This is a genomic window from Microbispora sp. GKU 823 (assembly GCF_002027145.1).
Classification (GTDB): Bacteria; Actinomycetota; Actinomycetes; order Streptosporangiales; family Streptosporangiaceae; genus Microbispora; species Microbispora siamensis.
This window is the reverse complement of sequence record NZ_MWJN01000064.1, coordinates 1-52,684: the sequence shown is the minus strand read 5'-3', so window position 1 is coordinate 52,684 and position 52,684 is coordinate 1. Positions and strand designations below refer to the sequence as shown.

48 protein-coding genes and 7 pseudogenes are annotated in these 52,684 nt (G+C 73.2%); 22 read left to right on the top strand and 33 right to left on the bottom strand.

Features of this window, described 5'->3' with window-relative positions:
* Nucleotides 1-1,399: pseudogene (locus B1L11_RS47195) on the top strand (hypothetical protein); the annotation flags it as partial.
* A gap of 82 nt (nucleotides 1,400-1,481) precedes the next feature.
* Here B1L11_RS47195 and B1L11_RS28595 read toward each other — a convergent pair.
* Nucleotides 1,482-1,925: a GNAT family N-acetyltransferase gene (locus B1L11_RS28595; RefSeq protein WP_193203245.1), complete on the bottom strand. Its 444-nt coding sequence runs from the start codon at nucleotides 1,923-1,925 to the stop codon at nucleotides 1,482-1,484.
* Nucleotides 1,926-2,005: 80 nt separating this feature from the next.
* Nucleotides 2,006-2,890, bottom strand: coding sequence for a LysR family transcriptional regulator (locus tag B1L11_RS28590; protein ID WP_079317936.1), 885 nt, complete (start codon nucleotides 2,888-2,890; stop codon nucleotides 2,006-2,008).
* Between the two features lie 94 nt (nucleotides 2,891-2,984).
* On the opposite strand from B1L11_RS28590, the gene B1L11_RS28585 reads away from it, so the two are divergent.
* On the top strand, nucleotides 2,985-3,350 hold the full coding sequence (locus B1L11_RS28585) for a nuclear transport factor 2 family protein (protein WP_079317934.1): 366 nt from the start codon (nucleotides 2,985-2,987) through the stop codon (nucleotides 3,348-3,350).
* Nucleotides 3,351-3,560: 210 nt separating this feature from the next.
* Here the strand turns inward: B1L11_RS28585 and B1L11_RS28580 are convergent.
* Nucleotides 3,561-4,706: pseudogene (locus tag B1L11_RS28580) on the bottom strand (cation:dicarboxylate symporter family transporter); the annotation flags it as partial.
* 171 nt (nucleotides 4,707-4,877) lie between these two features.
* Between B1L11_RS28580 and B1L11_RS52195 the strand changes: the two are divergent.
* The 6 genes and pseudogenes from B1L11_RS52195 to B1L11_RS28560 all read left to right on the top strand — a co-directional run bounded on the left by B1L11_RS52195 (nucleotide 4,878) and on the right by B1L11_RS28560 (nucleotide 8,563).
* The gene (locus B1L11_RS52195) at nucleotides 4,878-5,534 is read left to right on the top strand and encodes a hypothetical protein (protein ID WP_256862975.1); all 657 of its coding nucleotides are present in this window, start codon (nucleotides 4,878-4,880) and stop codon (nucleotides 5,532-5,534) included.
* Between the two features lie 5 nt (nucleotides 5,535-5,539).
* A complete protein-coding gene (locus B1L11_RS52190) occupies nucleotides 5,540-6,565 on the top strand; it encodes a sensor histidine kinase (protein WP_256862974.1) in 1,026 nt (341 codons plus the stop codon).
* Nucleotides 6,562-6,768: pseudogene (locus tag B1L11_RS52185) on the top strand (response regulator); the annotation flags it as partial. The gene B1L11_RS52190 and the pseudogene B1L11_RS52185, both read left to right, overlap by 4 nt.
* An 83-nt stretch (nucleotides 6,769-6,851) precedes the next feature.
* Nucleotides 6,852-7,232, top strand: coding sequence for a helix-turn-helix domain-containing protein (locus B1L11_RS52180; protein WP_256862976.1), 381 nt, complete (start codon nucleotides 6,852-6,854; stop codon nucleotides 7,230-7,232).
* 48 nt (nucleotides 7,233-7,280) lie between these two features.
* On the top strand, nucleotides 7,281-8,372 hold the full coding sequence (locus tag B1L11_RS28565) for a molybdopterin-dependent oxidoreductase (protein WP_079317932.1): 1,092 nt from the start codon (nucleotides 7,281-7,283) through the stop codon (nucleotides 8,370-8,372).
* Nucleotides 8,327-8,563, top strand: a complete 237-nt coding sequence (locus tag B1L11_RS28560; protein WP_079317930.1) for a hypothetical protein — start codon at nucleotides 8,327-8,329, stop codon at nucleotides 8,561-8,563. The genes B1L11_RS28565 and B1L11_RS28560 overlap by 46 nt, the downstream gene beginning before the upstream one ends.
* A 14-nt stretch (nucleotides 8,564-8,577) precedes the next feature.
* Here B1L11_RS28560 and B1L11_RS28555 read toward each other — a convergent pair whose 3' ends face one another.
* The 5 genes from B1L11_RS28555 to B1L11_RS28535 all read right to left on the bottom strand — a co-directional run bounded on the left by B1L11_RS28555 (nucleotide 8,578) and on the right by B1L11_RS28535 (nucleotide 15,366).
* Complete coding sequence (locus B1L11_RS28555) at nucleotides 8,578-9,150, bottom strand: histidine phosphatase family protein (RefSeq protein WP_079317928.1); 573 nt, start codon at nucleotides 9,148-9,150, stop codon at nucleotides 8,578-8,580.
* A 550-nt stretch (nucleotides 9,151-9,700) separates the two neighbouring features.
* Entirely contained in the window at nucleotides 9,701-10,849 is a 1,149-nt protein-coding gene (locus tag B1L11_RS28550; RefSeq protein WP_079317926.1) for an acyl-CoA dehydrogenase family protein, read from the bottom strand.
* Nucleotides 10,850-11,743: a hydroxymethylglutaryl-CoA lyase gene (locus B1L11_RS28545; RefSeq protein ID WP_079317924.1), complete on the bottom strand. Its 894-nt coding sequence runs from the start codon at nucleotides 11,741-11,743 to the stop codon at nucleotides 10,850-10,852.
* Nucleotides 11,734-13,695: a biotin carboxylase N-terminal domain-containing protein gene (locus B1L11_RS28540; RefSeq protein ID WP_079317952.1), complete on the bottom strand. Its 1,962-nt coding sequence runs from the start codon at nucleotides 13,693-13,695 to the stop codon at nucleotides 11,734-11,736. The genes B1L11_RS28545 and B1L11_RS28540 overlap by 10 nt, the downstream gene beginning before the upstream one ends.
* A gap of 96 nt (nucleotides 13,696-13,791) precedes the next feature.
* The gene (locus B1L11_RS28535) at nucleotides 13,792-15,366 is read right to left on the bottom strand and encodes a carboxyl transferase domain-containing protein (protein ID WP_079317922.1); all 1,575 of its coding nucleotides are present in this window, start codon (nucleotides 15,364-15,366) and stop codon (nucleotides 13,792-13,794) included.
* A 46-nt stretch (nucleotides 15,367-15,412) separates the two neighbouring features.
* Between B1L11_RS28535 and B1L11_RS28530 the strand changes: the two genes are divergently transcribed.
* On the top strand, nucleotides 15,413-16,003 hold the full coding sequence (locus B1L11_RS28530) for a TetR/AcrR family transcriptional regulator (protein WP_256862973.1): 591 nt from the start codon (nucleotides 15,413-15,415) through the stop codon (nucleotides 16,001-16,003).
* A 108-nt stretch (nucleotides 16,004-16,111) separates the two neighbouring features.
* On the opposite strand, the gene B1L11_RS28525 is transcribed toward B1L11_RS28530, so the two are convergent.
* Nucleotides 16,112-18,328: a thiamine pyrophosphate-dependent enzyme gene (locus B1L11_RS28525; RefSeq protein WP_143737615.1), complete on the bottom strand. Its 2,217-nt coding sequence runs from the start codon at nucleotides 18,326-18,328 to the stop codon at nucleotides 16,112-16,114.
* A 205-nt stretch (nucleotides 18,329-18,533) separates the two neighbouring features.
* Between B1L11_RS28525 and B1L11_RS28520 the strand changes: the two genes are divergently transcribed.
* The gene (locus B1L11_RS28520) at nucleotides 18,534-19,889 is read left to right on the top strand and encodes a hypothetical protein (RefSeq protein ID WP_143737614.1); all 1,356 of its coding nucleotides are present in this window, start codon (nucleotides 18,534-18,536) and stop codon (nucleotides 19,887-19,889) included.
* Between the two features lie 437 nt (nucleotides 19,890-20,326).
* Nucleotides 20,327-21,970 (top strand): AarF/ABC1/UbiB kinase family protein, encoded by a 1,644-nt coding sequence (locus B1L11_RS28515; RefSeq protein ID WP_218671366.1) that lies wholly within the window; start codon nucleotides 20,327-20,329, stop codon nucleotides 21,968-21,970.
* Between the two features lie 28 nt (nucleotides 21,971-21,998).
* Here the strand turns inward: B1L11_RS28515 and B1L11_RS28510 are convergent, their stop codons facing one another.
* Nucleotides 21,999-23,054 (bottom strand): magnesium and cobalt transport protein CorA, encoded by a 1,056-nt coding sequence (locus B1L11_RS28510; RefSeq protein ID WP_079317916.1) that lies wholly within the window; start codon nucleotides 23,052-23,054, stop codon nucleotides 21,999-22,001.
* Nucleotides 23,055-23,262: 208 nt separating this feature from the next.
* On the opposite strand from B1L11_RS28510, the gene B1L11_RS28505 reads away from it, so the two are divergent.
* Nucleotides 23,263-23,982 (top strand): M50 family metallopeptidase, encoded by a 720-nt coding sequence (locus B1L11_RS28505; RefSeq protein ID WP_256862972.1) that lies wholly within the window; start codon nucleotides 23,263-23,265, stop codon nucleotides 23,980-23,982.
* Nucleotides 23,983-24,025: 43 nt separating this feature from the next.
* Here B1L11_RS28505 and B1L11_RS28500 read toward each other — a convergent pair.
* A pseudogene (locus tag B1L11_RS28500) lies at nucleotides 24,026-24,325 on the bottom strand (zinc ribbon domain-containing protein); the annotation flags it as partial.
* On the opposite strand from B1L11_RS28500, the pseudogene tnpA reads away from it, so the two are divergent.
* The 3 genes and pseudogenes from tnpA to B1L11_RS28485 form a co-directional block, all read left to right on the top strand.
* Nucleotides 24,324-24,551 (top strand): annotated as a pseudogene (tnpA, locus tag B1L11_RS28495) (IS200/IS605 family transposase); the annotation flags it as partial. The pseudogenes B1L11_RS28500 and tnpA sit on opposite strands and share 2 nt — an antisense overlap.
* A 153-nt stretch (nucleotides 24,552-24,704) precedes the next feature.
* The gene (locus B1L11_RS28490) at nucleotides 24,705-25,463 is read left to right on the top strand and encodes a MerR family transcriptional regulator (protein ID WP_079317912.1); all 759 of its coding nucleotides are present in this window, start codon (nucleotides 24,705-24,707) and stop codon (nucleotides 25,461-25,463) included.
* Nucleotides 25,460-26,005, top strand: a complete 546-nt coding sequence (locus B1L11_RS28485; protein ID WP_079317910.1) for a hypothetical protein — start codon at nucleotides 25,460-25,462, stop codon at nucleotides 26,003-26,005. The genes B1L11_RS28490 and B1L11_RS28485 overlap by 4 nt, the downstream gene beginning before the upstream one ends.
* 61 nt (nucleotides 26,006-26,066) lie before the next feature.
* Here B1L11_RS28485 and B1L11_RS28480 read toward each other — a convergent pair whose 3' ends face one another.
* The 3 genes and pseudogenes from B1L11_RS28480 to B1L11_RS55245 form a co-directional block, all read right to left on the bottom strand.
* Nucleotides 26,067-26,576 (bottom strand): SRPBCC family protein, encoded by a 510-nt coding sequence (locus B1L11_RS28480; RefSeq protein WP_218671365.1) that lies wholly within the window; start codon nucleotides 26,574-26,576, stop codon nucleotides 26,067-26,069.
* Nucleotides 26,577-26,743: 167 nt separating this feature from the next.
* The gene (locus B1L11_RS52175; protein WP_256862971.1) at nucleotides 26,744-27,079 is read right to left on the bottom strand and encodes an FCD domain-containing protein; all 336 of its coding nucleotides are present in this window, start codon (nucleotides 27,077-27,079) and stop codon (nucleotides 26,744-26,746) included.
* A 79-nt stretch (nucleotides 27,080-27,158) separates the two neighbouring features.
* Nucleotides 27,159-27,467 (bottom strand): annotated as a pseudogene (locus B1L11_RS55245) (GntR family transcriptional regulator); the annotation flags it as partial.
* A 142-nt stretch (nucleotides 27,468-27,609) separates the two neighbouring features.
* On the opposite strand from B1L11_RS55245, the gene B1L11_RS28470 reads away from it, so the two are divergent.
* On the top strand, nucleotides 27,610-28,911 hold the full coding sequence (locus tag B1L11_RS28470; protein ID WP_256862970.1) for a hydroxyacid-oxoacid transhydrogenase: 1,302 nt from the start codon (nucleotides 27,610-27,612) through the stop codon (nucleotides 28,909-28,911).
* Between the two features lie 58 nt (nucleotides 28,912-28,969).
* On the opposite strand, the gene B1L11_RS28465 is transcribed toward B1L11_RS28470, so the two are convergent.
* The 5 genes from B1L11_RS28465 to B1L11_RS28445 form a co-directional block, all read right to left on the bottom strand.
* Complete coding sequence (locus B1L11_RS28465; RefSeq protein WP_079317908.1) at nucleotides 28,970-29,419, bottom strand: DUF6294 family protein; 450 nt, start codon at nucleotides 29,417-29,419, stop codon at nucleotides 28,970-28,972.
* Between the two features lie 290 nt (nucleotides 29,420-29,709).
* On the bottom strand, nucleotides 29,710-30,570 hold the full coding sequence (locus B1L11_RS28460; protein ID WP_256862969.1) for an SbcC/MukB-like Walker B domain-containing protein: 861 nt from the start codon (nucleotides 30,568-30,570) through the stop codon (nucleotides 29,710-29,712).
* A 181-nt stretch (nucleotides 30,571-30,751) separates the two neighbouring features.
* Complete coding sequence (locus B1L11_RS28455) at nucleotides 30,752-32,245, bottom strand: hypothetical protein (RefSeq protein WP_143737613.1); 1,494 nt, start codon at nucleotides 32,243-32,245, stop codon at nucleotides 30,752-30,754.
* Between the two features lie 46 nt (nucleotides 32,246-32,291).
* Entirely contained in the window at nucleotides 32,292-33,254 is a 963-nt protein-coding gene (locus B1L11_RS28450) for an AAA family ATPase (RefSeq protein ID WP_079317902.1), read from the bottom strand.
* A 103-nt stretch (nucleotides 33,255-33,357) separates the two neighbouring features.
* The gene (locus tag B1L11_RS28445; protein WP_079317900.1) at nucleotides 33,358-34,458 is read right to left on the bottom strand and encodes an exonuclease SbcCD subunit D; all 1,101 of its coding nucleotides are present in this window, start codon (nucleotides 34,456-34,458) and stop codon (nucleotides 33,358-33,360) included.
* Nucleotides 34,459-34,585: 127 nt separating this feature from the next.
* On the opposite strand from B1L11_RS28445, the gene B1L11_RS28440 reads away from it, so the two are divergent.
* Both B1L11_RS28440 and B1L11_RS28435 read left to right on the top strand, forming a co-directional pair.
* On the top strand, nucleotides 34,586-36,091 hold the full coding sequence (locus B1L11_RS28440; protein WP_079317898.1) for a S9 family peptidase: 1,506 nt from the start codon (nucleotides 34,586-34,588) through the stop codon (nucleotides 36,089-36,091).
* A gap of 99 nt (nucleotides 36,092-36,190) precedes the next feature.
* Complete coding sequence (locus B1L11_RS28435; protein WP_218671364.1) at nucleotides 36,191-37,903, top strand: LCP family protein; 1,713 nt, start codon at nucleotides 36,191-36,193, stop codon at nucleotides 37,901-37,903.
* Here the strand turns inward: B1L11_RS28435 and B1L11_RS55240 are convergent.
* Nucleotides 37,887-38,072: pseudogene (locus B1L11_RS55240) on the bottom strand (hypothetical protein); the annotation flags it as partial. The gene B1L11_RS28435 and the pseudogene B1L11_RS55240 overlap by 17 nt on opposite strands.
* Before the next feature lie 188 nt (nucleotides 38,073-38,260).
* Between B1L11_RS55240 and B1L11_RS52170 the strand changes: the two are divergent.
* Both B1L11_RS52170 and B1L11_RS52165 read left to right on the top strand, forming a co-directional pair.
* Nucleotides 38,261-38,677 carry an NAD(P)-binding domain-containing protein gene (locus B1L11_RS52170; protein WP_256862968.1) on the top strand — a complete coding sequence of 139 codons (417 nt, stop codon included), beginning with the start codon at nucleotides 38,261-38,263 and terminating at the stop codon, nucleotides 38,675-38,677.
* On the top strand, nucleotides 38,581-39,093 hold the full coding sequence (locus tag B1L11_RS52165; protein WP_256862967.1) for a hypothetical protein: 513 nt from the start codon (nucleotides 38,581-38,583) through the stop codon (nucleotides 39,091-39,093). The genes B1L11_RS52170 and B1L11_RS52165 overlap by 97 nt, the downstream gene beginning before the upstream one ends.
* Nucleotides 39,094-39,213: 120 nt before the next feature.
* On the opposite strand, the gene B1L11_RS28420 is transcribed toward B1L11_RS52165, so the two are convergent.
* The 10 genes from B1L11_RS28420 to B1L11_RS28385 form a co-directional block, all read right to left on the bottom strand.
* Nucleotides 39,214-40,209, bottom strand: a complete 996-nt coding sequence (locus tag B1L11_RS28420) for an enolase C-terminal domain-like protein (protein ID WP_079317896.1) — start codon at nucleotides 40,207-40,209, stop codon at nucleotides 39,214-39,216.
* Nucleotides 40,210-40,318: 109 nt separating this feature from the next.
* The gene (locus tag B1L11_RS48705) at nucleotides 40,319-40,567 is read right to left on the bottom strand and encodes a hypothetical protein (RefSeq protein WP_218671363.1); all 249 of its coding nucleotides are present in this window, start codon (nucleotides 40,565-40,567) and stop codon (nucleotides 40,319-40,321) included.
* Entirely contained in the window at nucleotides 40,504-40,971 is a 468-nt protein-coding gene (locus tag B1L11_RS48700; protein WP_218671362.1) for a hypothetical protein, read from the bottom strand. The genes B1L11_RS48705 and B1L11_RS48700 overlap by 64 nt, the downstream gene beginning before the upstream one ends.
* A complete protein-coding gene (locus B1L11_RS48695) occupies nucleotides 40,944-41,669 on the bottom strand; it encodes an MFS transporter (RefSeq protein WP_218671361.1) in 726 nt (241 codons plus the stop codon). The genes B1L11_RS48700 and B1L11_RS48695 overlap by 28 nt, the downstream gene beginning before the upstream one ends.
* A 29-nt stretch (nucleotides 41,670-41,698) precedes the next feature.
* Complete coding sequence (locus B1L11_RS28410) at nucleotides 41,699-42,835, bottom strand: VWA domain-containing protein (protein WP_079317894.1); 1,137 nt, start codon at nucleotides 42,833-42,835, stop codon at nucleotides 41,699-41,701.
* Nucleotides 42,835-45,168, bottom strand: a complete 2,334-nt coding sequence (locus B1L11_RS47185; RefSeq protein WP_372974739.1) for a DUF5682 family protein — start codon at nucleotides 45,166-45,168, stop codon at nucleotides 42,835-42,837. The genes B1L11_RS28410 and B1L11_RS47185 overlap by 1 nt, the downstream gene beginning before the upstream one ends.
* Nucleotides 45,158-46,225, bottom strand: coding sequence for an AAA family ATPase (locus B1L11_RS28400; RefSeq protein WP_079317942.1), 1,068 nt, complete (start codon nucleotides 46,223-46,225; stop codon nucleotides 45,158-45,160). Before B1L11_RS28400 ends, B1L11_RS47185 begins: the two co-directional genes overlap by 11 nt.
* Nucleotides 46,222-47,397, bottom strand: a complete 1,176-nt coding sequence (locus B1L11_RS28395) for a DUF5691 domain-containing protein (RefSeq protein ID WP_079317892.1) — start codon at nucleotides 47,395-47,397, stop codon at nucleotides 46,222-46,224. Before B1L11_RS28395 ends, B1L11_RS28400 begins: the two co-directional genes overlap by 4 nt.
* Nucleotides 47,351-47,605, bottom strand: coding sequence for a hypothetical protein (locus tag B1L11_RS52160; RefSeq protein ID WP_079317890.1), 255 nt, complete (start codon nucleotides 47,603-47,605; stop codon nucleotides 47,351-47,353). Before B1L11_RS52160 ends, B1L11_RS28395 begins: the two co-directional genes overlap by 47 nt.
* Nucleotides 47,602-48,609, bottom strand: coding sequence for an SWIM zinc finger family protein (locus tag B1L11_RS28385; RefSeq protein WP_179155361.1), 1,008 nt, complete (start codon nucleotides 48,607-48,609; stop codon nucleotides 47,602-47,604). The genes B1L11_RS52160 and B1L11_RS28385 overlap by 4 nt, the downstream gene beginning before the upstream one ends.
* Before the next feature lie 116 nt (nucleotides 48,610-48,725).
* Between B1L11_RS28385 and B1L11_RS28380 the strand changes: the two genes are divergently transcribed.
* Nucleotides 48,726-49,271: a DinB family protein gene (locus tag B1L11_RS28380; RefSeq protein ID WP_079317888.1), complete on the top strand. Its 546-nt coding sequence runs from the start codon at nucleotides 48,726-48,728 to the stop codon at nucleotides 49,269-49,271.
* A 43-nt stretch (nucleotides 49,272-49,314) separates the two neighbouring features.
* Here B1L11_RS28380 and B1L11_RS28375 read toward each other — a convergent pair whose 3' ends face one another.
* Complete coding sequence (locus B1L11_RS28375; RefSeq protein WP_079317886.1) at nucleotides 49,315-50,055, bottom strand: SDR family oxidoreductase; 741 nt, start codon at nucleotides 50,053-50,055, stop codon at nucleotides 49,315-49,317.
* A 124-nt stretch (nucleotides 50,056-50,179) separates the two neighbouring features.
* On the opposite strand from B1L11_RS28375, the gene B1L11_RS28370 reads away from it, so the two are divergent.
* The gene (locus B1L11_RS28370; RefSeq protein WP_226872716.1) at nucleotides 50,180-50,566 is read left to right on the top strand and encodes a helix-turn-helix domain-containing protein; all 387 of its coding nucleotides are present in this window, start codon (nucleotides 50,180-50,182) and stop codon (nucleotides 50,564-50,566) included.
* A 60-nt stretch (nucleotides 50,567-50,626) separates the two neighbouring features.
* On the opposite strand, the gene B1L11_RS28365 is transcribed toward B1L11_RS28370, so the two are convergent.
* Nucleotides 50,627-51,496, bottom strand: a complete 870-nt coding sequence (locus B1L11_RS28365; protein WP_079317882.1) for a fumarylacetoacetate hydrolase family protein — start codon at nucleotides 51,494-51,496, stop codon at nucleotides 50,627-50,629.
* 240 nt (nucleotides 51,497-51,736) lie between these two features.
* A partial coding sequence (locus B1L11_RS52155) for a glycoside hydrolase family 11 protein (RefSeq protein WP_143737612.1) occupies nucleotides 51,737-52,684 on the bottom strand: 948 nt, incomplete at its 5' end.

Below are 52,684 nucleotides of genomic sequence, written 5' to 3'. Positions count from 1 at the left end.
GCCCACTCGTCCTCGGACGGCGCCGCGCCGTCGAAGAACCAGCTCGTGTAGCCGCCCGGGCGCAGCATCGTCACGCCCGCTCAGCAGGGGCAGGCGCCCGTACGGCCCGGGCAGGGCGCGCCGTCGCCGGCCCCCGTCGCCCGCGTCGCAGGCGCCGGTCGCGGAGCCGCCCAAGCCCGCCACGCAGCCCTTCGCCCGGCAGCCGGGGGCCTCGATCCCGCAGCCCGCGGCCGCCCCCGTCCAGCAGCCCGCGGCCGAGGCGGCGCGGGAGCGGCAGCCGGCCGACCTCAGCGCGCACCCGATGGTCGCGGTCGTCGAAGGCCTGTTCCGCGGCTGGGACCCGCTCGCCAGGGCCGTCGCGGCCGAGCGGCTGTTCGCCGCCGAGCCGGTGAGCCTGCGCACGCTGGCGCACAACCTCAACGTGGACCGCGAACTGCTCTCCCAGGCCCAGCGCGCGGCCGAGGAGCGGGTGCTGCTGTGGCTGCGCTCCCCCGACTCCGCGCCGCTCACCGGCCATCTGTTCGGGCTCACCGAGTGGCTGGGCGCCGCGGCCACCCAGGAGCAGCTCATCGCAGCGGACCCGTCCCATCCCATCGAGGTCCCGGCCCTCGGCACGCCGCTGTGGCGGGTGCTGGTCACGCTGATGCCCGACCGCCGCCTGCAGGACGGCTGGCTCGTGGTCGGCGACCTGGCGGGGCTGCGGGAGAAGACCCGCCAGTTGCTGGCGAGCAAGCCCGCGGACGCCGACGTCGTGGAGCTGCTCGGCCAGCTCGGCATCCGCGCCCACTCCGCCAAGGCGTGGCTGGACTCGATGCCGCAGGCGGGTTCCCCGTCCGAGCCCGGCCCCCTGCCCACCCGGCACGGCCCCGGCCAGACGGCGAAGTCGGCGCCGCTGCCCCGCCGTACGCCCGGCGCGAACGGGCACCACCATGGTCGCGGCGGAGTCCCGATCCCGTCGCAGGCCAACAACGGGCCCGACGCCGCCACCGCGCTCGCCGCGCTCAACGCGCTCACGAACGGCAACCTGAACGGGAACCCGAACGGGAACCTGGCGGGGGGCGTGCCCCGGCCGCATCTGGTGCCGAACCCCCGCCCGACCTCCAGCCCGGCCTCCGACCCGCGCCGCTGGCAGCGGATCGACGTCACCAGCGGCCACCTGCGCGGTGAGCCGGTGGCGGTCCCCGAGGGGTACGCCGCCCAGCTCGGCATGCGCCCGGGGACGCTGCTGTCGGTCACCGGCCCGGGAGACAACGCCGTCGTGCTGGTGTGGCGCGACCGGCAGCCGGTGTTCGACTCGCTCCAGCCGGTCCTGATGCGGCTGAACGCCCGGCCAGGCGACTCGGTCTACGTGACCGTGGACGGCTACCGCCTGGACGCCCAGCTCACGTCTTCGGTCTGATCGTCCCCGGCCCCGCGTGTACGGTGCGACGCGCGGGGTCGCTTCCGGCAGGCCAGGTCAGGCTTGCTTGCGGATACCGGGCTCACATCTTCGGTCGGAGCATCTTGCGGTAGTAGGTGGCCGACACCTCGTAGCCGAGGGCGCCGTAGAACTCGGCGGCCCGCCGGGTGGCCAGCGCGACGTATCCGGCCTGCCGTGAGCGCGCCCACGTCTCGAACTCCTCCAGCAGCCGCCGCCCGATGCCGTGGCGGCGGTAGCCGCTCTCGATCATCGCCTCCTCAACCCACGCGACCCTGCCGTTGGCGAACAGCGTGAGGTGGGTGAAGCCCAGCAGGTAGCCGCGTACGGTCCCCTCGACCGTGGCGACGATGAGGAAGGCGTCCTCGTTCTCCAGGAGTTGCGGCAGCGCCGCGTCGAACGGCGCACGCTCGGGCCGGAACGTCAGCGCGAACTCGCGGGCGAGTGCGAAGATCTCGTCCGCGTCGGTCTTCTCGGCCCTCCGGAGCTGGAGATCACCAGACGTCATGAAAGGGACTCTAGGAGTACCTGGGCACATACGTCCAATCCAAACCCACCCCGCGAGACCGGCGCAGGCGGGACGGCTCCTCAGACGGCGCTGACCGCGAAGGACCGCCGGGCGTGCCGTACGAACTCGCGTACGGCGGGGCCCTGCCCGCCGCGCCACGCCAGCGCGAGCAACGCGGGCGTCTCGACGTCCTCGATGGTGAGCGCGGTGAGCCGGTCGCGGTGAGCCGCGGCCATCGACTCGCTGAGTACGGCGACGCCGAGTCCGCGGACCGCGAGGCCGGCGACGGCGTCGGCCGCACCGGCCTGCAGCGCGATCACCGGCTGGAGGCCCCGGGCCGCGCAGGCCCGGTCGAACACCGTGCGCAGGCCGGTGCCGTACGGCATGCAGACGATCGGGTGCGAGCCGAGGTCGCGCAGGGTGACCCCGTCCCGGCCCGCGAGGGGGTGGCCGGGCGGGACGGCGGCGACGAGCCGCTCGCTGATGACGGTCAGCGTCTCCAGGCCGTCCGGGGCGGCGGCGAGCCCGGCGAGGGCCAGGTCGAGGGCGCCGGAGCGCACCCCTTCGACGAGCCGGTCGGAGCCGTCCTCCAGCAGGGAGATCTCGACCCCCGGGTGGGCCCGGTGGAACGCGGCGAGGGCGTCGAACAGCGGCGTGACGGTGCAGCCGACGACCATCCCGACGGTGAGCCGGCCCCGGATGAGGCCGGTCACCTCGCCCACCGCCTGTCCCAGCGCCCCGGCCGCGGCGAGCGCGGCGCGAGCGTGGTCGAGCGCGGCCTTCCCCGCGACGGTCAGCGTGACGCTCCGCGCGGACCGGTCGAACAGCTCGGCGCCGAGTTCGCGTTCGAGCTGCCGGATCTGGGCGCTGACGCCCGACTGGCTGATGTGCACCCGCTCGGCGGCCCGGGTGAAGTTGCGCTCCTCGGCGACCGCGACGAAATACTCCAGCTGGCGCAGTTCCATAACCACTGATTCTAGTTTCCATCCGATTCATCTGTTGGACTTCTGGCAGGCGGCTCGGCAGGCTGGAGGCCGTACGAGAGATCGGGAGGAACCAATGCCGGAGTACGAGAAGGCCATGCGGCCGGAGGACATCACCCGCCTGTTCGTCGAGCGGTCCAACGCCGGGGACGCCGAGGGTGTGGCGGCCCTGTACGAGGAGAACGCCGTGCTGGCCTACCCGCCGGGCGGCGTGACGGTCGGCCGGGAGGCGATCCGCGCCCTCTGGGAGAAGGTGCTGGCGAACCGCCCCCGTTTCGAGCCCGAGGAGCCGCTGCCGACCCTGGTCAGCGGCGACATCGCGCTGACCTCTACCCCGCCGAAGGACGGCGCAGGGGCCCGGGCCCAGGTAGTACGGCGCCAGCCCGACGGAAGCTGGCTGCGGGTGCTCGACCAACCGGAGTTCGTGCCGCCCGCCCGCTGATCCGGTTACGGGTGAACCGGCCGGGGCGGGGGCGCGGCCCGCCTCGGGGGCCGGGGCGGCGGCCTCGTCGTCCACGAACGTCGCCTCGTCGAAGGGGGCCCGGCCGGCCAGCACCTCCTCCGCCCGCGAGCGGTCGAAGTCGCCCACCCACGTGCCGATCAGGACGGTGGCGACCGCGTTCCCCGCGAAGTTGGTCAGCGCCCGGGCCTCCGACATGAACCGGTCGATGCCCACGATCAGGCCGACGCCGTCCACGAGGGCCGGCCGGTGCGACTGCAGGCCCGCCGCCAGCGTGGCGAGGCCCGCGCCGGTGACGCCCGCCGCCCCCTTGGACGCGATGATCATGAAGACCAGCAGGCCGATCTGCTCCCCGGCGGAGAGCGGGAAACCGGTCGCACGGGCCACGAACAGCGTCGCCATGGTCAGGTAGATGGCGGTGCCGTCGAGGTTGAACGAGTAGCCGGTCGGGACCGTGATGCCGGCGACGGTGCGGCTCACCCCCAGGTGCTCCATCTTGGCGATCAGGCGCGGCAGCGCCGACTCCGATGAGGACGTGGACAGGATGAGCAGGAACTCCCGGCCGAGGTAGCGCAGCAGGGACAGCAGGTTGATCCGCGCGCCGAGCCACAGCACCGCGCCGAGCACGACCCCCACGAACAGCAGGCACGTCAGATAGAAGCCGCCCATCAGCACGGCCAGGCTGCGCAGCGCGTCGAAACCGCCCGCGCCGACCACGGCGGCCATGGCGCCGAACGCGCCGACCGGGGCCGCCCACATGATCATCGCCAGGACGCGGAAGACGAGCCGCTGCAGGTGGCCGATCCCCCGCAGGATGGGCGCGGCACGCTCCCCCATCGCCTGCAGCGCGAAGCCGGTCAGCAGCGCGACCAGCAGGGTCTGCAGCACCTGGCCCTCGGTGAACGCCGAGACGAAGGTCGCCGGGATGATGCCGAGCAGGAACGACGTCGTGTCGCTCTCACCGCCCTTGGCCGCCTGCTCCTCGGCGGCCTTGCGCAGCTCGTCGGTCAGCTGGAGCCCCTCGCCGGGGTGCAGGACGTTGCCCACGAGCAGGCCGATGGCCAGCGCCACCGTGGACATGACCAGGAAGTAGCCGATGGCCAGCCCGCCCACCTTGCCGACCTTGGCGGCCTGGGCAACCGATCCGACGCCGAGCACGATCGTGCAGAAGATGATCGGGCTGATCATCATCTTGATCAGGGCGACGAAGGCCGTGCCCAGCGGCTTCAGCGCGACCCCGGCGTCCGGCGCCGCCAGCCCGACGGCGATGCCGAGGAGGACCGCGGCGATCACCGCCAGGTACAGGTAATGGGTCCGGTCCCGGGGCGCCCGGTTCATCGTGGTCGTCACACGACCCTCCTCGTCCTCATGCGGCCCGCGACGGCGCGGGCGAAGATGCGATCTGGTCGGTGACTATGCGCCGCGGTAGTGACCTGGGTCACTATTGCGTACATTTCGTTCACGGCGGTTTTCACCGGCGCGCGCCGTGAATCCGCGCAGACCCAGCACGTGAGCGAGGACGCTGAGGCCGTGACGACGATGACCGCCAGGCTCGGACGCTGGAGCCTGGCCCGGCAGGTGCTCGTGCTGCAGATCCTGGTCGTCGGGATCACGGTGGCCGGCGCCACCCTGCTCGGCTTCCTGCGTACGCGCGAGCTTCTCGGCGACGAGGCCGCGAGGACGACCAGGGCGGTGGCGATCAGCGTGGCCGACGCGCCCACCGTGCTCGACGCGCTGGACGACCCCGATCCCTCGGCCGTGCTCCAGCCGTACGCGGAGCGGGTGCGCGCGGAGGCCGGGCTCGACTTCATCACGATCATGAGCAGGGACGGCCGCAGGTACACCCATCCCAACCCCCGGCAGATCGGCGGGCGCTTCCTCGGGACCACGGCGCCCGCGCTGGCCGGGCACACGTTCACCGAGACCTACACCGGCACCCTCGGGCCGTCCGTACGGGCCGTCACCCCCGTGCGGGACGCCACCGGCCGGGTGCGGGCACTGGTCAGCGCCGGCATCACGGTGGCGAAGATCAGTGCCGAGGTGCGCGAGCAGATCGGCGCGGCCCTCCTCACCGGCCTGCTCGGCCTGGCGGCGGGCATCGCGGGCGCCTACCTGGTGGGCGCCGCCTGCGCCGCCAGACGCACGGGCTGGGCCCGGCGGAGCTGAGCCGCATGTACGAGTACCACAACGCGATCCTGCACGCGGTGCGCGAGGGGCTGCTGCTCGTCGACCGGGACGGCCGGCTGACCCTCGCCAACGACGGCGCCCGCGAGCTGCTCGGCCTGCCCGGCGACGCGGAGGGCCGGCACGTGGGCGACCTGGGCCTGTCTTCCTCGCTGGCCGCGATGCTCGGCTCCGGGGAGAGCCGATCCGACGAGATCCACCTGACCGGGGAGCGCGTGCTGGTGGCGAGCGCCGCCGTGGTCCGTTCCGGCGCGCGCTCGCTCGGCACGGTGGTCACGCTCCGCGACCACACCGAGCTGCAGGCCCTCACCGGGCAGCTCGACGCCGAACGTGGCTTCGCCGAGTCGCTCCGCTCGGCCGCCCACGAGGCGGCCAACCGGCTGCACACGGTCGTCGCGCTCGTGGAGCTGGGCCGAGCCGACCAGGCGGTGGAGTTCGCCACCGCGGAGCTGCGGGCGGCCCAGCGGCTCACCGACCGCGTCGTGGGCGCGGTCCGCGAACCCGTCCTCGCGGCGCTGCTGCTCGGCAAGAGCGCGGCGGCCGCCGAGCGCGGGGTCGACCTGGTGATCAGTCCCGACAGCGAGCTCGACGACGTCGCCCTCGACGCCCGCGACCTCGTGACCATCGTCGGCAACCTGATCGACAACGCGATCGACGCCGCCGTCCAGGGCACGCCGCCCGCCCGGGTCCGCGTCCACCTGCGCGCCGAGGACGGCACGTTCCTGATCCGGGTCGCCGACAGCGGTCCCGGGCTCGACCCCGGCGTCGTACGGGACGTGTTCCGGCGCGGCTGGTCCACGAAGGGCGACGGCCGGGGGCTCGGCCTGGCGATGGCGGGGCAGGCGGCCCGGCGCCTGGGCGGCGGCATCGAGGTGGGCACCGGTGCTCAGGGTGCCGGTGGCCAGGGCGCCGGTGGCCAGGGTGCGGTCTTCACCGTACGGCTCCCGCTGCCGCCCCGGCCGGCCCACGACGGCGTGACACGCGACCCGGCGCGCGAGGAGGTGCGGCCGTGATCTCGGTCCTGATCGTGGAGGACGAGGAGCTCACGGCCGAGGCGAACCGCCTGTACGTCGAGCGGGTGCCGGGCTTCCGGGTCGCCGGCGTGGCCCGGTCCGGCGGCGACGCCGTCCGCGCGCTGCGCCGCGAACCGGTGGATCTCGTGCTTCTCGACCTCTACCTGCCGGACATGCACGGGCTGGACGTCTGCCGGGCCATGCGGGCCGCGGGCCTCCCCTGTGACGTCATCGCCGTCACCTCCGCGCGGGACCTGTCGGTGGTCAGGTCGCCGTCTCCGCCGGGGTGGTGCAGTATCTGCTCAAGCCGTTCACCTTCGCCCTGCTGCAGGAGAAGCTCGAACGATACGCGGCGTTCCGCTCGTCGATCAGCGGACCGGGCGAGGTCAGCGGCCAGGGCGAGGTGGACCGGGCGCTGTCCACCCTGCGCGGGACCGCCCGCCCCCATCTGCCCAAGGGGATGACGGCCGACACCCTGGAGGCGGTGGCGGGCGCGCTGCGGGACGCCGCCGACGGCATGTCGGCCCAGGCCGTGGGCGCGGCCGTGGGCGTGTCCCGGGTGACGGCCCGGCGCTACCTGGAACACCTCGTCGACACCGGCGTCGCGCGCCGGGTCCCGCGGTACGGCGGCCCCGGCCGCCCGGAACTCCGCTACACCATCGCCTGACCGAGGCACTTGCCCCGAAATGGGCAGGTATACGTCGAGGTGAGGGCCATGGAAGATCGTCGTCGACACGACCGCACCGGGAGCGGAGAGACGGGATGCTCCCGCCGCCGGTTCCTCGCCTACTCGGCCGCGGGACCGCTGACCCTCGCCGCCGTACGGCAGGCGCCACCGCGGCAGGCCGCCCCCGGAACCGCCCGGCAGGACTTCGTCGTGCAGGAGACCCCGTCCCGTTACTTCTCCCATCGGGGTAACGGCTCGGAGGAGATGAAGTGGGGTCCGGTCGGCGGATATGGGGACCTGATCCCCAACGACCGGTTCTACATCCACAACCGGGCCCGCCCGCCGCACATCGACCGTTCGTCGTGGCGACTGAGGATCACCGGCGACGCGGTCTCGCGTCCCAGGTCGTTCTCGTACGCGGACCTGCTCGCGCTGCCTCAGGTCACCCTGCGCCGCACCCTCGACTGCGGCGCGAACTGCTCGGCCTTCTTCCCGGAGCTCCCGCCGTCGGGCGACGGCCGATGGCTACCCACCGGTTACACCCAATGGCACTTCGGCGCGGTCGGCGCCGCCGAGTGGACCGGCGTACGGGTCGGGGACGTGCTCGCGGCGGCCGGACTCGGCCACGCCGTGGACGTGCGGTTCACCGGCCTGGACGAGATCGCCACCCCGGAGGGGACCGTGCACTACTCGGAGGTCGTCCCCGCCGGCAAGGCCCTGCGGGACGACAGCCTGCTGGTGCACCACATGAACGGGGCCGACCTGCCCGCCGACCACGGCTACCCGCTGCGCGCCCTCATGTCCGGGTGGGGCGCCAACACGGCGGTGAAGTGGCTCGGCACGATCGAAGCGTCCGTACGGCGCCTGCCTCCGCAGGGCCCACAGCGTAACCAGGTGCTCATCGGCCCGTCCTATCCCACCCCCGTCCGGCCGACCGTCGGCCGGTCCGCAGCGCCCTCGAACTCGACGACGGCGTCACGCTCCCGCCGGGCGACCACACGCTGCACGGCCGGGCCTGGTCCGGCGCCGGGACGATCGACCGCGTCGACGTCGCGATCGAGCGGCTGTTCGCCCCCGGGCGCTGGATGCCGGAGATGCCCTGGCGCGGTGCGACGCTCCTCACCCCGCCCGAGCCGCTGATCTGGGTGCGGTTCGAGGTGCCGTGGCGAGGGGCGCGGCCGGGGCGATACCGCGTGATGTCACGGGCCCGCGACACGGCGGGCAACGTCCAGCCCCGGCCCGCCGACGTCCCGTGGAACCAGCACGGGCTCGGCTACGACGGCCACGCCCCGCTGTACCTCACCGTCCTCCCGCCCCGGACCATGCCCTAGCCGTCGGAGAGCCCCTACGGTTGCGGCGGCGAGGCTCGCCCTGTCCATCCGTCCGGGAGCACGTAGTGCCAGCCCGGCTGCCAGGCGAAGGGGGCGTCCACCAGGTCTTCCAGGCGTGCGCCGGTCAGCAGGCAGTCCAGCGCCCACCTGTTGGCCGAGTGGGCGACGACGAGCACACGGGCGCCGTCCCAGTCGGCGGCCAGATCACGCAGGAAGCTCTCCGTGGCCTCGACCACCTGGCGGTAGCTCTGGCCCCCGGGGAAGGGCACGTCGATGTGCGCGGCCCGCCGGGCGGCGACCAGCGAGACCGGGCCGCCGTTGAGCGGGCCGTAGTCGCATTCGCGCAGCCGTGGATCCTGCCGAATGGGGATCGGCGTGCCCTCGAACGCGATCCGGGCCGTCTCCACCGCGCGGTGCAGGTCGGAGACGAACACGGCCGCGAGACCCGTGTTCCTGCGCCGCTCGCCGAGCTCGGCCGCGAGCCGCCGCCCTGCTTCGGAGAGCCTGCCCGGCAGCCATCCTGTGGCGACGCCTCTCTCGTTGTCCTCCGTGATCGAATGCGTCTCGTACACGATCTCGACCGCCATGCCAGCCCTCCGTTCCTTGCCGGCACCCACGGTGCTCGACGTCTCGGACCGGTCTCCGGCATTTCGCCACCCGCTGAACCTCAGGCGCCCGAACCAGAGCCTTCAGCTTCGCGACCGGCCATAGTCGGTGGAATCGAGGACGGCCTGGTAGTCCTCCTCACTCAGCCAATGGCACCAGGGGCGCGACGTGCCAAGCGGATGTCTGGCGGTCGTTGGCGGCGGTGGCTGCCGGTTGCCGATCTGGACTGGGCCTGCCCAGCCGTTCGCGGTGCGTAGGCTCGCGATGAGAGTGCCGAGGCGGTGAGGATCGACGTGGCCTTCTGCCGGGTGTGTGCCACGAGGCCAGAAGGCACGCAAGGCCGAGCCATGAACGTTCTGGTAGTCCAGGAAAAGTACGAGGCGTGCGGGGGTCACTACTCTCTGATACCAGGTTTCGCTACACCGCACAGAAAAATCCCCGCCAGTCCCTTGGGACGACGGGGAGGAATCGAAGTCAGTTTACAACGGGCACACGGCCGAGGGCGAGCGATCCGGGCCAGACGGAACCGGCTCAGGCGGGCAGGCCGAGTTCGCGGGCGATGAGCATGCGCTGCACCTCGCTGGTGCCCTCGCCGATCTCCAGGATCTTCGCGTCCCGGTAGAAGCGGCCGACGGGGAACTCGTTCATGAAGCCGTAGCCGCCGAAGATCTGCGTGGCGTCGCGGGCGTTGTCCATCGCGGCGTTGGACGACACGAGCTTGGCGATCGCCGCCTCCTTCTTGAACGGCAGACCGGCCAGCATCCGCTCGGCGGCGTGGTAGTAGGCCAGCCGGGCCGTGTGCACCCTGGCCTCCATGTCGGCGATCTTGAACTGCATGGCCTGGTAGCGGCCGATCTCCTGACCGAAGGCCCGGCGCTCCCGCACGTACCGCAGCGACTCGTCCACGCAGCCCTGGGCGAGGCCCACCGACAGCGCGGCGATGGCCACCCGGCCCTCGTCCAGTGTCTGGAGGAACTGCGCGTAGCCCCGGCCGCGCTCGCCCAGCAGGTTCTCCTCGGGGACGCGGCAGTCCGCGAACGACAGCTCCCGGGTGTCGGAGGCCGACCAGCCGACCTTGGAGTACTTCTTCGACACCGTGAAGCCAGGCGTGCCCGACGGCACGAGGATCGTGGAGATCTCCGGCCTGCCCTCCTCCCTTCGGCCGGTGATCGCCGCCACCGCGACGACGCCGGTGATGTCGGTGCCCGAGTTGGTGATGAACGCCTTCGAGCCGTTGATCACCCATTCGCCGCCGTCGAGGACGGCCGTGGTGCGCATGCCGCCCGGCACGTCCGACCCGCCGCCGGGCTCGGTCAGCCCGAACGCCCCGAGGACCTCCCCCGCCGCCATCTTCGGCAGCCACCGCTGCTTCTGGGCGTCCGTGCCGAACCGCAGGATCGGCATCTCGCCCAGCGAGACCGCCGCCTCCAGGGTGATCGCCACCGAGGAGTCGACCCTGGCCAGCTCCTCCAGGGCCAGGCACAGCGCGAAGTAGTCGCCGCCCATGCCGCCGTACTCCTCAGGGACGGGCAGGCCGAACAGGCCCATCGCGCCCATCTTCCGGACGATGTCGTACGGGAACTCGCACCGCTCGTAGTAGTCCCCGATGACGGGGGCCACCACCTCGCGGGCGAACTCCTCGACCGACTTGCGCAGTTCGACGTGCTCGTCGTTGAGCATCTAGATCTCCTTGGCGAGAGCCTGGACGACGCGGGAGGGGCTCGGCCGCCCCAGGATTTCGGCGAGCCAGAGGCTGGTGGCGGCCAGCGACCTGACGTCCACCCCGGTCTCGACGCCGAGACCGTCGAGCATCCAGAGCAGGTCCTCGGTTGCGAGGTTGCCGGTGGCGCTCTTGGCGTACGGACAGCCGCCGATGCCGCCGGCGGAGGAGTCCACGACCGTGATCCCCCGCTTGATCGCGGTGAGCGTGTTGGCGAGGGCCTGTCCGTACGTGTCGTGGAAGTGGACGGCCAGCCGGTCGGGCCCGACGCCGGCCGCGGCGAAGGCGTCGAGCAGCGCCTCGACGTGCCGGGGCGTGCCGACGCCGATCGTGTCGCCGAGCGACAGCTCGTAGCAGCCGAGGTCGAGCAGCCTGCGCCCGACCCGGGCGACCTGCTCGGGTGCGACCGGTCCTTCCCACGGGTCGGCGAAGCACATCGACACGTACGCCCTGACCCGCATGCCGTGGGCGAGGGCCCGTTCGACGACGGGGGCGAACATCTCGAACTGCGACTCGACGGTCCGGTTCAGGTTGCGCTGGGCGAACGACTCGGTGGCGCTGCCGAAGATCGCGATGTCGGTCACTCCCTGCTCCAGCGCGCGGTCCAGGCCCCGCTCGTTGGGGACGAGCACCGGGTAGCGGACCCCGGGCACCCGGGGCAGGCTCTCCAGCAGTTCCCCGGCGTCCGCGAGCTGCGGCACCCATTTGGGGTGGACGAAGCTCGTCGCCTCGATGGTCGTCAGCCCGGCCTCGGCCAGCCGCCCGATGAACTCGCGCTTGACCTCGACGGGCACGACGGCCGACTCGTTCTGCAGGCCGTCGCGCGGGCCGACCTCGTAGATCGTCACTCGCACGGCGTCACCCTCGCCAGGACCGCGTCCAGCTCCACCGTCTGCCCCGGCCGGGCCCGCAGCTCGGCGAGCACGCCGTCGGCCGGCGCCGTCAGGGTGTGTTCCATCTTCATCGCCTCCACGACGACCAGCGGCTGCCCCGCGGTGACCCGGTCGCCCTCCGCCGCCTTCACGAGCAGCACCGTTCCCGGCATCGGGCTGCGTACGACTCCGTCGCCGGCGAGCGCCCCGCCCTGCCGGTCCTTCGGGTCGCCGGGATCGTGCCGGGTGACGGGCCATGCGCGACCACCCTCGGCGAGCCACACCGTGTCGCGGTTCCGGGCCACCGCGTACCGCCGGGTGACGCCGCCGAGGGTGACCGCCGCCTCATCGGTGCCGGTCCACTCCAGCCGCGCACGGCCAAGTGAACGATCGTTAACTTCGATCTCCGCGTCATCGGCGGCGCCCCGGACCCGTACGGGCACGCCGAGCCGGTGCACGGTCCAGGCGGGCTCCCCGACGCGCCAGCCGTCCGCGACGTCCCACGGGTCGTCCGTCGTACGCCCGGAGACGTGGAACCCGGTGTGGAACCCCGCGTGGAAGACGAGCGCGGCCGCCGCCAGCACCTCGTCCGGCACCCCGCCGGTCACCAGGTCGCCGAGCCGCCGCTCCACCAGCCCGGTGTCGAGCCGCCCGGCCGCGACCTCGGGGTCGGCCAGCAGCGCGCGCAGGAACCCGATGTTCGTGGTGACCCCGAGGATCACGGTCGAGGCCAGCGCCCGGTCGAGGGCCGCGAGCGCGCCCGCCCGGTCGGGGGCCCAGGCCACCGCCTTGGCCAGCATGGGGTCGTAGTCGCTGCCCACGGCCATCCCTCCGGTCAGCCCGGAGTCGAACCGCACGCCCTCGCCCGCGGGCTCGCGCAGGGCGAGGATCCGGCCGCCGGTCGGCAGGAAGTCGCGGGCCGGGTCCTCGGCGTAGACGCGGGCCTCGACGGCGTGGCCGCGCAGGCGCACCTCGTCCTGCCCGAACGGCAGCAGCTCCCCCGCCGCGATCCGCAGTTGCAGTTCGACCAGGTCGAGGCCCGTGACCATCTCGGTGACCGGATGCTCGACCTGCAGCCGCGTGTTCATCTCCATGAAGAAGAAGTCGCCGGGGTTGGAGCCGGGGACGATGAACTCGACCGTCCCAGCGCCGACATAACCGACCGACCGGGCGGCCTGCACCGCCGCCGCCCCCATGCGGGCCCGCGTCTCGTCGTCGAGCAGCGGCGAGGGCGCCTCCTCGACGATCTTCTGGTGGCGCCGCTGCAGGCTGCACTCACGCTCGCCGAGGTGGACGACGTTCCCGTGGCCGTCGGCCATGATCTGGATCTCGATGTGCCGGGGCCGGTCCACGAACCGCTCGATCAGCAGGGTGCCGTCCCCGAAGGCGGCCGTCGCCGTACGGCGGGCCGACTCGACGGCCGCGGCCAGGGCGTTGGCGGACTCGACCCGCAGCATGCCCTTGCCGCCCCCGCCCGCGGACGGCTTGATCAGCACGGGGAAGCCGATGCGCTCGGCGACCTCGGCCAGGTCGTCGTGCGGTTCCGCGCCGCCGGGCACGACCGGCACACCCGCCCGGGCGACCGTCTCCTTGGCCCGGATCTTGTCGCCCATGGCCTCGATGGCCTCGGCCGGCGGGCCGACGAACACCAGGCCGTCGGCCGCGCAGCGCTGGGCGAACTCGGCGTTCTCGGAGAGGAAGCCGTACCCGGGGTGGATCGCCTCGGCGCCGCTCGCCCGGGCGGCCTCGACGATCGCGTCGATGTCGAGGTAACCGCGCGGGAGCCGTACGGCGAGGTCGGCCTCGCGCACGTGGCGGGCGTCGCGGTCGGCGTCGCTGTACACGGCGACCGCGCGGATCCCCATCGCGCGCAGCGTACGGATGATCCGGACGGCGATCTCGCCCCGGTTGGCGATCAGGACACTGGAGAACATCACGAGAGAACCCGACGCAGTGAGCGGAGTGAGCGGTGAGGAACGAGCCGCTCGCGAAGCGAACGAGGAGCCGGTGAACGAGTCATCAACACTGCCTCACATCCGGAAGACGCCGTAGCCGACAGGTTCAAGGGGGGCGTTCGCGGCGGCGCCGAGCGCCAGGCCGAGGACGGTCCTGGTGTCCACCGGGTCGATCACCCCGTCGTCCCACAGGCGGGCGGTCGAGTAGTAGGGGTTGCCCTGGTGCTCGTACTGCGCCCGGATCTCGTCGGCGTCGGCGTCGCCGACCATGGTGAGCACGGTTGCCGCCTGCTCGCCGCCCATGACGGAGATGCGGGCGTTCGGCCACATCCACAGGAAGCGGGGCGAGTAGGCGCGGCCGGCCATGGCGTAGTTGCCCGCGCCGAACGAGCCGCCGATGATCACGGTGAACTTCGGCACCCGGGCGCAGGCGACCGCCGTCACCATCTTCGCGCCGTGCTTGGCGATGCCCCCGGCCTCGTACGCCTTGCCGACCATGAAGCCGCTGATGTTCTGCAGGAACACCAGCGGGATCGACCGCCGGTCGCACAGTTCGATGAAGTGCGCGCCCTTGAGCGCCGACTCGCCGAACAGGATGCCGTTGTTGGCCACGATGCCCACGGGGTGCCCGTGGATCCTGGCGAACCCGGTGACCAGGGTCGGGCCGTACTCGGCCTTGAACTCCAGGAACCGGCTGCCGTCGACCACCCGGGCGATCACCTCGCGCACGTCGTACGGCTGCCGGGTGTCCTGGGGGACGATGCCGTACAGGTCACGCGGGTCCCACAGCGGCGGCTCGGCGGGGGCGACCTCCCAGGGGCGGGGGCCTCTCGGGGCGAGCGTCGACACGATGTCCCGAACGATCTTCAGGGCGTGCGCGTCGTCCTCGGCGAGGTGGTCGGTGACGCCGCTGACGCGGGCGTGGACGTCGCCGCCGCCCAGTTCCTCGGCGGTGACGGTCTCGCCGGTGGCGGCCTTCACCAGCGGCGGCCCGCCCAGGAAGATCGTGCCCTGGTTGCGGACGATAACGGCCTCGTCGCTCATCGCCGGGACGTACGCCCCGCCCGCGGTGCAGGAGCCGAGCACGGCCGCGATCTGCGGGATGCCCCGCGCCGACATGGTGGCCTGGTTGTAGAAGATTCGCCCGAAGTGCTCGCGGTCGGGGAAGACCTCGTCCTGCTTGGGCAGGAACGCGCCGCCCGAGTCGACCAGGTACACGCACGGCAGGTTGTTGTGGAGGGCGACCTCCTGGGCGCGCAGGTGCTTCTTGACCGTGATCGGGTAGTACGTGCCGCCCTTGACGGTGGCGTCGTTGGCCACGATCACGACCTCGCGTCCGGCCACCCGTCCCACGCCGGTGATGATCCCGGCGGCCGGGGCCTGGTCGTCGTACATGCCGGTGGCCGCGAGCGGGGACAGCTCCAGGAAGCGCCCGCCGGGGTCGAGGAGCGTGTCGACGCGGTCCCTGGGCAGCAGCTTGCCGCGCTGGACGTGCCTGGCCCTGGCCCGCTCGGGGCCGCCACGCGCCGCCGCCGCGAGCCGTTCCCGCAGGTCCGCCACCAGGCGTTCGTTCGCCTCCGCGTTGCGCTTGTACGGCTCACCGCCCGGGTCGCACCGGCTCTCCAGCACCGGCCAGTCACTCGTGCTCATGCTCGGATGTTAATCATCATTAACAGACTCCGTCTACCATGGTGCCGTGCAGACTGGGAGGACCGTGAAGACCCCTACCCGCAATCGGCGGGCCGAGATCCTCGAAGCGGCCGCGGACCTCTTCGCGGCGCGCGGCTTCCACGGCGTGTCCATCGAGGACATCGGCACGGCCGTGGGCGTGTCGGGGCCGGCGCTCTACCGGCACTTCAACGGCAAGGAGGCCCTGCTCACCGAGATGCTGCTGGACATCAGCGAGCGGCTGCACGAGCAGGGGGCGCGGCTGGCCACCACCGCCGACCCGGACACCGCGGAGGCCGCGCTCGACGCGCTGCTGTCCGGGCACATCGAGTTCGCGCTGACCCACCCCGCGCTCATCCGCGTGCACGAGCGCGAGCTGGACAACGTGCCGGAGCAGGCCCGCCGGGCCATCCGGCGGCTGCAGCGGCTGTACGTCGAGGAGTGGGTGACCGTGCTGTCCGAACTGCACCCCGCGTGCCCGCCCGCGCGGCTGCGCGCCGCCACACACGCGGTCTTCGGCCTGCTCAACTCCACCCCGCGCAGCGCCGGGGAGCTCGCCCCCGAGGCCATGGCCGATCTGCTCCGCACCATGGCCCGCGCCGCGCTGTCCCGGCTCTGAATCCCCCTCGTCGCCGGGCTCGCGTCATGACCCGTCGAGCCGCCGGCCCGGAAGTCGACCTCTCCTGGGGACGGACTGAGCGAGCGCCACGAGGGGTGGACGCACGGTCTAGGCGAGCAGTTTGCGGGCGGCGCGTTCGATGTCGGACTCCGACAGCAGGACGGTGTCGGCGGCCGGGCCGAGCGGCACGAAGCTGTCCTGTGAGGTCACCCGGGAGATCGGGCCACGGAAGCCGTTGTCGACGAGCGCCGCGATCACGCTCTCGGAGACGCCGCCGCTGTGACGGGTCTCGTCGGCGATCAGCACGCGGCCGGTCAGTTCGGCGGCGCGCATGAGGTCGTCGACCGGCAGCGGCGACAGCCACCGCAGGTCGAGCACCCGGCAGCCCAGGTCCTCCGCCGTGAGCCTGACCGCCGCCCGCAGGCTCATCCGCAGGCCGTTGCCGTACGTGACGATGGTCAGGTCGCGGCCGTCGCCGTAGGAGCGGGCGCGGCCGACCGGGACGTGCGTCTCGGCCCAACGCGCCGGCGGCGTGTACGGCGCGAGCCAGCCGCCGTCGCCCTCCTCGAAGAGATCACGCGTGTGGTACAGCGCGATGGGCTCGAGGAACACGCAGACGCTGCCGTCCGCGCGGGCGGCGGCCAGGCAGGTGCGCAGCATCGCGGCGGCGTCGTCGGGCCGCGCCGGAGACGCGACGATCATGCCGGGAATATCGCGCAATGCGGCAATTGAGTTGTCATTATGGAAATGTCCCCCAAAGCCCTTTTGATAGGCATATGAGGCGACTCGTACGACCAGTGGATTGCGATACGCGCCCTGCGAGAAGAACTGCATGGTCGACGCCTCGCCGCGAATCTGATCAAGCGCGTTGTGCAGGTAGGCGAGGTATTGGATCTCCGGCACCGGCAGCAGCCCCGACACCCCCGCCCCGAGGGCGAGGCCGAGGATGGCCTGCTCGTCCAGCAGCATGTCGAAGACCCGCTCGGCCCCGAACCTGCGCAGCAGCCCGCGCGTCACGCCGTACACGCCGCCCTTGCGGGCCACGTCCTCGCCGAACACCAGGACCCCGGAGTCCAGCGCCATCGCGTCGGCCAGCGCACGGTTGACCGCCTGGGCGACGGTCAGCCTGCCCTCCTGCTCCGGCGGGGTGGCGAAGGCGCGCTCGCGCGCCTCGGCGGGCGCGGACCGTACGGCCTCGGCGGCCACGGCCTCGGGACGGCGCGGCGCGAGCGGGGCCATCCACCTCCGCCGCCGTCGCGAGGCCGGGGCCGCCGCCGCGCACTCCGACGCCAGCTTCAGCACGTGGTCGCGCTCGGCCTCGTAGCGTGCGAGCAGCTCGTCGGGCTCGGCCAGGCCCGCCTCCACGAGCAGCCGCGCCGTACGGACGAGGGGGTCGCGGTCCAGGTCGGCGGCGATCTCCCGGCGGGTGCGGTAGCCGACCTCCACGTCGGAGCCGGCATGGCCCATCAGCCGCACGGTGCGCAGGTGCAGGAACGCCGGGGCGCGGTTGGCCCGCACGTGCTCGACGGCGCGCAGCGCCGCGTCGTAGGTCTCGGCCAGGTCGCAGCCGTCGGCCTGGAAGTACTCCAGCAGGGGGTGCCTGGCCTGCGCGATCCACTCCGGCGGCGTCTTCACGCTGATGCCGAGGCCGTTGTCCTCGCACACGAACAGCACCGGGATCTGCAGCCCGCGGAAGCGGCCGTACGCGGCGGTGTTCAGCCCGGTCAGCGCGGAGGCGTGGTTCATCGACGCGTCGCCGAAGCTGCAGACGGCGACGGCGTCCCCGGGCCAGGGTGAGGGCAGCCCGAGCATGCGCGCCCGCTCGATCGCGAAGCCGACGCCGACGGCGCGCGGCAGGTGGCTGGCGATCGTGGAGGTCTGCGGGATGACCGCGAGGCGGGGGTGACCGAACACCTTGTGCCGGCCGCCCGCGATCGGCTCCTCGGCCGACGCCGCGATCCCCAGCAGCACGTCGCGCAGCCCCTCCTCGGCCAGCCGCCCCGCCTGAGCGGAACGGGTCAGGTAGAAGGCGCCGGACCGGTAGTGCAGGAGCGCGGGGTCGTCCACGCGGAGCGCGGCGGCCACGGCGGCGTTGCCCTCGTGCCCCGACGACCCGATCGTGTAGAAGCCTTCGTCGCGCTCACGCATGACGCGGGCGGCGACGTCGAGGAGCCGGCTGCCGAGTTGCACGGCGAACAGTTCACGGCACCGCGTCCCCGTCAGGCCCGTGCCCGGCCGCACCGGCAGGTCCGGATCCCGGGAGGGTCCGGGGGTCAGCGCCCCGACGGCCTCGGCGAAATGCGTCTCCACAGCGTCCCGCACCACAGGGCCGATTATGTCGCACGATGCACGCTCCGTCCCGCACAGCGACAACTCCGTGCACGAGCGGTTATGGATCATTCCTTTTGACACAAATCGATGACGATAAGTCAGAGCACTAAACCATCGCCGGTGTTCGCCCGTCTACTCGTAATGAATGACGTGGCACCCTCAGGCCGCGTTCAACCACCGGGAAGGATGGTTCACCGGAATGTTGAAACGCATCCATGCCGCGATCGCGGCAGTGGCTCTGGGAGGGGCGGCCCTCGTCGCGCTCCCGGCCACCGCCGGCGCGGCGACGGCAGCGGGTCCCAGTGACCTGACCGTCTCCCCCAGTCCGGTCGTCGTCGCCGGCGGCGCGGGCACGACGGCGACCTTCACCTACAAGGCGTCCGAGAAGGGCGCGGCGAGGCTGGTCGACCGCGACGGCCGGATCGTGACGCTGGACCCGGCCCCCGCGACGTCGGGCCCCGCGGGCTCCGGCGCCTACACGGCCAGGTACGGCTTCACCTTCAGGGACGAGCCGGGCGTCTGGAAGCTGCAGGTGCGCGCCGACGGCGGCGTCGCGACCAAGGAGTTCCAGGTCCACTGGACCACCGACCTCGACTTCGACGCGGCACCGGACGTCGTCGACCGGGGCGACCGGATCAGGCTGACCGGCGCGCTGACCTACCGGGACGGCGGCGGCCGGCAGGCGTACGACGGGCAGCGGGTGTACCTCGCCTTCAAGCCGGTCGGCGGCTCCTACAGCCGGGTCGGCTCGGTGACGACCGACCGGAACGGCCGGTTCTCCGTCGACGAGAGAGCGGTCAGGAGCGGCTGGTGGCGCGCCGAGTTCGAAGGCGCCTCCGACGCCGAGCCCGCGACGAGCGACAGCGACCGGGTCGACGTCAGGGCCCAGGACAGCCGCACCCGGATCACCGGATTCGACGCCTCCCCCGAGCCCGTCGACGCCGGTGACGCGCTGCGCCTGCGCGGCCGGCTGGAGATCTCCGGCTTCGCCGGCTGGAGCGGCTACCCGGGCCGGCAGGTGAAGATCCTGTTCAAGCCGGCCGGCGGCTACCGCTGGCAGTACGTCACCTCCGACTGGACCGACTCCGCTGGCCGCTTCTGGGCGGACGTCACGGCGAGGACCTCCGGCTGGTGGCGGGCCGAGTTCGACGGCGCCGGCGGAGCGGGATACTCGGCGAGCGCGACCGACTACGTGACGGTCCGCGTGCCCCGGCCGACGCCTCCGCCCACGCCCGCGCCCAAGGCCGACACCCGGGTCGTCCAGTTCAACGCCGCGCCCGAGCCGGTCAGGTATCACAGGTACCTCACCTTCCGGGGCCAGCTCCAGGCCTGGGACGACGGCTGGGAGGGCTACGGCCACCAGCGGGTGACCGTGTGGTTCAAGAAGGCCGGCGGTTCCTGGCACTACGTCAAGACGCTGTGGACGAACAGCACCGGCAGGTTCTGGGGCAAGACCAAGGCGTCCGCGTCCGGCTACTGGAGGGTCGTCTTCGCCGGGAACGGCGAGGCCGATCGCTCCACCAGCCGGAGCGACTGGGTGCGCGTGAAGCGCTAGAGGATCACTGAGCCGGCCCGGGGCGTGCCGCACGCCCCGGGCCGGTCCACGCCCGCGATCGTCCGACGGGCGCGACGGCTAGAGTTTCGGCGATCACGGCGAGCGCTGCATCGGGGGCGACGGTTGGACGCGTTGATATTGGTCGCCTTCGTGGTGACGGCCGTCGTGATGGTCGCGGCCTTCGCACTGGCCGCCCGGCGGCTTCTCGGCCTGCGTTTCGGGACGATCCGAACGCTGCTCGGCGCCGCCCTCGCCGTCCTGCTGGTCGGCCCGGTCTCTCAAGCCCTGGTCGGCCCGGTGGTGGGGGACCAGGCCGGAATCACCCCGCTGTGGTTCATCATCCTCGCGTACGCCTGCGCGCTGCTGGCCTCGATGGTGTTCCTGGCGATCGCCGAGGCCCTGGTGCCGACGGATCGATCCCGGGCCCTCTGGAGGCGGTGGCCGCGATCCGGCGGCGGGCAGGACGATCACGACGCTATCTGCGCATCACCCGCATTCTCGTCCGCCACGGCCTCGGCCCCTATCTGCGCGGCCGCGACCCCGACCTGGGCGCCCCCTCCAGCCGCTTACGGCTGGCCCGCTCGCTGCGCGAGGCGCTCGACGAGGGCGGGGTCACGTTCGTGAAGCTGGGGCAGATCCTGTCCACCCGCGGCGACCTGCTGCCGCCCGAGTTCGTCGAGGAACTGCGCCTGCTGCAGGACCGGGTCGAGCCCGCGCCCTGGGAGGAGATCGAGCGCGTCGTCACCGGAGAGCTGGGCGGGCCGGTGGAGGAGGTCTTCGCCTCGTTCGAGCGCAAGCCGCTGGCGGCGGCCTCGATCGCGCAGGTCCACCTCGCGCGGCTGCGGTCGGGAGAGGAAGTGGTGGTCAAGGTCCAGCGCCCCGGGATCGCCCCCGTGGTGGAGAGGGATCTGGACATCGTGGCCCGCCTCGCCCGTACGGCGGAGCGGCGCACGCGCTGGGCCCGCGGAGTAGGGCTCGGCGACCTCGCCCGAGGCTTCGCCGAGGCGCTGCGCGAGGAGCTCGACTTCCGGGTCGAGGCGGCGAACATGGCCGCCGTCGCCGCGACGTCGAAGGACGCGGCCGTACGGTCGCCCGTGCCCCATCCGCGGCTGAGCGGCCGCCGCCTCCTCGTGATGGAGCGGCTGGACGGCGTTCCGCTCGCCACCGGCCGCGACGGCCTCGCCCCCTCCGAACGCGAGGAGGTCGCCAGGACCGTGCTGCACGCGCTGCTGGAGCAGATCCTGCTGAACGGAGTGTTCCACGCCGACCCGCACCCCGGGAACATCATGCTGCTGTCCGGCGGGGGCGTCGCCCTGCTGGACTACGGGTCCGTCGGACGTCTCGACGGCACCCTGCGGGCCGCGCTCCAGCGCCTGCTCGCCGCGCTGGACCTGGCCGACCCTGCGGGCGTCGGCGACGCCCTGCTTGAGCTGGTGCCCCGCCCGGACGAGATCGACGAGCGCGAGCTGGAGCGCGAGATCGGCCGCTTCATGGCCCGCCACCTGGTGCCCGGCATCGCCCCGGACTCCCGCATGTTCGCCGACCTGTTCCGCCTGGTCTTCGCCCACAAGCTGTCGGTGCCGCCGGAGGTGGCGGCGGTGTTCCGGGCGCTCGGGACGATCGAGGGCACGCTCACCGGCCTCGCGCCCGGGTTCGACATCGTGAAGGAGGCGCGGGACTTCGCCGGCCGCGCCCTGTCCCCGCCCGGCGGCCGTGAGGAGATCCGCACCGCGGTGGCCCAGGAGGCGGTGCGCCTGCTGCCCCTGCTGCGGCGGCTGCCCCGGAGCGTAGACCGCATCGTCGGAGCGGCGGAGAGCGGCAGGTTCAGCGTCAACGTGCGGCTGTTCGCCGACGCCCGGGACCGGCGGCACATGACCGGCCTGCTGCACCAGGCCCTCCTGACGGTGCTGGCGGCCACCGCGGGCATCATGGCCGTGCTGCTGCTCGACTCCGAGCGCGGGCCACGGGTGACCCCCGCCGTCACCCTCTATCAGCTCATCGGCTACAACCTGCTGGTGGTGAGCGCCGTCCTCGCGCTGCGCGTGCTCGTGGCGATCTTCCGGGAGCGCCGGGAGGAGTGAACCCGTCAGCGGGTTGAACGTATGCGGCTCAGAGCCAGTCGCGGCGTTTGAAGACCAGGTAGAGCGTGAGGCAGACGACGCCCATGAGCATGATCGCGACGGGGTATCCGAGCACCCAGTGCAGCTCGGGCATGTGGTCGAAGTTCATCCCGTAGATCGTGCCGACCAGCGTCGGGGCGAACAGGATGGCCGCCCACGCCGAGATCTTCTTGACCTCGTCGCCCTGGGCGATGCTCGCGGTGGTGAGCTTGGTCATCTCCTCGTTCTGCTGCTGGCTGACGAGTGTGGAGTTGACGACGAGGATGTCCTGGAGCATCTGCCGGAAGCCCGCCACCCGCTCGGTGACCGTGATCGCGTGGTCGGACACGTCGCGCAGGTAGCGCTGCAGCTCCTCGTTCACGCCGTACTTCGGCGAGCCCGCGATGAAGCCGTCGAGCATCGGGACCAGCGGGCTGGCCGCCCGCTGGAACTCGATGACCTCCCGCGACAGGGAGTAGATGCGCCGGGGCGCGGCCGGGTCGCCCCCGAAGACCTGCACCTCGATCTCGTCGATGTCGTTCTGCAGCCCGGCGACCACCGGCGCGTAGCCGTCCACCACCGCGTCGAGGATCGCGTACAGCACGGCCTGCGGCCCCTGGCGGAGCAGGTCGGGGTCCGACTCCATGCGCCGACGCACCTTGGAAAGGTCCGGCGCCTCGCTGTGCCGTACGGTCAGCACGAAGTCGGGACCGACGAAGACATGCAGCTCGCCGAAGGCGACCTTCTCCGGCTTGTCGAGGTACTGCGCCGCCCGCAGCACCACGAACAGCGTGTCGCCGTACCGGTCGGCCTTGGGCCGCTGGTGGGCGACGATGGCGTCCTCGATGGCGAGCTCGTGCAGGCCGAACTCCTCGGCCGCCTTGATCAGCTCGGCCTCCTCCGGCCGGTACAGGCCGATCCACGCCATCGCCCTCGGCCGCGAGCGCAGCGAGGCGATCGCGTCGCCCAGCGACAGCGGCGAGTCCACGCGCTCGCCGTCCACGTACACCGCGTTGTCGATCACGCTCTGCCTGAACGTCTCCCCCTCGTCCGCGCGTGGGTCCATGGAATGCTCGGGAGCCTGCTCCGGTTTCGCCCTCATCAGCCCACTCAACCCGCTCAATCCGCGCAGTCCACGCATACGCCGCTCAGTCACACGTAGAAGGTAACCGCCATCGTCACGCTTACTCGGTTCCTGCCCAAACAGACCGTACGGACCGAGGGCGGAAGCACGGGGAGCACGGGCCGGGGCGGCGGGCCGTACGATTCCGGGGGTGAACCCCCTGAAGGCCCTGTGGAACCACCTGACCCACACGCAGATCGCGCCCCCGCTCTGGCTGGTCGTCCTGTCCGGGTTCGCCGCCCTCGCCGTCGTCGCCTATCCGGCGTCTTGGCACATCTCACGCGGCCTGATCACGATCGCGCACGAGGGGGGCCACGCGCTGATCGCGGTGCTGACCCGGCGCAAGCTGCGGGGCATCCGCCTCCACTCGGACACCTCGGGCGTGACGCTCACCAGGGGCAGGCCCACGGGACCCGGCATGATCGCCACGGCCGCGGCGGGATACGTCGCGCCCTCCCTGATCGGGCTCGGGTCGGCCTGGCTGGTCTCCGGCGGGCGGATCACGATGCTGCTGTGGGCCGTGCTCGCGCTGCTGACGTGCATGCTGCTGATGATCAGGAACTTCTTCGGCGCCGTGTCGCTGCTCGCCGTAGGCGGCGCGGTCTTCGCGCTGTCGTGGTTCGCCCCGCCCCACGTCCAGTCGGCCTGCGCGTACGCCGCCGCGTGGTTCCTGCTGCTCGGCGGCGTACGGCCGATCCTTGAGCTGCAGACCAAGCGCCGCCTCGGCCGCGCCCCGGACTCCGACGCCGACCAGCTCGCCCGGCTGACCCGCGTGCCCGGCACGCTCTGGGTGCTGCTGTTCCTGCTCGTCTCCACCGCCGCGCTCGTCTACGGCGGCTATCTCCTCACCGCCCGCTGGCTGCCTCTTTGACGCGCTCCCCGGCCTGAAGGCCGGGGATTCAGCCCGTGCCGCGTCATGCGGCACCTCTGCGGCTTCCTGCTTCATCGCGCTGTGCCAGGTCAGGGCCTGGTCTTACCTGCGCTCCACAGGCGTTTAGTCTCTCCGCCCGTCCGGCGGCGAGGATGTTCTTCGCGGCGTTGACGTCCCGGTCGTGGACCACCCCGCAGGGGCAGGTCCACTCCCGGACGTTCAGCGGCATGCACTCGGCCAGTGCCTCGCACTCCGAGCACAGCTTGGAGGAGGGAAACCACCGGTCGATCCGATGGAAGACCCGCCCGTGCAGACGAGCCTTGTATTCGAGCATCCCGGCGAACGCGCACCTGCTGGTGAACTTCCCGCCCAAGGTCGCACTGTCCCGCCTCGTCAACTCGTTGAAAAGGGTGTCCTCCCGCCGGATGCGGACCGAGTTCCCCGAACTGGCCCGCCACTACTACCGGGCGAACAAGCTGTGGTCGGGCTCCTACTTCGCCGGGAGCGTAGGCGGCGCACCGATCAGCGTCCTGCGCCAGTACATCGAGCAGCAAAACCACCCCGTCTGACCTGCTAAGACGCCGATCCGCCTGACGGCGAATCGGCTTCCCTGCCCCGCTACGCGGGAAAGTCCGCTTCACCCCCGGCCTGAAGGCCGGAGCACTGCGGACGAATCCAGTAGCTGTTGACCTTGCCGCGACGTCAACGTCTCTAATGAGGGCATGCGGATCGGAGAACTCGCCGCGCTGGCCGGGGTGTCCACCCGTACCGTGCGGCACTACCACCACCAGGGCGTGCTGCCCGAGCCGCCGAGGCGGGTCAACGGCTACCGCGAGTACGGCCTGCGCGACGCGCTCCGCCTCGCCCGGGCCCGGAGGCTGACCGAGCTGGGCCTGTCGCTGGACGAGGTGCGCGACGTGCTGGCCGGCGACTCCGCCCGGGAACTGCGGGAGATCCTGCTGGAGCTGGACGCCGACCTCGCCCGGCAGGAGGCGGCGATCCGGGCCAGGCGCGAGCGGCTCGCGGCGTTGCTGAGCGAGGAGTCGCCGTCGCCGGACGGCGCCGTCTCGCCGCGGATGGCCGAGTTCCTGCGGGGCCTCGAACCCGTGCGCGACTCCCCGTTCGCGGCGGCCGACGCCGAACTGCTCGCCCTCCTCGACACGGCGGCCGAGCCGGAGGACCGGGACCGGTTGCTGGAGCTGATGCGGCCCATGACCACGCCGGAGGCGCTGGCCCGGGCCGAGGCGTTGTATCGGAGGCTGGCGGAGCTGGACGGCGCCGACCCCGCCGACCCCCGCGTCGGCGCCCTCGCCGCCGACTTCGCCGCCCACCTGCCCCGCGAACTCGCCGCCGCGCTCGCCTGCGCGATGCCCGGGGCCGACGACCCGTTCGCCCAGGCGTTCCTCGCCGAACTGTCCCCCGCGCAGGCCGAGGTCGTACGGCAGGCCATGGCGCTGCTCACGGACGAAGAGCCGTCGTGAGGCACGCCGCGGGCTACAGCCGGGAGCAGACGCCGACGATGGCGGCGATGCTGTTCGTGCTGGTCCTGGAGACCGTGGCCATGGACCTGCTGCTGCGCCGGTTCGGGTTGCCGGACCCGCCGCGCCTGGTGATCCTGGCCCTCGACGCGTCGTCGGCCCTCGGCGTGCTCGGCGTCATGGTGAGCTGCGCCCGTCGGCCGCACACCGTGTCGCCTGACGGGCTGCGCCTGCGGTATGGCCGGCTGTTCAGCCTGGACGTCCCCGCGGAGATCATCGCGTCGGCGCGGATCGACCGCCGTTACGACGAGAAGAGACTCGTGCGCCTCTCGGACGGCGAGCTCGCCCTCGCGGTCTCGTCCCAGACCAACATCGTGGTCGACCTGCGCGAACCGATGAAGGTGCCTCGCCCACGCCGCCCTTGGACGGCCGTACGCCCTGCGGAGACCGTCCGGCGGGTGCGGTTCTTCGCCGACGACCCGGCGGCGGCGCTGCGGGCCGTCGTCGCGCTCACCACGACGACCGCGGGCGAGCGCGCTGCCTGACCCGTCGTCCGGCGGGACACCCCCGGCCTACGGCACCACCTTCGACCTGATCGACATGACATCACCTATAGGAGGCAAGCTCCGCCAGGTGGTGCAGCGAGTTGATGAGATGCTCAGGGCCGAACGGCGGGAACTGGATGCCTCGCTCCCGGATGAACTGCGGCACCGCCGACCAGTCGTAGGTGAGCGTGATCTGAGTCTCGGACGGACCGAGCGGCGCGAGGTCGTAACGCCAGATCCAGCCGCCGAACTCCAGCTGACCGTCGCTCTTCTCCTGCCCCGTCAGCCAGCCGATGGCGCGCGGCGAATCGAGCACCACGATCTTGTTGACCACCTGGTAGTCGCCGTTTGGATGGTCGACGTGATGCATGTCCATCCGGAAGATCTGCCCCACCTCGGTCAGCGGCGCCTGGTTGACGGCTTCCTGAACCCAGCCGGTGCCGTCGATCGCGGAGTGGGTCGTCGGGTCGGCCAGCACCGCGAACACCCTCGCGGCGGGCGCGGCGACAGTCAGGGTGGCACTCACTTTCTCGCTTTCGTCGAGCTGGACGGCGAGCAGGTAGTTCTTCACGGCGAACTCCTTCGAAGGATCAGGCGGACAGGCGGCGTGCGACGGCCGTCACCGGCCTCTCACCTTCGCTACGAACCGGTTCCACGCCATTCGACATCACCCGGGAAAAAACGGAGGACGTGTTCGCCCCGACCGGGTCCTGCCACCGCGAACGCCGGCTCCGCCCTTTACGTTGTAGATTCGTCCGCTGCGTCGTGGATGAGGGCGATGTCGGCGGGGTCGGCGGGCCGGCCGTTCTCGGCGGCGGCCTGGGCCACGAGGAGTTCGCCGGTGTGGGTCACGTGGGCGCGCATCGCCACGGCGGCGGCGTCCGGGTCGCCCCCGAGGACGGCGGCGAGGATCGGCTCGTGCTCCGCGGCGACGTCCGCGAGCGAGCGGGAGCGGTCGACCGTGGAGGCGCCCAGTGTCACCGTGGCGTCCCTGAGCCCGGCGACGACCTCGGCGAGCCGCCGGTTGGCCCCCGCGGCGAGGATCGCGTCGTGGAACGCCCGGTCGTGCCGCATGAACTGGGGGCTCGTCGTGGTCGGCCGCCGCGGCGCGCATGGCCTCCAGTTCCTCGCGCAGTGCGCGGGCGAGGCCGGGACCGGCGTGGCGGGCCGCCCGCCTGGTCGCCGGCACCTCGAGCAGCAGCCGCAGGTGGAACACCTCGGCGATCTCCCTGGGATCGCGGCGCAGCACCCGGAAGCCCCGGCTCCGCTCGAATCGCACCAGGCCGGCCTCCGCCAGCCGGAGCATCGCCTCGCGTACGGGGGTGCGGGAGACGTTGAGCTGCTCGGCCAGCCGGTACACCGAATACAGCTCTCCGGGCCGCAGCTCCCCCGAGTGGATGGCCTCTCTGACCGCCTCGATTACCTGCTCGGTGAGACTGGACGTGCCGGCGACCGCTCGCACCGTCTGACCACCCTCCGAAGGGTCGTGGGCCCGCCCGCGTACGGCGGCGCATTGACATGCAGCATGCTACATGTCAGGTTGCCCATCGGACATGCCGCGCGCCGCGCAGGCCCCACGGGCCTGCGCCCCCATGACCCCGCGAGTGAAAGGCCCAGCGATCGTGATCGTCCCGAGCAACCCCGAGTCCGTCTTCACGTACGGCGCGCCCGCCCTGAAGTTCGGGTCCGGCGCGTCCGCCGAGATCGGTTTCGACCTCGGGCAGTACGGCGTACGCCGCGTGCTGGTGCTGACCGACGCCGGGGTGGCGGCGACGGGCGCTCCGGCACGCATCGCCGAACAGATCGCCGGGTTCGGCATGCACGCGGAGGTGTACGACGGCGTGCACGTCGAGCCCACCGACGAGAGCCTGCTCGCGGCGATCGGGCACGCCCGCGCGAGCGGCCCGTGGGACGCCTTCGTGGCGGTCGGCGGCGGGTCGAGCATCGACACGGCCAAGGCCGTCAACCTGCTGACGACGAATCCCGGCGAGCTGATGGACTACGTCAACGCGCCGATCGGCGCCGGGCGCGCCCCCTCTCGGCCGCTCAAGCCGCTGGTCGCGGTGCCCACGACCACGGGCACCGGCTCGGAGAGCACCACGATCTGCGTGCTCGACGTGCTCGGCCTGAAGGTCAAGACGGGGATCAGCCACGCCCGCCTCCGCCCGGTGCTGGCCGTCGTGGACCCGGATCTCACGATGACGCAGCCGCCCGAGGTGACCGCCGCGGCGGGGATGGACATCCTCTGTCACGCCCTGGAGAGCTACACCGCCCGGCCGTACACCTCGTACGAGCGCAGGCGGCCGGAGGAGCGCGTGCCGTACTGCGGGTCGAACCCGGTGGCGGACATGTGGTCGGAGCAGGCGATCCGGCTGCTCGCGGGCTCGTTCCGCAGGGCCGTACGGCACGGCGACGACGCGGAGGCGAGGGGCGCGATGGCGCTGGCGGCGACGTTCGCGGGGCTGGGCTTCGGCAACGCGGGCGTGCACATCCCGCACGCCAACGCCTATCCGATCGCCGGCCGGGTGAAGGACTTCCATCCGCGCGGCTATCCCGGCGACGAGCCCATGGTGCCGCACGGCATGGCCGTGGCGCTGACCGCGCCGGAGGCGTTCCGGTTCACCTTCGAGGCGGACCCGGCGCGGCACCTGCGCGCGGCCGAGCTGCTCGATCCCTCCGCGGCGAGGCCGGACGAGCCGGCGGAGTTCCTGCCCCGCGTGCTGACCGCGCTCATGCGCGACGTCGGCATCCCGAACGGCATCGGCGGAGTGGGATACGCGGAAGGCGACGTTCCGGCGCTGGTGGAGGGGGCGATGAAGCAGCAGCGGCTGCTCACCACCTCACCCAGGCCCGTGGCGGAGGACGACCTCGCCGGCATCCTGACCCGTTCGCTCGTCCTCTGGTGAGCCCGTCCGGCCCTGTCCCCCGCCCCGCCTCCGGCGGGTCCTCGGCGGTCGCCGACGCTCAGCAGTGCTTGCTCAGCGACATACCCTTGATCAGGGGGTACAGGCTGGGGTCGAACCGGCCTTCGGCCAGCCATCGATACTTCCGCGGCCAGGCGAGGGGCAGGTTCTTGACGAACTTGGTGCTGGTGCTGCCGGGTACGCGTATGTCGGCGAGCAGTGCGCCGTTCTCGTCCTTGAGATGTGCCCACATCAGCCAGGCGTCGTCACCCGACATGCTGGTGAGCGTGGCGTCGAACGAGGCCGTGCCGTCCGGATAGAGAGTCCACGTCGGGGCCGTCCGGTCGGCACCGCCGCTGTACATCGTGCAGTCACCCGCGGTGGAGCCGTGCTTCCAGGTGAACGTCTTGTAGGCGGCGGACGCGTTGGCCGTTCCCGTGGGGAGCGCCAGACCGAGGGCGAGGGCGCCCACGGTTACAGCCATGACCGTGCTTCTGCGGATGCTCTTCATCACGTCTCACCTCTCGTCGGCGGCTGTGCCGCTCGGGCTGTCAGGCGGAGCCCCGTGGTGGGTTCCGCGGGCCTTGCACGCCATTGGTAGGGCCGGGCGGTTGCAGAGTGCTTGACCTTCTCTTGCCGGTGACCGCTCCTGCCCATGACCCGGGCCGTCGGAGTGCGGGAGCGCGGGCGGGGAGGTCAGCCGGCGGGTTGCGGTCCTCGTGATGAGGGCGTCGTGCCGGTTGGGCGCCCCACGACCGACGGCAGGCGGAACCGCCGGAGCGGCGGGAGAAGCGGGGAAGGTCAGCGGTGCGACAGGGTGGAGCCGGAACGGCCCTTCACCACGCGGAGCTGGGCGGGGATGCGCACCCGAAGCTCGGCGACGTGGCTGACCACGCCGACGGCCCGGCCCCCCTCGCGCAGGCCGTCGAGGATGTCGAGCACGTCGTCGAGCGTCTCGTCGTCGAGGGTGCCGAAGCCCTCGTCCACGAAGAGGCTGCCGATCTCCGCACCGCCCGCCTCGGCGGTCACCACGTCGGCCAGGCCAAGCGCCAGGGCGAGCGAGGTGATGAAGCTCTCGCCGCCGGAGAGCGTGGCCGGATCGCGTTCCACGCCGGTCCAGGCGTCGAGCACGCGCAGGCCCAGCCCGCCGCCCGACCGGCCCCGGTCGCCCGCGGACCGGTTCAGGTCGTGCCGCAGCAGGTAGCGCCCGCTCGACATGCGGTCGAGGCGCTCGTTCGCCGCGTCGACGACCTGGCGGAGGCGCTCGCCCAGCACGTACGCCGACAGCCTCATGTGCCACCGGTTGTCGCCGGACGTGCCGGTCGCCAGCTCGGCGAGCCGGCGCGCCAGGCGGTGCCGTTCCTCGGCGGGCCGGTAGGCGCGCAGCGCGGCGTCCAGTTCTCCGGCGAGCGCCGTGAGCTGGTCGAGCCTGCCCTTCGCCCGGTCGCGCGCCGAGGTGCGGGCGGCGTGGTCCCGCTCGGCCCGCTCATGGCCGGCCTCCAGCTCCGGCAGGTCGGCGGCGGGCTCGGCCGCCGCCGCGACCAGTTCGGGATCGGCGAGCAGTCCCTCGACCGTGGCCCGCTCGGCGTCCAGGTGTCCCAGCCGCTCGGACATCGCCTCCCGGTCCTCCGGCGTGCGCACGGCGGCCGCCGCGTGCTCCACACTGGCGAACCCCTCGCCGGTGGCGGCCCTGGCCGCCTCGGCCAGCGCCGTCTCGCTCTCGCGGTCGGCCGCGGCCGCCGCGACCGCCGCCTCGGCGGCCTCCCTGAGCAGGTCCGCCTCCTCGGTCAGCCGGTCGAGGCGGGCGGCGGAGCCGAGGGGTCCCCGCCGCGGGCGGCGTCGATCACCTCGAGCCAGCCTGCGCTCGTCTGCCGCCAGCCCTGTCCCGATGCGCGAGCGCCTCGGCGAGCGCCGCGCCGGTGCGCGCGGCCCGCGCGCCCAGCTCCTCCAGCTCGGCCGCGAGCCGGGTGGCGCGGGCGGCCAGTCCCTCCTCCGCCGCGGCCAGGGACCGGGCGCGTTCCAGGTCCGCCTCCGCCGTCGCGAGGTCGCCCTCCAGACCCGCGGCGAGCCGCTCGCCCTCCGCGAGCAGCGCGTCCCGCCTGGTCCTGGTCTCGGTCAGCAGCCCGGTCAGCTCCGCGGCCCGGTCGCGGGCCGACTCCAGCTCCGCCGCGAGCCGCCTGGCCTCCGCCTCGGCCGCCTCGACCGCCGTCTCGGCCGCGCGCAGCCGCGACAGCTCCTCGCGGGCGTCCGCGAGGGCGGCGGACGCGTCCTCCTGGGACAGGTCCGCCGCACGCGCCGTGGCGTCGCCGAGCCTCGACGAGAGCGCGGCGACGGCCGTCTCCGCCTCCTCGCGGGCCCGCTGCGCGGCCTCGAACGCCTCCTGCGCCGCTTGCTCGTCGTCCGCGGTCGCGGCCCGTCCGGCGGGTGCGGCGGGACGGGGGTGTTCGGTGGCGCCGCAGACGGCGCAGGGCGCTCCGGCCACGAGCCCGGCCGCCAGTTCGGCCGCCATGCCGTCGATCCTGGCCTGGCGGACCTCCTGGAGCCGGTCGCGGCACTCCTGGGCCAGGTCGACGGCCGCGCGCCGGTCGTGCTCGGCCGTCTCCAGCTCGGCGGTCAGCGCGTCGCGCAGCCGCGCGGCCTCCAGCCGCTCGCCCGCCAGATGAGCGGCGGCCTCCAGCGCGGGGACGCGCGCGGCCATGTCGCGCAAGCCCCTGAGCCGCTCCTCGGCGGCGGCCAGCAGCTCCGGCAGCTCCGCCTGCGCGGCCCGTGCCCGCGCCTCGTCCTCGGCGAGCCGCGTCAGTTCGCCGTCCAGCAGCGCGGCTTGCCCGGTGACCTCCCGCAGCCGCAGCGCGGCGTCCCTGGCGGCCGTCAGCCCCGGCAGGCTCGCCGCCGCCGTACGCGCGCGGGCGAGCCGTTCCTCGACGTCGAGCCGCTCGGCGGGCAGGGCCGCCAGCCGCCGCGTCACCTCCGACTCCTCCTCGGTCAGCTCCGCCAGCCCGCGTTCGGCGTCCGCGCGCTCGCTTCGCACCTGCCGCAGGCGCGCCTCCTCCGGGAGGATCTGGCGCACCCGGGCGACCTCGTCGCGCCGCTCCCGCTCCAGCACGGCCAGCCGCTCCGGGTCCGGCCGCTCTTTATCCAGCCGCTCTTTATCCAGCCGCTCTTTATCCAGCCGCTCTTTATCCAGCCGCTCCGTATCCAGCCACTCCGGGTCCGACCGCTCCGGGTCAGGTCCCCGCACCTGCCATACGGCGTCGGCGTCCTGCCACGCGGCGCCCGGTTCCGTATCGGGCCCCGGCCCGAGGCCGGGAAGCGCGCGGATCACGGCGTCGGCGGCCACCCGCCGCGCTTGGCTGCGGCCTCCGCCCGCTGGCCTGCCTGCCGGATCAGCGGCGCCCACCCGGTCGGCCCGCGCGCCTCGTCGAGCTCGCCTCCAGGTCCGACCGCTCGTCCGCCGCCGCGTCGAGCTCCTGCCGCCGGGCGAGGGCGGCGGCGTGCCTGCGCTGCCGGTCGGCCAGGGCCCGGCCCGCCTCCAGACGGGCGCGGGCCGACAGCAGCGCCTCCTGGCTCGCCGCGCCGGCCGCGACCGCGTCGGCGAGCGCGCCGCGGGCGAGGCCGAGCACCTCTCCCGCCCAGGCGGCGGGCTCGTCGGCGTCCTCGGGCAGCGGCAGGTCGTCGCCCGCCGCGCCGCGCATGCGGTCGAGCACCGACTCGACCCGCTGGCCCAGCTCCTGCGCCTCCCGCCAGGTGCGCGTGCGGTGGTCGGCCAGCCACCGCTCCACGTCGCCGAACACCCGCACCGAGAAGAGCCGCTCCAGCAACTCCCGCCGCTCCTCGCCGCCGGCCCGCAGGAACTTCGCGAACTCGCCCTGCGGCAGCATCGCGACCTGGCAGAACTGGGCGGCGGTCATGCCGGTCAGCGTGTTCACGAAGTCGCCGGCCTCGTCGCTGCGGGTGCTGCGCACGATCCACTGCCCGCCGGGCTCGGTCAGCTCCTCGATCCGGGCCTTGGCCTTCTCCTCCACCAGGCCGGATCCCCTCAGCTTCGGCCGCATCCAGGCGGGCGAACGGGTGATGCGCAGCCGCCTGCCCCGGATCGTCAGATCCAGCGTCACCGACGGCCCCCGGTCGGGCGGCGCGTGGTCGCAGCGCAGGCTCCTGGCGCTCTCCCGCTGGCCCGGCACCCTGCCGTACAGGGCGTAGCAGACGGCGTCGAGCACGGTCGTCTTGCCGGCGCCGGTCGGCCCGTGGATCAGGAACAGGCCCGCCTCGCCGAGCGCGTCGAAGTCGACCTCCTCCGTCCCGGGGAACGAGCCGAACGCGACCAGGCGCAGCCGATGCAGCCTCACCGGACCTCCTCACTCGTCCACGGGCCGAGCCCACGCTTTCGCACCGCGGCCCCCGGCACTGCCCGCCCGGCCGCCACGTCCACGAGGGCGGCGGGCCGGCGGCTCATGCGCTCTCCTTGATGCGGCACGCCTCGACCGCCTCCTGCAGCAGGCGCCGTTCGTCGTCGTCCGCGGGCTCACCGCGGACCTCGCGGACGAAGTCGAGCGCCACCTCGATCTCGGCCCGGCCTGCGATCCTCGCCCGGCCCGCCGGTCCCTCCGTCACACCGTCCGGCTCGAAGGCGAGCGCCAGCGTGTGCGGGAAGCGCCGGCGCAGGCGCTCCATCGCCTCGCGCGGCCGCACCGGATCGGTCAGCGTCACCTGCAGCCAGTGGTCCTCGTAGCGGTCGAAGCGGCCGTCGGTCAGCAGGTCGTCGATGCGGCCGCGCACCGTGCTCACCGGCCGGGGCACCGGGGCGGGGACGAACTCCGTGCGGCCCGTGTCGAGGTCGGCCAGCCAGGAGCCCTTGGTGTGGCCGGCCTCGGAGAAGGAGTAGGCGATCGGCGAGCCGCTGTAGCGGACCGTCTCGCTCATCACCTGACGGCCGTGCAGGTGCCCCAGCGCCGTGTAGTCGACCCCCGCGAACGCGCTCAACGGCACGTGCGAGACCCCGCCGACGCTGATGTCGCGCTCGCTGTCGCTGGCCTCTCCCCCGGTGACGAACGCGTGCGCGAGCACGACCTTGCGCGCCGCCGGATGCGCCCGCACGCGGTCCATCGCGTACGTGACGACGGCGGTGTGGCTGCGCTCGGCCAGCTCCCACGGCCCCCTGACCAGCTCGGGTTCGAGGTAGGGGATGCCGAAGAACGCCACGTCGCCGATCATGACCGGCTCCCAGGCCCTGCCGGGGTCGGTGCGCAGGTGCACCCGCTCCATGAGGTCGGCGCCGAAGCCCAGCCGTACGGCGGAGTCGTGGTTGCCGCTGATCAGCACGGTGTGCACGCCGAGGGCCTTGAGCCTGGCCAGCGCCTCGTTGCACAACGCGACCGCGTCGACGGGAGGCAGGGCCCGGTCGTAGACGTCGCCGGAGACCACCACGACGTCCACCCGCTCGCTCCGCACGGTCTCGACCAGGTGGTCGACGAACGCGGCCTGGGCGCCGAGCAGGCTCTCGCGGTGGAACGACCGGCCGAGGTGCCAGTCGGAGCTGTGCAGGACACGCATGTCGCAGGAAGCTAACAGGTCCCGCCGACAAAAGCGGCCTCAATCGCCCCCCTGGTGCACGACGCAAAGGGGGAGTAATGACTTAGCCTGGGTTCGGTATCACGAGTACGCATGGGGGAGCGGCCTCATGAACGTCGGCCGGGGCACTCTCGGGGTGATCGCCGGTGTGCTGATGGTGGTGCTCGCCGCCGTCGGCCATCTGCTCTCCCCGCCGGCCTTCGATCCCCCACCCCTGTCCGCTTCGCCCCAGTTTCGTGACATACCTCCCCAGCCCGCCGCCGAAGTGCGGCCGGTCGCCCGCCCCGACCGGTTCCGTACGGAGACGCTGCTCGTGCCGGCGAAGAACGAGACGCTGAAGGCGACGATCAGGGCCCCCCTGTCCCCGGGACGCCACCCCGCGATGGTGTTCGTGCAGGGGTCGGGTTCTGGCGACGGCGGCGAGTTCACCCAGCAGGCCGAGTGGCTGGCCCAGGCGGGCATCGTGACGCTGGCCTACGACAAGCGGACGGTGGGCTACTCCTTCCGCAGCCGCGACTTCGGCCTGCTCGCCGACGACGCCCTGCGCATGCTGCGGGTGCTGCGCGGGCGGACCGACGTCGACCCGGCGCGGGCCGGCCTGTGGGGCGTCAGCGAGGGCGGCTGGGTCGTGCCGATCGCCGCCGCGCGCGACCCGCGGGCCGCCTTCGTGGTCCTGGTCTCCTCTCCGAACGTCTCACCGCTGCGCCAGGTCGCCTGGGCGCTGAACGAGCAGCTGCTGCGCCTGCACGCCCCGACCGGCGTACGCGACCTGCTCACCCGGGCGATGGGCGGGGTCGGCTTCGACTTCCTGCGGTACGACGGGGTGCCCGCCCTGCGCGGGATCACCCAGCCCGTCCTGGCGCTGTACGGCACCGACGACCCGTCCATCCCGTTCGTGGAGAGCACCGAGACGCTCACCGGCGCCCTGGCCGAGGGCGGCAACACCGACTACACGATCCGCTTCCTGGCCGGGGCCGACCACGCCATGCGGATCCGCGGCGGGCCGTACGCGGCCGACTACCTGCCCACGCTGGCGAACTGGATCAAGGACCTGCCGGGTACGGCCAGGCCCTCGGTGGCGATCGCGGGGGCGACGCCGGTGCAGCGCTTCGAGGCGGCCGACGTGCCGGCCGCGCCGTGGTGGGGGGACAGCACGATCCTGTGGCTCACGCTCTGCCTGGCCGCGGTCGGGTACGTCGCGGCGCCGGTCACCGAGATGGTCGTCCGGCTGCGCGGGCGCGACCTGCGGCTGCAGGCCAGGATGGAGGCCAGCGTGCAGCTGTGGCCCGCCATCCGGCGGCGGCTGCGCCGGATGGCCTGGACCGGCCTCGGGGAGCTCGCCGCCGTCCTGGCGTTCATCACGCTCATCGTGCTGTTCTCGGTCAACCAGGCCGGCGCCTGGCCCGCCGTACAGGCCGGATGGCTGGTCGTACGCCTGCTCGCCATCGTGATGCTCGTGCAGACGGTCACGACGTTCGCCGCGATGGCCGGCGGCCTGCGGGACGGCTGGGAGCCGACGCCCTGGCAGAAGAGCGTGCTCGCCGGCGTGCTCGGCGGGACCGCGCTGCTGCTGCTGACCGCCGCCTACTACGGCCTGTTCGCCTTCCCCTGGTAGGTCGAGCCCCGGGTCGAGCCTCGGTCAAATGCCGGTATGGACTGCTCCGGCTCGGGCCGGTCACGGGTTTTCTGCGGCCGGTGTCGCTTCAATTGACGCGTGGTCACCCCTGATCTGGCGCCCAGGAACGGCGCCCCGCAGGCGACGCGTCGCGGCGGGCCGGCGTTCGGAGCCGCCGCGCTCATCGGCTGGGTGGCGCTGTCGGCGGTGCTGCCCGGCGCGGCGCACCTGCGAGCGGGCCGGTGGCGCACCGGGCTGCTCCTGCTCGGCGGCTACCTGACCGCGGTCGTCGCCGTCGCGTGCGTGGCCGTCGGCGCGGACGCCGGCCTCGCCGGACGCGCGCTGGGCTGGCTGGGCCAGATCTCACTGGTGTTCGCGGCCTGTGCCGTCGCCTGGTTCTGGCTGGTCATCCGGTCGTACGTCGTCTTGCGGCCCGGGCGGCTGCCCCGCAGGGGGCAGGTCCTCACCGGGCTGGTCGCGGGCGTGCTCGCGGTCGTCGTCGCGGTGCCGTTCGCGATCGCCGCCCGGTACGTCCGCGTGTCCGAGCAGACCCTCGACTCGCTGTTCGCCGCGCCGGGCGGGACGGCCCAGGCGGGCGGCGCCGTACGCCAGGACGACCCGTGGGCGGGCCGCGACCGGGTCAACGTCCTCCTGCTCGGCGGCGACTGGGGCGACAACCGGATCGGGATGCGCACCGACAGCATCAACGTCGCCAGCGTGGACGTGCGGACCGGCAACACCGTGCTGCTCGGCCTGCCCCGCAACCTGGAGCACGTCCGCTTCCCTCCGGGCAGCCCCATGGCCGCGCAGTTCCCCTTCGGTTTCCAGCTTCCGGAGTATCGCCCCGGCTGGCGCGAGGACCTGCTGTTCTCGGTGTGGCAGTACGCCGACGACCACCCCGAGCTGTTCGGCGGGCGGCGGCACATGGGCGCCGAGGTCCTCAAGGAGACGGTCGGCCACATCCTGGGCCTGCGGATCGACTGGTACGCGCTGGTCAACATCTGGGGCTTCGCGAAGATGATCGACGCCCTCGGCGGGCTCGTGGTGACGGTGGACCGCGACATCGTGTACGGCCTGCACAACGAGGGCGTGGTCAGGTCGGGCACCCGGCGGCTGAACGGCGCCGAGGCGCTGTGGTACGCCCGCTCCCGCACCTTCAGCGACGACTTCGACCGGATGCACCGGCAGCGCTGCGTCCTGGGGGCCCTGCTCTCGCAGGCCGACCCGGCCACGGTGCTGACGCGGTTCACCGAGATCGCGGCGGCCACGCGCAGGATGATCAGCACCGACGTGCCCCGGCCCATGCTGGAGCACCTGGTGCCGCTGGCCTGGAAGGTCAAGCACGCCGCGATCACCAGCCTGCAGTTCGTGCCGCCCCTGATCAACACCGCCTATCCCGACTGGGATCGGATCCGGCTGCTCACGGCCAGGGCGATCCGCGCCTCGGTCCACGCCCAGGCCGCCCCTTCCGCCACGCCGTCCGGCTCCCTGCCCGCCGCCGGAGCCGCGCCGGCGCCGGCACCTCCCCGACGCCCTCCCCCGCGCCCGTGCTCCCGACGCCGGGGGCACCGAGCCCGATCGACGACGGCTGCGGGGCGCCGCACACGGCGATGGCGCGCTGAGCGCCCGGCGCGTACGGGCGGGGACACGCCGCACGCCGGGCGCGCGCTCAGCCCCGCTCCCCGTCCCGGCGTGCCGCGACGCCCGTGTCGTACGACCCGACCAGGCGGGCCAGCTGACGGCCCGCCGCACGCAGGGGCTCTTCGCTGCGATGGACCTGGGCCGTCACCTCTGCGCCTTCCAGCGTGCTGATGACCGTGGTCGCCAGGTCCCGGGCGTCCTCCTCGCGGAAGCCCGCGTTGAGCAGCTTGTCGTACACCAGCCGCTCCCAGCCGCGCAGCGCAGAGGCGCACACCCGCTGGATCTCGGAGTCCGTGCCCAGCGTCTCCAGCGCCGCCGCCGTGACGGGGCAACCGTCGATCCAGCCGGACTCCCGTAGCGCGGTGGCGAGCCGCCGGGCGCAGCCTTCGACGGCCGCGTGACGGCAAGGAGGCCGTCGCGGTCGCCGCCATCGAACACGGTGAACAGGAGTTCGCGGCGCTCCTCCGGGCGGCGCTGGACGCCGAGGAGAACCCGGCCAAGCACGTCACCGTCATCGGACTCGGGCCCATGGGGCAGGCGATGGTCCGCGCCCTCCTCGGCGAGGGCCACCCGGTGACCGTCTGGAACCGTACGGCGTCCCGCGCCGGCGACCTGGTCCGGCAGGGCGCCGTACTCGCCGGGACCGTCGAGGAGGCGCTCGCCGCCGGCGACCTGGTGATCCTGAGCCTCACCGACTACGACGCGATGTACGCGGTGCTCGAACCGGCCGCGCACGCGTTGAACGGCCGTGTGCTGGTCAACCTCAGCTCCGACACCCCGGAGAAGACCCGCGCGGGGCCCGCTGGGTCGCCGGGCACGGCGGGGTCCACATCACCGGCGGGGTCACCGTGCCGCCGTCGGGAATCGGCAAGCCCGAGTCGTCCACCTTCTACAGCGGCCCCCGCGCGCCTTTCGAGGCCGCCCGTCCCACCCTCGAAGTCCTGACCCGCACGGACTTCCGGGGTGAGGACCCCGGGCTGGCCGCGCTGTTCTACCAGATCGGCATGGTGATGTTCTGGACGTCCATGCTCAGCTACTGGCAGGCCGTCGCGCTCGCCGACGCCAACGGCCTCACCGCCGCGGACATCCTGCCGCACGCCACCGAGACCATGGCATCGCTGCCGGGCTTCCTGGCCTTCTACGCGGCGCGCATCGACGCCGGCAGGCACGACGGCGACGTGGACCGCCTGGCCATGGGCACCGCCAGCGTCGAACACGTTCTGCACACCAACGCCGACGCGGGCGTCGACACGACCCTCCCGGCCGCCGTCGCCGCCCTGTTCCGGCGCGGGATGGACGCCGGGCACGCGACCGGCAGCTTCTCCAGCCTGGTGGATCTGATGAAGAAGCCGGCGGCGTGACCGGTGAAAGGCGGGCTCGTGTGAGGTCGCCCGTTCGGTGAGCGCGGGTGAGCGCCTCCCGTTCGAGGCCGGCGGATCCGATTGCGGCCCGAGGCCGGTCGGGAGCCGCCGGCTCGCGGATCAGACGTGGAACGACTCGCGGGCCATGCGGCGCACCCGGTCCTCGTCCACGGTGTGCCCGAGACCGGGCTGGGTCAGCGGCACGGCGACGACCCCGCCGGACGCGCCGACCGGCGGGAGCACCACCTGGGCGCTGCGCGGCGGCTCGGCCACGTCGCTGGGCAGGGAGCAGCCGGGCAGGCTGGCGACCGCGACCGTCGCGGCCCGGGCCAGCCCCGCGCCGAGGCCGCCGGCGCAGACGATGTCCCACCCGGCCTCCACCGCGCGGTCGTGCGCGAGCCGTACGGCGCCGAGCGAGCCGAACTTCGCGGGCCGCAGCAGCATCGCCCGGCCCGCCTTGAGGCTCACCGCCTCGTCGAGCTCGGCCACGGAGGTCACCTCGACCGCGACCGCGGCGGACACCCGGTCCTGCAGGTCGGCGCTGGTCAGCAGGTCCTTGAAGGGGCGTTCGATGGCCACCACCCCGTAGGCGTCCAGCGCCTCCAGCTGCGCGATCTCCGTGTAGGCGCCGCGCCCGTCCACCGCGATGGCCAGGCCGGGGTAGGCGGCGCGCACGGCGCGCAGCGGCTCGACGTCCCAGCCGGGGTGGACGTCCAGGGTCACGTGCCCGTAGCCCGCGCAGACGTGCCGGTTCACCCGGGCGACCATGCTCTCCAGCGAGCGGTCCGCCGTCAGCCTGACGGTCGCGATCAGCGACGTGCGGCTGCCGCCGAGGGCGTGGGCGAGCGGGACGCCGTTCATGCGTCCCCACAGGTCCCAGCAGGCCATGTCGCCGGCCGCGCCGCCGGGGATCTCCCCCAGCTCCGACGGGTGCTCCCAGTCGAGGCCGATGAGCGCGGGCAGGGCCCGCTCCAGCGGCCCGGCCTCGGCGGGGTCGACGGCCTCGCCCCAGCCGACCATGCCGCCGTAGTCCGTGATCTTTATCAGGACGGTCTCCGGACGCCTGCCGTACGGCAGGGTCATCCTGAAGACCTCCAGCTCCCGGACTCGCGGCACTCGGATCCCCTCGCTTCTTCCCCCGGATCCCGCCTGAGGCCGTCCCCGGCGGCGCCTCGGGTGCGCTGCGCCCGGCCGGCCTGCTCCACGGCGGGATTTCCGGGATTCCCTAGACCTCCATGGTGCCCGCTTCGCGCCGGTGCTCGAAACGGCCGCCCACGAGCGTGGCCGTGCCCGCCATGACGACGAGCAGGCCCAGGCACGTCAGGTAGACCCACGGCAGTCCTCCGTACGCGGCGAGCAGCGCGCCGGTGACCGAGACGGCCACGACCGAGAAGACCGACTCGCCGACGCTCAGCGACGCGCTGTTGCGGCCCTCCTCCCCCGGCGCCGACAGCTCCAGGACCAGCACCGACAACGTCGGGAAGACCATGCCGATGCCGAGCCCGGCCACCACCAGCCCGCGAACACGACGAGGACGGGCGCGCTGGGGATGACGGCGAACGCGGTGACGCAGATCCCGGCGGCGATCAGCGTCGCGCCGAGGCGGATGGTCAGCGCCCGCGCGTGCGGCCTGCGGCCCTGGATCCACGAGCCGAGCGACCAGGCGAGCGACCCCCCGGTGAGCGCGAGACCGGCCTCGGCGGCGTTCAGCCCCCGCTCCTGGACCAGCATCAGCGGGACGAACACCTCGGCGGCGAAGAACGACCCGGCGCCCAGGCCGCGCAGCGCGACCACGGTGGGCAGGCCCCGGGCGGCGCGCAGCGTCCCCTTGGGCAGCAGCCTCGGCAGCGTCAGCGCGAGCACCGCCAGCCCGGCCACGACCAGGGGGATGCCCGCGGCCGCCGCGCCGCTGCCGTACTGCAGCAGGGCCGCGCCGATCGCTGCGCACACACCCCAGGCGAACCTGGGCAGGAAGGCCCGGCCCATCGCCTCCCTCGGCTGCCGGCCGTCGCGGGCAGGCCCCGCCACATGATCAGCGCGGCGGGGACCGACAGCACCGCCACGCCCAGGAAGATCCAGCGCCAGCTCCAGGTCTCCGCCACGAAGCCGGTGACGGCCGGGCCGACCACGGACGGCAGCACCCACGCCGCGGCCAGCGCGGAGAACACCCGCGGGTGCATGGCGGAGGGGTACGCCTGGGCGACGAGGACGTACAGCGCCACGTTGAACAGGCCGCCGCCGAGTCCCTGGAGGAATCGGCCGACGAGGAAGACCTCCATGGCGGGAGCGAACCCGGAAACGGCCAGCCCGGCGACGAACCCCGCCACTCCCGTCCACAGGGCGGGGAACGGCCCCCGTGCGTCACTCCAGCGCCCGCCGACCACCGTGGCGATGACGTTGGCCGCCATGCCGCCGCTGAACGCCAGGCCGTACAGGTGGTAGCCGTTCAGCTCCCGGCCGATCAAGGGCATCGCGGTGGCCACCGCGAGATATTCGAACGCCACGAGCATCACCAGGGCCACCATCCCGACGCTCAGGGCGCGGTATCGCTGGCTGAAGACGGCTGGGGCGGTCATTACCGAAGACATGATACGGACATTACAAATCACCGTCCTGACACGGAAATGCGACCTTGGTCGTAGGACCGGCGCTCGATGGCGGCCGCCATGAGACCGGGAAAGGCGTCCGGTGTGCAGGCGAAGGCCGGGACACCCATCGCGGCCAGCGCCGCCGCGTTGTCGTGGTCGTACCGCGGCGCCCCCTCGTCCGACAGTGCGAGCAGCACGATCACCTGGACCCCGGTGGCCGTCATCGCGGCGATCCTGCGCAGCATCTCCTCCCGCGGCCCGCCCTCGTACAGGTCGCTGATCAGCAGGAAGATCGTGTCGGCCGGGCGGGTGACGAGGTTCTGGCAGTAGGCCACGGCCCGGTTGATGTCGGTGCCGCCGCCGAGCTGGGTGCCGAACAGCACCTCGACGGGATCGCGCAGCCGGTCGGTCAGGTCGGCCACGGCCGTGTCGAAGGCCACGAACGAGGTCTTGAGCGAACGCATCGAGGCGAGCACCGCGGCGAAGACGCCCGCGTACACCACTGAAGCGGCCATCGAGCCGCTCTGGTCGACGGCCAGCACGACCTCCCGCTGCACGGCCCGCTGTCCGCGGGCGTATCCGACCAGCCTGGAGGGCACGACGGTCTTCCGCTCGGGGAGGTAGTTGCGCAGGTTCGCCCGGATCGTACGGTCCCAGTCGACCTCGGCCGCCCTCCTGGGCCGGTGGGTCCTGGCCGAGCGGTCGAGCGCGCCGCTGACGGCCGTCAGGGTGCGCCGCGTCAGCCGCGCCTCCAGGTCACGCACGACCGTGCGGACGACGGCCCTGGCCGACTCGAGGGCCCGCTCCGGCATCAGCCGGCTCAGCGACAGCAGCGTGCCCACCAGGTGCACGTCGGGCTCGACGGCCTCCAGCATCTCGGGCTCAAGCAGCAGCCGGGTCAGGTCGAGCCGCTCGATGGCGTCCTTCTGCATGACCTGCACGACGCCCGCGGGGAAGTACTCCCTGATGTCCCCCAGCCATCGGGCCACTCGCGGCGCGGACGCGCCGAGGCCGGCGCCGCGCCGTTCCTGCCCGTCGTCGTAGAGGGCCGTGAGGGCGGCGTCCATCCGGGCGTCCGCTGCGTCCAGCGTCCCCTCGGCGGCGCCGCCCAGCACCAGTCGCCAGCGGCGCAGCCTCTCGTCCTCGCCGTCCATCAGGGTCTCCCTCCCGTCTCGCGTCCCAGGATCGCGCGCACGGTCCGCACGGCCCCCGCCGCCAGCCCGTCGTCGCAGTCCGCCCCCTCGGCGCCGCCCGCTTCCGAGGAGCCCGGTGCGGAGGAACGGAGTGCGGCACCGGAGCGGACCCGCCGGCCGAGCATCCGCCGCTCCGGCGCCGGGAACGCCACGAACGTGCGCCGCAGCAGCGGCAGCACGTCCACGAACGCCTCGGGTGACAGGCCGGTGAGCCAGGCGTCCACGGTGGCGAGCAGGCGCGGGTCGTGGACGAGCAGCAGGCCGCCCCCGGACAGGAAGCCCTCCATCCAGGCCGCCGACCGGGCCGGGGGGTTGCCGGGCGACATCGACCGCGCCATGCGGGCGGCCACGTCGTCCTCCAGGGCCTCGGCGTCGAACAGGATCCGCACGATCCGGCCGTCGAGCAGCCCCGGCAGGTCGTCGCGCCGGGCGATCCCGGCCAGCGTCGTGAGCCACCGGCCGCTCCCCATCAACCCGGCCGCGGTGTGGACGCCGTCCATCAGCGCCGCCATCTCGCGCGCCGCGTCCTCGTCCAGTCCCGTGAGGGCGGGGGACAGGCCGGCGCAGATCCGCGCGAGCATCGACTCGGTGACGCCGGCGAGGCCCTCGGTGCCGCGCACGTCCCCGTAGCGGCGGGCCCGCACGAGCGCGGGCAGCGCGCCCATGAGGTGGCGCACCTCGCCGTCGAGCGCCGCCCGGTCCTCGATGCGTCCCAGGACGTACGGCAGCGCGTCCGGCAGGTGGGCGAGCAGGCAGCGCTCGACCAGCACCGCCAGCTCGGGCAGGCCCGCGCCGCCCGCGAGGTCGCGTACGCGGGCGGTCGCCGCCGCCTCGACCGTGATCCCCCACACGGCGGCCTCGATGAGGGCCACGTCGAGCTCGGGGCGCCACTCCAGCGACCAGGACTCCTTGAACGTCCCCTTGGTCCGGGCCCGCCGCCGCGTTCCCCAGGGCACCTCCAGCAGGGCGAGCCGGTGCAGCAGCCGGCTGCGGCCGAGGTCGAGCGGCCTGCGCAGGTCGAGGTCGTGCTCCCCCGCCATGGCCTCCGGTTTCATGCGCAGCCGCCGCTGCTCGTCGCGCAGGTCCCGCCGCAGCGGCACCATCGGCGTGGCGTCCGGCACCCGCCCGAGCCGCTCCCCCACGACCATCCGCCGCTGCACCAGCTCGACCGGCAGCTCGTCGCCGCCGCACAGCACCGCCCTGACCGCCTCGGTGACCTCCGACAGCCCGGCGAGCGGCCTGCCGCGCAGCGCCGCCAGTCCCTCGGCCAGCCGTACGGCCTCGATGACGTGCGCGGTGGAGACGGGCAGGTCCTCCTCCCGCAGGATCGCGGCGGCGCGGGCGAGCCAGCGCTCCACCGGGCGGTCGGGCGCCGTGAACAGGTGCTCGTACCACCCCGGCGCGGCGACGCCCGCGCCGTAGCCCGCGCCCGCCGCGAGCCGTCCGTGGGTCCACGGCACCCATGTCATCTCGACCCTGACCTTGGGCAGGCCGCGCAGCAGCCGCTCGTCCTCCGCCGCCGAGGGCGGGCTGCCTGGCCCGTCCGGCACGTCCCGGCCGGGCCCCGTCGGGCAGGCGCTCCCGCGGGCGCGGCCGCCGGACAGGGACGGCGTGGGCGGAGCCAGCGCGAGCGGAGTCAGCGCGGGCAGGTGCCAGGCCCCGCAGACCACCGCGATCCGGGCGAAGCCCTCCCGCGCCGCCTTCCGCAGCGTCCTGCGCATGTACGCCTCGCGCCGGGCCTCGACGCCCTCCGCGACGTGCCCCTCGCGCACGGCCCGCATGGCCTCGGCGACCACGTCGAGCGTCCCGGCCTCGCCCCGGTGCTCGACGAGGTCCTCCCACCACCGCTCCGGGTCGTCGTACCCCGCCGCGCGGGCCAGCTCGCCGATGGGATCGCGGCGTGCGGGGTCGGCGTCCAGCGCGAGACCGTGCGCCGCGGGCAGGTCGCAGAACCGCGCCTCGACGCCCGCCCGGGCGGCGTAGGCGATCGCCTGCCACTCCGGCGAGAACTCCGCGAACGGCCAGAATGCGGCCCGCGACGGCTCCCCCGGCACGTACGCCAGCAGCGCGACGGGCGGGCGCATGCCGGGGTCGGCGGCGAGCGCCACCAGGCCGTCGGCCTCGGGCGGGCCCTCGACGAGCACCAGGTCGGGCCGGATCCGGTTCAGCTCGTCACGCACGGCCCTGGCCGATCCCGGCCCGTGGTGCCGCACCCCCAGCACCCGCACCTCCGGCATGGGGACCTCCGGCACCCCCGGGCCGGGCGAGGCGTCGGCGGCGATCTCAGCCGGCATCGCGGCAGGCCCGGTAGAAGTCGCGCCAGTCGTCGCGGTCGCGGACGACCGTCTCCAGGTACTCCTGCCAGACCACGCGGTCGGACACCGGATCCTGGACCACCGCCCCCACGATGCCGCCCGCGACGTCGGCCGGGCGCAGCACGCCGTCCCCGAAGTGGGCGGCGAGCACGATCCCGCTGGTGACGACCGAGATGGCCTCCGCCGTGCTGAGCGTGCCGCTGGGCGACTTGACCTTGGTCCGCCCGTCGGAGGTCACGCCCGCGCGCAGTTCCCGGAAGACCGTCACCACGCGGCGGATCTCCTCCAGCCCGGTCACGGTCTCGGGCAGTTCCAGGGAGCGGCCGAGCTGTGCCACGCGCCGGGCCACGATGTCGACCTCCTCCTCCGTGGTGGCGGGGACCGGCAGCACGACGGTGTTGAACCGCCTGCGCAGCGCGCTCGACAGGTCGTTGACCCCGCGGTCGCGGTCGTTGGCGGTGGCGATGACGTTGAAGCCCTTGGCCGCCTGCACCTCCTCCCCGAGCTCCGGGATCGGCAGCGTCTTCTCCGACAGCACCATGATCAGGGCGTCCTGGACGTCGGACGGCATGCGGGTGAGCTCCTCGACCCGGGCCAGCCGTCCCTCCGCCATCGCGCGCATGACCGGGCTCGGCGTCAGCGCCCGGCGGGAAGGGCCCTCCGACAGCAGCCGCGCGTAGTTCCACCCGTAGCGGACGGCCTCCTCCGCCGTGCCGGCCGTGCCCTGCACGAGCAGAGTCGAGTCGCCGCTGATCGCCGCGGCGAGGTGCTCGGACAGCCAGGTCTTGGCCGTGCCGGGCACGCCGAGCAGCAACAGCGCCCTGTCGGTGGCGAGCGTCGCCACCGCGACCTCGACGATCCTGCGCGGGCCGATGTACTTCGGCGTGATCTGGCCGCCGTCCCCCAGAACGTAGGTCGTGACCGCCCAGGGCGACAGCCGCCAGCCGGGCGGGCGCGGCCGGTCGTCGGTCTTCGCGAGGATCGCCAGCTCGTCGGCGAACTGGTCCTCCGCGTGCGGGCGCAGAACGCTGGTCATGCAAGCTCCTTGAGCATGTCGAAGCGGAATCGCAGGGTCGCGGCCAGTTCGGGGACCTCCCCCGCGTGCTCGTGCATCGCGGGGTCGAACCGCTCCCCCGCCAGCCGGATCAGCTCGCCGGCGTTCCACGGCTGCGTCCGCGTGGTCTCGACGATCTTCTTGAGCACGGCCCTGGCCAGCCGGTGCCCCCACGGCCGCGGCACGCCCCCCAGCATCATGACCATCTGGCCGTCCACCGGGTGGCCCGCCACCAGCTCGGCCGCCCGGTGGGACCGCTCCTCGGGCGGGAGCACGGCCAGCAGGTCGGTCAGCGGCTCGGCCTCGAACAGGGCGCGCGCCCACGTCGCGTCCCGCTGCAGGATGGCGGCCCGGGTCCAGCCCATGCGGACCTCCCGCTCCCAGTCGCCGATCCGGGCCGCCGCGATCTCGCCCGGCGACATGCCGAGGTGACCCGGCCAGAACGACAGCGGCGTGTGCGCCACCACCTGCTGCAGCCACCAGCCCCGCGTCTCCATGCCGGCGGGTGGCCGTGCCCTGACCCCGTCGCGTTCCATCGCGCCGTCGCAGGCCGGTGGCGGCTCCGCCCGCAGCCCGGAGCCGTTCCCGGTCACGAACCGGCGCGCCCGTGCGGTCATGCGGAGGGCCAGCCGCGACCGCGGCAGGCGGGTGAGGAGGTCGGCGGCGGCCTGCCGCACCTCGCGGCGCCGGTCGTCGAGCACCGCCTCCAGGAACGGCTCGTCGGCCATGCCGAGGCCGTCGGCGAGGATCGTCACGAAGACGGCCCGGTCCTCCGGCGTCTCCGCGCTCCAGCCGCGTTCCAGCAGTTCCCGCGCGGCAGCCGGATCGCGGCGCCGCAACGCGGTCAGGAAGGCGCGCCTGTCACCGCTCGTGCCGAGCTCCCACACCTCGTCGGGCGGCACGTGCGCCGGCTCCGCCAGCAGGTACGTCCAGGCGGAGTTGAGACCCGCGAGCCAGCGACCCCGGGCCCCGGTGACCGCTCCCAGGTACGCACGGATCGACCGGTCCCGCGCCCCGAGGTCGAGCAGCCCGGGGATCATCTCGGCCGGAACCCGCACCCGCCGCGCGGCGGCCGTCTCCAGCCACTCGGTCAGCAGCCTGCCCTGCTCACCGGCGAGCATCCGGGCCAGCCGGTCCGCGGCGGCGCGGGGCACGAGCGGCAGCGTCTCGGCCGCCGCCGGGGGCGGCGGCCGCCCCTGCCCGGCCGCCGCCCGCGCGCATCCGGACCACCTGCTCGGCCGCCCGCTCCAGCAGGCTCTCCGGCGGGACGGCGCGGCGGTCTGCGCCCACCAGCGCGGTGGACACCAGTTCCTCCCACGTGACCCGCCCGGCCTCCCACCCGCCGGGAACGGCCCGGGTCATAACCGCACCACCCCGCCCTCCTCGTCCCAGGCCGTCAGCGGGAGCAGCCCGCGCGGCGTCCACTCGGCGGCGACCGTCACCGGCCGCCCGCCTGAGACGGCCAGCAGCCGCCACGGGACGCCCGCGGACGGATGCAGCGGCAGCGCGTTCCCCTCGTCGTCCGCGAGGCCGTCCGGGCAGGGGACGGCCCCGTCGAGCACCAGCGGCCAGGAGTCGGTCCAGGGATCGGCCGCGAGCACCTCCGCGATCAGCGCGGGCACCTGGGAGACCTTCGTCCCCGGGGGCGGGCCCGCGTCGACGAGGCTCCGCCGCTCTGCCACCAGGGCGCGCAGCGGCGACGCCCCCGGGTAGAAGGCCAGGTCGGCGTCGATCGTCGTGCCCGGCGGCGGAAACGACTCGAGCGGCTGCCCGACCGGCGAGAACGACAGCACCATCGCCAGGCGGCCCGTCGTGCGGCCCGCCAGCCACACGCGCCGGGCGACCAGCCGGTCCTGCTCCTCGTCCCGGCAGCCGACGACATCCCAGTGGTCCGGCACCGCCGGGGTGGCCAGGACGGACTCCCTGGTGACGGGGAAGCCGACCCGCGCCCGCACGGTCTGCCGCAACGGCTCGGGCAGCGCGGCGGCGCGGCGATGGGCGACCGCGAGCAGATGAAGCAGCGCGTACTCCGCGAGCAGAAGGCCCGGCCAGTCCTCGGCGGCGAGCACGCGCGAGAGCCGCGTGACCGTCCCCGCCACACCCGGGGCCTGCGCGTCGACCAGCCGCCTGGCGAGGTCGTCCCAGTCGGCCGGCCCCGTCTGGCGCGCCTGCGCGATCCCCTGCCCGATCTGGTCGGCCAGCCACCGCTCCAGCTCCGACAGGCCCGCGGCGACCCTGCTCTCCCGCTGCTCTGCCTGGGTGCGCCTGGCCGCCGCCCGGCCACCGCCCTCGGCGCCGGCTCGGGCGCGGTCTGCCTCGGCGTCGCCCGTGTTCCGGGTCGCGGCCCCGCCCCACCTTTCCTTCACGCGCCGCACAGTAGCCACGCGCTCCGACAAAACCGGGCCCGGCCGCGGACGCCGCCGCACCGGCCGGGAGTCGCGGCGGCCGGAAGGTGTCGGTGCCGTCTGGCAGGATCGGGCCCATGAGCGAGATTCCCGAGGCGAACTACTCGAAGACGTGGGACGAGGATTCCCGGTCCGCCCTGCCCCTCGTCGGCGACGAGCGGGGGATCCTCACGGCCTTCCTCGACTGGCACCGCGAGACGTTCGCGCTGAAGTGCTCGGGTGTGCCGAAGGAACGGCTGTCGGACAAGGGGGTGCCGCCGTCAGGGCTCAGTCTCCACGGGATCCTCCGGCACCTCGCAGCCGTGGAGCGGTGGTGGTTCCGCATCCAGTTCGCCGGTGAGGACGTCCCGCTCCTCTACTACTCCGACGACGACCCCGACCAGGACTTCGAGGATCTGGACGGGGACGTCGAGGAGGCGTTCGCCGTGTGGCGGGCGGAGTGCGAGCGCTCCCGCGAGATCGTGGCCGCCGCCCGCTCACTGGACGAGACCGGCGTCCACCGCGCCACCGGGCAGCCGGTGTCACTGCGCCGCATCCTCGTGGGCATGATCGCCGAGTACGCGCGCCACAACGGGCATGCCGACCTGCTCCGCGAGCGGATCGACGGCGCCACCGGCCAGTGAGGGCGTGAGCCGGCGATCCCCGGTGATCGCCCGGCTGAGGGCCTCATCGGTCGATGAGAATGCCGTGTCCCGCGTCCACGATGACGCGGGCCCCGGTGACGGCGTGGAAGCCCCCGTCCGCGACGGCGGCGATCACCGCGGCCACGTCCTCGGGCTCCAGCATCCGCCCCAGGACCGAACGTCTGCCCAGTGCGGCCTCGACTTCAGGGGTGCGAAGCCCTGCCGAGGCGTCGGTGCGGACCGCGCCGGGGGCCACGATGTTGACGGTGATCCCGTACGGCCCGGCTTCCCCGGCCACCTGCTGGGCGAAGGCCTCGAGCGCCGCCTTCGCCGACGTGTGCGCGACGCCTCCCGGCCGGACGAGGCCGGCGGCGACGCTGGAGACGTACACGATCCGGCCCCGTCGCCGCTCTCGCATCAGTGCGAGAGCGAGCTTGCTGACGTGGAAGACGGCGGCGAGTTCACCGGTGACCTTCCCGGCGAAGTCTTCCCAGGTCATCTCGGCCAGCGGAGCGAACGGCGGTTGGATGTTCGCGTTGCACACCAGGACGTCGAGGCGACGGCAGGCGGCGATCAAGTCCTCCGCCTGCCGCGGCTCGGTCACATCGGCACGGACGGGCTCGGCGGTTCCCCCGGCCTCTTCGATCGCGCCGGCCACGGCTTTGACCGCCGCCTCGTCGCGACGGTAGTTCAGGATCACGTGATATCCGCGTGCCGCCAGTTCCCGGGCTGCCGCGGCGCCGATCCCCCGACCGGCACCTGTCACGAGTGCGACCTTCTCCATTTCCCGCTCCCCTCGACCCGAGGAGTCACGTTAGGAGACTGGCTTTCTTTCAGTAAGGACGTACCTTGAGGTAAGTTCATGACCTCGAAGTCGGAGTCCAGGCCGCAGGGCGGAGGCGGAGCCATTGAGTGACGAGTTTCACAGCGGCTGCGCCGCCCGCATGGTGCTGGAGCATGTCACGAGCCGCTGGGGCGTGCTGGTGCTGAGCGCGCTGTCCGGCGGACCGCTCCGGTTCTTCGAGCTGCGCGAGAAGATCGAGGGGATCAGCGAGAAGATGCTCTCGCAGACGTTGCGCACGCTCGCCCAGGACGGCCTGGTGCACCGCACCGTCGTGCCCTCCGCTCCACCCCAGGTGAGTTACCGGCTGACGCCGCTCGGCGCGGGCATCAGCGAACCACTGCGAGGTCTGACGGCCTGGATACGCGACCATGCGGACGCCATCGTCGCCGCCCGAGCGGCGCACGGCGCACCGGCCGCCTCGCCCGGCGAGCAGGCGAGCGACGCGACGTGAGCGCCTCCCCTCAGGCGACCGTGATCCCGCGCGGGGCCGCCGGCAGCCCCGGGAGGCCCGTCACACGTCCACGTCCGCGACCGTGCCCACGGGGGTGACCAGACGGCCCAGGCCGTCGATCTCGATGCGCACCTCGTCGCCCGGCGTCAGTGTGAAGTCCGACTCGGGCACGAGACAGGTGCCGGTGGCCAGGACCACCCCGTACGGATAGCGGTCGGCGCGCAGGAGATGCTCCACCAGGTCGTCGATGCACCGGTGGAGCAGGCCGGTGCTCGCCGAGCCCGCCCAGACCTCCCGGGAGCCGCGCGAGATACCGAGACGGATGCCGAGGGCGTAGGGGTCCGGGACCTCCCAGGCGGGGCGGATGCCCGGCCCCAGGGCGGTGCCGCCGAGGTAGACCTTCGCCTGCGGGAGGTACAGCGGGTTCTCGCCCTCGATGGAACGGGAGCTCACGTCGTCGCAGATGGTGTACCCGGCGATCTCCCCGTTGGCGCAGACGACCACGGCCAGCTCCGGCTCCGGGACGTTCCAGGACGAGTCGGGCCGTACGGCGATCGCCTGCCCGTGCCCGCGCACCCGCCAGCCGAGGGACTTGAAGAACAGTTCGGGGCGGGGAGCGTCGTACACCATCTCGTAGACGTCGGGGGCGCGGCTCTCCTCTCTGCGCGCCTCCCGAGATCTGCGGTAGGTGACCCCGGCGGCCCAGACCTCCGTCCAGCGGTCCACGGGGGCCGCGAGCGAGGCCAGCGTCACGGCCTCACCGGCCGCCGCCGCGAGGGACCGGCGGAAGTGGCCGAGGCCGGACGACAGCGCCTCCCCGAGCGAGAAGTCCTCGGGTAGCAGGCGGTCGCCCTCCTCGTCGCGGACGGCCCAGCGCGCGGACCGTGAAGCGCCGGTGTGATCGGGGAGGTAACCACGAACAAGTCGCATCAGTGTGTGCCTTCACGAGTCGACGAGTGTTTCTCATCGGCAACTGCTGCGGCCCATCGTGGTATGAGCCGGCCCGGCTGGGGAAGGCCCCGCTACCCGCGCGGGCGGTTCCCAGAGCCTTTCACCGGGATCGGCACGGGGTGGCCCGTCAGGGAACGCTCCGGTGCGGCGGACGCCGCCGCACCGGAGCTTCCTCACCGAAAGGAAAGGATCAGCAGGCGGGGGTCGCGGCCCCGGGCGTCAGCTCCGCGTCCACTTCTGGTTGTTGCCACCCCAGCAGGAGTAGAGCTGGATCTGGGTGCCGTTGCTCGTGCCCGCGCCGACGGCGTCCAGGCACAGGTTCGACTGTACGCCGACGATGGTCCCGTCCGAGTTGAGGCGCCACTTCTGGTTGTCGCCACCCCAGCAGCTGTAGATCTGGACCTTGGCGCCGTTGCCGGTGCCCGCGGCGTCCAGGCACTTGTTGCCGTAGACCCGCAGCTCCTGGGCGGAGGTGTAACTCCACTGCTGGTTGCTCTGGCCGTTGCAGTCCCACAGCTGCACCTGGGTGCCGTCGGTGGTACTGGCGTTCGGCACGTCCAGGCAGCGGCCGGAGGCGACGCTCTTGATCTGGCCACCGCCGCCGCTCGGGGGCGGCGTGGAGCCGTCGCCGCCGGAGGAGCCGCCGACCGTGATGTTGGAGTTTCCGCTGCTCTGGTATCCCTCGGTCGCGAGGATCTGGTAGTCGTGGCTGCCCAGGTTCATGCCGTAACGGGCCCAGGCGTCGAAGTGGTTGCCGGTGGTGATGGTGCCGCCGGTCCTCTTCTGCTGCCGGACACTCCAGTACTGGTTGAACGTCTGGTTGCCGTCGATCGAGGGCGCGTTGTAGCGCGTCGTCTCGTAGATGTCGTAGGTGCCGCCGTCGGAGGTGACGGTGCCCTTGTACGTGCCCGTCGGCCGGTAGGTGCCCCAGTTGTCGACGATGTAGTACTCCACCAGCGGGTTCCGCGTCCACCCGTACAGCGACAGGTACGCGTTGCCGGACGGATTGAAGCTGCCCGAGTAGGTCACGGTTCTGCGCCCGCCGGTGCTCCAGCCCTTACCGGCGACGAAGTTGCCGGTGTTGCGCCATGAGGTGCTGTAGTTCCCGCCGGACCCCAACTCCATGGAGACCGTGCCCTGGCTGTCGGTCCAGAACGAATAGAAGTA

Coding starts and splice junctions, on each gene's coding strand:
- B1L11_RS28490 (WP_079317912.1), top strand. CDS start 24,705: ATGCGGATCGGAGAACTCGCCGCGCTGGCCGGGGTGTCCACCCGTACC.
- B1L11_RS28565 (WP_079317932.1), top strand. CDS start 7,281: ATGGAAGATCGTCGTCGACACGACCGCACCGGGAGCGGAGAGACGGGA.
- B1L11_RS28510 (WP_079317916.1), bottom strand. CDS start 23,054: ATGGACCCACGCGCGGACGAGGGGGAGACGTTCAGGCAGAGCGTGATC.
- B1L11_RS52175 (WP_256862971.1), bottom strand. CDS start 27,079: ATGCGGCACGACCGGGCGTTCCACGACGCGATCCTCGCCGCGGGGGCC.
- B1L11_RS52170 (WP_256862968.1), top strand. CDS start 38,261: ATGGGGCAGGCGATGGTCCGCGCCCTCCTCGGCGAGGGCCACCCGGTG.
- B1L11_RS28520 (WP_143737614.1), top strand. CDS start 18,534: ATGTTGAAACGCATCCATGCCGCGATCGCGGCAGTGGCTCTGGGAGGG.
- B1L11_RS28560 (WP_079317930.1), top strand. CDS start 8,327: ATGCCCTGGCGCGGTGCGACGCTCCTCACCCCGCCCGAGCCGCTGATC.
- B1L11_RS47185 (WP_372974739.1), bottom strand. CDS start 45,168: ATGCCGGCTGAGATCGCCGCCGACGCCTCGCCCGGCCCGGGGGTGCCG.
- B1L11_RS28465 (WP_079317908.1), bottom strand. CDS start 29,419: ATGAAGAGCATCCGCAGAAGCACGGTCATGGCTGTAACCGTGGGCGCC.
- B1L11_RS28595 (WP_193203245.1), bottom strand. CDS start 1,925: ATGACGTCTGGTGATCTCCAGCTCCGGAGGGCCGAGAAGACCGACGCG.
- B1L11_RS28380 (WP_079317888.1), top strand. CDS start 48,726: ATGAGCGAGATTCCCGAGGCGAACTACTCGAAGACGTGGGACGAGGAT.
- B1L11_RS28410 (WP_079317894.1), bottom strand. CDS start 42,835: ATGGACGGCGAGGACGAGAGGCTGCGCCGCTGGCGACTGGTGCTGGGC.
- B1L11_RS48695 (WP_218671361.1), bottom strand. CDS start 41,669: ATGACCGCCCCAGCCGTCTTCAGCCAGCGATACCGCGCCCTGAGCGTC.
- B1L11_RS28445 (WP_079317900.1), bottom strand. CDS start 34,458: ATGCGTGTCCTGCACAGCTCCGACTGGCACCTCGGCCGGTCGTTCCAC.
- B1L11_RS28400 (WP_079317942.1), bottom strand. CDS start 46,225: ATGACCAGCGTTCTGCGCCCGCACGCGGAGGACCAGTTCGCCGACGAG.
- B1L11_RS52160 (WP_079317890.1), bottom strand. CDS start 47,605: ATGACCCGGGCCGTTCCCGGCGGGTGGGAGGCCGGGCGGGTCACGTGG.
- B1L11_RS28375 (WP_079317886.1), bottom strand. CDS start 50,055: ATGGAGAAGGTCGCACTCGTGACAGGTGCCGGTCGGGGGATCGGCGCC.
- B1L11_RS52190 (WP_256862974.1), top strand. CDS start 5,540: ATGTACGAGTACCACAACGCGATCCTGCACGCGGTGCGCGAGGGGCTG.
- B1L11_RS28585 (WP_079317934.1), top strand. CDS start 2,985: ATGCCGGAGTACGAGAAGGCCATGCGGCCGGAGGACATCACCCGCCTG.
- B1L11_RS28440 (WP_079317898.1), top strand. CDS start 34,586: ATGAACGTCGGCCGGGGCACTCTCGGGGTGATCGCCGGTGTGCTGATG.
- B1L11_RS28550 (WP_079317926.1), bottom strand. CDS start 10,849: ATGCTCAACGACGAGCACGTCGAACTGCGCAAGTCGGTCGAGGAGTTC.
- B1L11_RS28555 (WP_079317928.1), bottom strand. CDS start 9,150: ATGGCGGTCGAGATCGTGTACGAGACGCATTCGATCACGGAGGACAAC.
- B1L11_RS28365 (WP_079317882.1), bottom strand. CDS start 51,496: ATGCGACTTGTTCGTGGTTACCTCCCCGATCACACCGGCGCTTCACGG.
- B1L11_RS28540 (WP_079317952.1), bottom strand. CDS start 13,695: ATGTTCTCCAGTGTCCTGATCGCCAACCGGGGCGAGATCGCCGTCCGG.
- B1L11_RS28535 (WP_079317922.1), bottom strand. CDS start 15,366: ATGAGCACGAGTGACTGGCCGGTGCTGGAGAGCCGGTGCGACCCGGGC.
- B1L11_RS28590 (WP_079317936.1), bottom strand. CDS start 2,890: ATGGAACTGCGCCAGCTGGAGTATTTCGTCGCGGTCGCCGAGGAGCGC.